Here is a 51,791-nt window from a genome sequence, read left to right as displayed (position 1 = left end):
GGTGGATGTGAGCTCTGAGCGCTTCTTTCCGATGAGTACTTGTCTGATGCGCGTGCGGTTTTCTGGGGTGAGCATGTGCTGATTTAACCGTTCATGTGGGGATTGTCGGGTCGGTGAGTGTTGACTCTGTGTCTGGACGTGGGAGGCGCCAGGCGGTCGTGGTCTTGTGCGTCTACAGGCGCAGGATGATGGTGAGCAGCATCACGAGCCAGCGGGGCGGTGGTGAATCCATGGCGGTGGCTTTCGTGCGAATGGGGGCTATTCCTGTGGGCCGAACGGGGCGGTGAGCTTCCGCCGGGTCCAGTAGTGGTGAGCGAAAGGCCACACGATCAGAGCGGTCAGCACCAGCCCGACCGGTGCTGTCGCGAGTCCGATCAATGCCCAGATGCTGAGGACTATGAGAAGCACCCACCACAGCGCTTTCAGTAATGAACTCCCGCGCTTGTCGATCTCGGTGACGTCTCCGCCGAAGCTGGATACGATGTTGCGGCACTGCTGGACTGTGGCGTAGTCGATGCGCGGTGCTCGGACATTGCCCATGGCCTTTCCTGCGACGCCGCGGGCGTAGCCGCGCTGGAAGAGGCTAGCCCTGGGGCTAGGGTCCGGAGTGAGGAGGTGCGTCCAGTCGACCTGGGCCGGGGCGGCTTCGGGACGCTTGACGGGGGACGTGTAGGGGTTAGCGGGGACGAACGATGTCGTGGCATGCTCCTGGCCCTGTTCGGTCCGGTACGCCTCTGCCTTCCGGTGAACCTCGTCGGCCCGGGCCTTGTACTCGGCGTCGGTCATTCCGTGTGCTTTGCGCCACTTCGGATCCCAGTACTCTTCCAGGGGGTTTGCGAATCCGTCGACGGCGGCGAGATTCGTTGCGGTGATGTCGTCTTCAACCTGGCCCAGCCCGTCTTCTACGTTCGGGAGGGCGAGTCGGACGGAGGCGTAGAAATCCTTCTCCCAGTCGGAGCAGGTCCATAGTCTCGCTTCGACTTCTAGTTCGTCGCCTGCGTCGTGGGCGGCGACGGCGAGCTGCCACCATCCATCTACGTCTTCGTCGGGGAGGGTCCCCACGGTCGAGAAGTCGACCTGGACGGCGATGGCGCGTGCGTCGCCGTAGTAGTCGGTGACGGGAATGAGGGTGGCGTCTGCGGTGAACTCTTCGCCGGGGTCGGAGAAGTTGCCTTCAGCTAGTTCACGGATGTTGTCGAAGTATCGAGATTCGTGGTCGACTTCCTGATCGAAGACTGGATCGTGCAGGTCGTTGGTGTGGTACAGCATCATGATGGTGGGTGGTCTCTCTTGCGTGTCAGTGTGCGCCACACCTTGATGAGGTGGACGGTGACGCCGAGCTCAGCGGCGAGGCGTCGGGGGTCCGGGCCGAAGATCTCCTCGGCCTGGCGGTAGTGATGTGGGTCGATCAGGATGTGGGCGGCGTAGCGGTCGGCCCTGGCTTCCGCTCTGGGGGAGTGTCCGCAATGGTCGCCGTGGGAGAAGTGGCCGAACTCGTGGGCGAGGGAACAGAGAGTGTCGGCTTCGGTCATCCCGTACTGGATGGTGATTGTGTCAGGTGGCCGCCATGCGGCTTTTGGTCCACCGCGGTGCCAGTCGACGTAATTGGCGTCCTCGGCTGGGTGGGGGTCCTGTCCGATATTCAGGCAGATCAGGTCACCGAACAGGTGGACAAGTGGTTGCCGATCCTGCTGGGCGTCCTCGCACCCGCGCTCGCCGCGACGAAGACCCACCAGGGAAGTGACTCCACGGCGACTGACGCTGACGCGGAAGTTGCGTCTCTGCTCGGTTCCGCGCACGACGTGGCTGACATCGTCGTCCAGCAGGTCAAGACTGTCACCCCGCAGGATGTCGCGTCCGCTGTCCTCGCGGCGATCCGTGCGGAGGAGAAGGGCGAGCACGACACCGCCGCTGGTACCGCCGCGACCGCTGAGGCCATCACCGACTACGTATACGGGCGGTGACCCGTGCCCATCGATCATCTCCCCAGACGACTCTGCGGCCCCGCCGAGAGGATCCGTGACGGCCTGCTGACCGACGCGACCGCACTGGTCATCCTCGGCGCAGGCATGATCGCCCGCGGCATCTCCTACAGTGACATCGCCGGGCCCGGCCCCTCCGGGCACCCCGCCGAATCCTGGATGACGATGGGCACCTGGTCGATCGTGTGGGTCGCCGTCGGCGTCCTCTGCCTCACCATCGCCCCTTGCACCGCACCGTCACCGCCGCCCTGGCCGTCGGCGCCGGCGTGGGCCTGCACCTCCTGTGGGGCCTAAGCTTCCTGTGGCAGTCCATCGAGGAGCACAGCCGGACATGGGGGTCATCCATCGGATACTTCATGATCGTCGCCCTCGTGTCCTGGGCGGTATGGCGTGGGTCCCGTACCGAGATCAGAGTTCGGGAGGCGCCGCATGATTGATGGCTCAGTCGTGCTGACATTCATGGGTGGCCTGGCAGGGTCCCTGGCACTGGTGCTCGTCGCCCGAGTGAAGCTCACCGGAGACAGGGATGCTGCCCGCGGACCCGACTGGCAGGCCTACGCCGACGGTCAGCGCAAGGACCTCGAGACGTTGAAGGCGGAGATGAAGGAGGTCCGTGGTGAGGTGAAGACCCTGCGCTCGGAGCTGGGGACGGTGAAGTCGAAGTTCGTGGCTGCGGTGCAGCATATTCACGCGTGGCGTCGTGCTGTGCCGGATGCATCGAAGTGGCCGCGTACGCCGCCGGAGCTGGCAGATGATCTGCCGGAGCATCCTGGCCTGTAGTATCCGGTGTGTGGGTTGAGCGCCGCGGGGTCCCCTTCGCCGGGTCGCCCTGGTTGTGCCGCTCCCCACCGAGCCCCCATCGTCGTCGTGGCGATGGGGGCTTGCTCCAATTCTGCGCCAGTCTTCGCAAGGCCACAGCATGTTGGCTCGATTGAGTGCATCACCATGCAGGACCGGCGGCTGACCGACATGGTTCATAGGAACGGTGTTGTCATTGAGCACATCGCGCACCGGGAGGATTCGGCTGCCGAACATTTTGGTCCGGATTATCCGGTGTGGCTGCCCGCCGTGCCGGGCCTGATCCGCCCAGCTGTGGACGCCGCACGACGGCCACGACCGTAGACCCTGAGCCGCGATCATTTATGGGGTGCAGGAATCTTGTACTGAGCGGTGCCTTATTCGGATGAGGATGACTGCCCTGTGCTAGAAGGCGTAGGATTGGGCGTACTGGGTAGTTACGGGTCCTCCGTAACCGCTCCTATCGGCTCCGTGAGTGGAGCCAGTTCAGAGGTGCAGCATGGCTGCAGAGATTCGCAAACCACAGTGGCTCAACGAGCTTTCCCTTCGCTTTGGTCGCAAGCACGGAGCAATGACCAATCTGTCCGAGCGATACGATCAGAATTTCCAGCTTGTATGGTGGCCTCGGACACATCTGATTGAGCAGGAGCTTCCGGCTCTGCTTGAGCGGATTGCTATCGATGTCGATGTCGTGTCGTCAGTACGTGTCCCGGTCGGCGATTGGGAAATCCCTGAAGGCGAGCTCATGGTCATGGGCGAGCCGGTCCCGGTGGCCGAGCATGATGACGTCAAGTCTCACGAAATTGAAATTATCTTCGCTGACGGTAGGAAGCTGATCTTTGACGTGTACTACCCGGTGACGAATCGTCCTCGCTGGGCAAAGCTGTTCGGTGTGAGGGCAGAGGAACGATGGATCGACGACGGCGGGAACAACGCGTCTGGGTAGAGGCGGTCATGGCAAAGATCTTCTTGCCGTGTAGCGCTACCTGCGGTCTCCCACCGTCCACGGTTAGGGGGTGGGGGCTTTCTACTGGAGTTCTCGGCTATCACCTGCCCCCAGTCAGTAGGGGGCGGGAAACCCTGCTGGGGACGGGGATGGGGTGGTTGTCTGCAATCGGGTCATGAAGCAACCCCTGGGCCCACATTGTCTTCGGACGGTGGGGGCTTCGCTGTTCTGCTTCGAGGTTGTGGAGGGATCCGTACAGTGAGCTACGGGGAGCGCAGTTCCGTGAGGGGTGCTGCTGCTCCCTGTTGGGGCCCTTGTCGAATGGAGAACCGGCGGAGGCCTTTCGCCGTTGCAGTCCGGGGCGGCAACGTCTCCGGTAGCGTGACACTCGGGTTGAGCGCGGGGTGTCCCCCACCCCTGACCCCGCTGCTCCCCAGCCCCCACCGGCCCGTCGTCGGTGGGGGCTTTTTTCGTGTCTGGGGGAGGGGTGGACGGGTCCCGCCATCCCGCAAATATCCCGCACCAGGTGTGGCCGACACTGCTTTAGTGGCCCTGCTGGCCCCAGTGGCCTAGCCCTGACCTGCGAAGAGACCACCACCTGCAGGAACGCCTAGAACTCCAAGGTATAGTGTGACCCCGTGAGTGACACCGAGAAGAGTGCGAAGATCCAGCCGTTTGCCGCCCCGAAGGGTGTGCCCGACTACGTGCCGCCGGCATCCGTCGACTTCCATGCGGTGCGCAGCACCTTCGAAACAGTGATCCACAACTCGGGTTACGGCCACATCGAACTGCCGGTCTTCGAGGAGACCGCCCTGTTCGCCCGTGGTGTCGGCGAGTCCACCGACGTCGTCTCCAAGGAGATGTACACCTTCGAGGACCGCGGCGGCCGCTCCGTGACCCTGCGTCCCGAAGGCACCGCCGGCGTGATGCGCGCGGTCATCGAGCACAACCTCGACCGCGGCCAGCTTCCGGTGAAGCTGACCTATTCGGGTCCGTTCTTCCGCTACGAGCGTCCGCAGGCCGGCCGGTACCGCCAGCTCCAGCAGGTCGGTGTGGAGGCCGTCGGAGTCGACGATCCCGCGCTGGACGCCGAGGTCGTCGGCCTTGCCGACCGGTGCTTCCGCGCCCTGGGGCTCACCGGGTACCGCCTGGAGCTGACCAGCCTCGGCGACGACAACTGCCGTCCGGCCTACCGGAAGACCCTGCAGGACTTCCTTTTCGCACTCCCGCTCGACGAGGAGACGCGGAAGCGCGCGGAGATCAACCCGCTGCGCGTCCTCGACGACAAGCGTCCGGAGGTCCAGGAGATGCTGGTGGACGCCCCGCTGATGCCGGACCACCTCTGCGACAACTGCCGTGAGCACTTCGAGACCGTCACCGGTCTGCTCGACGACATGGGTGTCGAGTACGTCCTCAACCCGCGTCTGGTCCGTGGCCTTGACTACTACACCAAGACCTGCTTCGAGTTCGTCCACGACGGTCTCGGCGCCCAGTCCGGCATCGGTGGCGGCGGACGCTACGACGGCCTCATGGCCCAGCTCGGTGGCCAGGACCTCTCCGGTATCGGCTTCGGCCTCGGCGTGGACCGCACCGTTCTCGCTCTCGCCGCCGAGGGCGTCACCCCGACCTCGGGACGCCGCGTGGACGTCTACGGCGTCCCCATGGGTGTGGACGCCAAGAAGAGGCTCGCGGTGATCATCGACAAGCTTCGTCGCGCCGGTGTCAGTGCCGACATGTCCTACGGCGACCGTGGTCTCAAGGGCGCCATGAAGGGCGCAGACCGTGCAGGTGCCCGCTTCGCGCTGGTCCTCGGTGAGCAGGAGCTCGCCGACGGCACCGTGGTGCTGCGCGACCTGTCCTCCCGCGACCAGCACGAGGTCGCGTTGCAGGACGTCATTGAGGCGGTGGGCAGGGCGGTCGGTACCGGGTCCCACTGACGGCACCGACGACACGCTCCGACGGCTGTGAACCGGCGTGCCGGACAGGGGGAGAGAAACCCCGTCCCCGTCGCCGGTTTTCTGTTGGGCTACGGTGGATTTCTGTATCGATCAACTGACGTCTGTCTGAGAATGGGAATGCCTGTGAGCGAACAACAGAACACCGGGAGACCGGACACACCTGAGAAGAAACACGTCGACTCGGAAGTCAACTGGCCGGTCTTCGGTACCGCCGCCGGCATCATCGTCGCGTTCGTTCTCTGGGCCTGGCTTGCCCCGGACTCCGCCGACACGGTCATCAACAACGTCAAGGACTGGATCTCCACCAATCTCGGCTGGTTCTACGTCCTCACCGCCGGCGTGGTCGTCGTCTTCGTCCTGGTGGTCGCCTTCCGGCGCACCGGTAACACGAAGATCGGCCCGGACCATTCACAGCCGAGGTTCGGTCTGTTCACCTGGGGAGCGATGCTCTTCGCCGCCGGTATCGGGGTGGACCTCATGTTCTTCGGCATCTCCGGCCCGGCCACCAACTACCTCACCCCGCCGGAGGGAGCGGCGGTCTCCGACGAAGCGGCCCGGATGGCCCCGCTGTGGACCATGTTCCACTACGGCATTCCGGGATGGGCGATGTACGCGCTGATGGGCATGGCCTTCGGCCTGTTCGCCTACCGTTACCACATGCCGCTGAGCATCCGTTCCGCGCTCGCCCCGGTCTTCGGACGCCGCATCAAGGGCGCCCCGGGTCACGCCGTGGAGATTGCGGCGTCCATCGGTACCGCCTTCGGTATCGCGGTGTCGTTGGGTATCGGCGTGGTCTTCATCAACTACGGCCTGTCCGAACTCTTCGGGGTCCCGACCAACACCGGCATCCAGGTCGCCCTGATCTGCCTGTCCGTGTTCATCACCATCCTGTCCACCGTCTCCGGTGTGGACAAGGGAATCCGCCGGCTCTCCGAGCTCAATGTGTGGCTCGCGGTCGTCCTCATGGTGTGGATCGTGGTCATGGGCCGGACCGGGGAGCTGCTCAACGCCCTCGTCCAGAACATCGGCGACTTCGTCGCCCGGTTCCCGTCGATGATGATGAACACCTTCGCCTACACCGACGGCGAGACGGACTACGCGTCCCAGGACTGGATGTCCGACTGGACGCTGTTTTTCTGGGCATGGTGGATTGCCTGGGCACCGTTCGTCGGACTGTTCCTCGCCCGCATCTCCCGGGGACGCACCATCCGCCAGTTCGTGCTCGGCGTCCTGGTCATCCCCTTCGCCTTCATCGCGATGTGGATCTCCATCTTCGGCAACGCCGCGCTCGGGTTCTTCCGTGACGGTGACGAGGAGTTCCTCAATACCGCCGTGGACACCCCCGAGTCCGGCTTCTTCCTGTTGCTCCAGCAGTACCCCGGCGCCACCTTCGCCGTCGCGTTGGCGGTCGTCACCGGTCTGCTGTTCTACGTGACCTCAGCGGACTCCGGTTCCCTGGTGATGGCGAACATGACCTCCAAACCCTCGGTGGAGGACTCGGACGGCCCGCCGTGGCTGCGCATCGTGTGGGCGGTGATCACCGGTGTACTGACGCTGGTGATGCTGCTGATCGGAGGTGTGTACACGCTGCAGTCGGCGACGGTGCTCATCGGACTGCCGTTCGCTTTCGTGATGTACCTGCTCATGCTGAGTGTGTGGCGCGTCCTCGAGGCGGAGAAGCACTCGCTGGACTCCCGCGAGCTCTCCCGGGTCGGGGCGCTGATGGACCGGACCGGTGGTGCCGCCCCGGCACGTCAGGCGTGGCGCCGGCGACTGCGCCGGAGGATGAGCTTCCCCTCCGCCACTGACACCGAGAGGTACCTCGAGACCGTCGCGGCCCCGGCGATCGAGGAGGTGGCCGAGGAACTCACCGGACTCGGCCTGGACGTGTCCTGCCACCGGGGGACCCACCCCGACTACCCGATCAGTTTCGTGGATCTGGTGGTCACCTTCCCCGGACAGGACGAGTTCAAGTACGAGGCCTACCCGGTGGCGTGCCAGGTGCCGAACTTCGCGGTGAACCTCAACGTGGACGAGGACACGTACTTCACCCTGGAGATTTTCTCGGCCACCGGCTCCCGGGGCCACGACATCCTCGGCTACACCAAGGAGCAGGTCATCGCCGACGTGCTGGACGCCTATGACGCCCATCTCGAGTACATGTCCCTCACCGGGGACAGGGGGACACCCACCGGGGACACCCAGGTGCCCGCCCCTGACCTGTGGATCGACGACGACGAAGATACGGAAAGGAACGAAGAATGAGTGACACCGCTGCACCGCAGAGCCTCTACATCGACGGGAAGTGGGTGGCGTCCTCCGACGGAGGGACACGTACCGTGACCTGTCCCGCCGACGGGGAGGTCGTGGACGTGGTCTCCGAGGCGACGGCCGCGGACACGGAGAAGGCGATCGCCGCCGCCCGTCGCGCCTTCGATGAGGGATCCTGGTCTGCGACCCCCGCCGCCGAACGTGGCGATCTGCTGCTGAAGGTGGCCGACGCCATGGCAGAGCGCAAGGACGAGTTCGCCCGCGCCGAGGCACTCGACACCGGCAAGCGCCTGGTCGAGGCCGAGGGCGACATGGACGACATCATGAACTGCTTCCGGTTCTTCGGCAAGATCGCCGACCAGCATCCGGGTCGTCTCGTGGACGCCGGCAACCCTGCGGTGATCTCACAGGTCGTCTACGAACCGGTGGGTGTCTGCGGGATGATCACACCGTGGAACTTCCCGTTGCTGCAGGCCAGCTGGAAGATCGCCCCGGCCATCGCGGCAGGCTGCACCTTCGTCCTCAAGCCGTCGGAGCTCACCCCGCACACCGCCATCCTCATCATGGACGTCCTCGACAAGCTCGGCCTGCCGGCCGGGGTCGGCAACCTCGTCCTCGGCGCCGGTGCCGAGGCCGGTGCGCCGCTGTCCTCGCACCCGGACGTCGACATGGTCTCCTTCACCGGTGGCCTGGTGACAGGGAAGAAGATCGCCGAAGTGGCGTCCCACACGGTCAAGAAGGTCGCGCTCGAACTCGGTGGCAAGAACCCGAACATCGTCTTCGCGGACGCCGACTTCGACGCAGCCCTGGACAACGCCCTCAACGCGGGTTTCCTGGATTCCGGTCTGGTCTGCTCGGCAGGTACCCGACTGATCGTGCAGGACACGATCAGGGACCGCTTCGTCGACGAGCTCGTGCGCCGTGCCGAGGGAATCGTCCTGGGTGGTCCCTTCGATGAGAAGGCCGAGTCCGGTCCGCTGATCTCCGAGGAGCACCGCGCGAAGGTAACCGACTACGTGAGGCGTGGTGTGGAAGCAGGGGCGACACTGCGCTGCGGCGGCGACTGGGGTGGCCCGGAACTGGAGAAGGGATGCTTCTACCGACCGACAGTGCTGGACAACTGCACTCTCGACAACCCCGCGGTGATCGAGGAGGGCTTCGGCCCGGTCATCACCGTGGAGAGCTTCTCCACCGAGGCCGAGGCGGTCGCCACGGCGAACCACACCGAGTACGGCCTGGCCGGTGCGGTGTGGACCTCCGACCGGGGCGTCGCTCACAGGGTCTCACGGGCGCTGCGTCACGGCACGATCTGGATCAACGACTACCACCCGTATGTGCCACAGGCCGAGTGGGGCGGATTCAAGGCGTCCGGCAACGGCCGGGAACTTGGGCACGCCGGTCTCGAGGAGTACCGGGAGGCCAAGCACATCTACGAGAACACCGAGCCCGCCGTGACCGGCTGGTTCCCGGAAAAGTAAGCGAAGAAGACAGGAGAAGATATGCGCGAAAGCTACGACTACATCGTCGTCGGGGCAGGATCCTCCGGTGCCGTGGTGGCCGCCCGGCTCAGCGAGGACCCGTCCGTGACCGTGGCCCTCATCGAGGCCGGTCCCACCGACGTGGACAAGCCGGAGATCCTCAACCTCCACGAATGGCCGGGGCTGCTGGAGTCCGGGTACGACTGGGATTATCCGATCGAGGAGCAGGAGAACGGCAACTCCTTCATGCGGCACGCCCGGGCCAAGGTTCTCGGCGGCTGCTCGTCACACAACTCCTGCATCGCCTTCCACACCCCGGCTCAGGACCTCGACCACTGGGTGACCCTGGGGGCGACCGGATGGGATTCGGCGTCCGTCCTGCCGTTGATCAGGGACCGGATCGAGAACAATGACCGGGCAGGGGAGAACCACGGTCACGGTGGCCCGGTGCACCTGCGGTCGGTCCCCCCGAAGGATCCGGTGGGTGCCGCGGTGCTGGAGGCGTGCGAGCAGGAGGGGCTGCCCACCACCCCCTTCAACGAGGGTGAGACTGTCAGCCACGGCGCCGACTGGTTCCAGATCAACGCCAGTGACGACAACGTCCGGGCGTCCTCGTCAGTGTCCTACCTGCATCCGGTGATGGACCGGAAGAACCTGGACATCATCACCGACCGTCAGGTATCCCGCGTCATCGTCGAGGACGGCCGGGCTGTCGGCATCGAGTATCTGGCGGATATCTTCGGTCGTCTCTCCAGGATGCGGGCGGACCGTGAGGTGATCGTCTCCGCCGGAGCGATCGACAGCCCTAAGCTGCTCATGCTTTCCGGCATCGGCCCGGCCGACCACCTCACGGAGATGGGCATCGAGGTGCTGGTGGACGCCCCCGGTGTTGGTTCGAACCTGCAGGACCACCCGGAGGCGGTCATCTCCTGGGAGTCGAAGGTCCCCATGCTGCGGGACGCCTCACAGTGGTGGGAGATCGGCATCTTCGAGAAGATCGACGAAGACGGGGCGGACGGCCTCGGGCTCCCTGACCTGATGATGCACTACGGCTCCATGCCCTTCGACATGCACACGGTGCGCCAGGGGTACCCGACCGCGGACGAGGCGTTCTGTCTCACTCCCAACATCACCCACGCGAAGGCCCGTGGCACGGTGCGGCTGCGCTCCTGCGATTTCCGGGACAAGCCGAAGGTCGATCCGCGGTACTTCACCGATGAAGAGGGCTACGACATGCGCATCGCGGTCGAGGGCATCAAGTTGGCCCGCCGCATCGTCGCGCAGTCGGCGATGGCGGACTACGCCGGTCGTGAGCTCTTCCCGGGGGAGGACGTGCAATCCGACGAGGATATCGCGGACTACGTGGCCAAGACCCACAATACCGTCTACCATCCGGCCGGCTCGGTACGTATGGGTGCTGAGGATGACGTCATGTCACCGCTCGACCCCCAGCTGCGGGTCAAGGGGGTGGAGGGCCTCCGCGTGGTCGATGCGTCGGTCATGCCGCAGCTCACCGCAGTGAACCCGAACATCACCTGTATGCTGATCGGGGAGAAGGCCGCAGACCTGATCCGTGGTGAGTGACTACTGAGCGAACTCCTGGTGACAGGAGTTGACGGTGCCCTCGGAGTAGCCGGTGGTGAACCACTGCTGACGCTGCTCCGAGGAGCCGTGGGTCCAGGCGTCCGGATTGACGCTGCCACCGGACGACTGCTGGATCGCGTCATCGCCGATCGCCTGGGCAGACCGGATGGCCTGGGCGATCTGTTCGTCGCTGAGGGGGTCGATCATGGCGTTCTCGCCGTTGTCGGCATGGTGTGCCCATACTCCTGCGTAGCAGTCGGCCTGCAGCTCCATCTTCACGGCGTTGGAGTCTTCACCGGGATCGTCGTAGTTGGACAGGCCGATGGTGTCCTGCAGGTTCTGGATGTGGTGGCCGAACTCGTGGGCGACGACGTACATCTGCGCGAAGGGGCCGTCGGAGCCGCCCATGGACTTGAGCTGGGCGAAGAAGTCGTCGCCGATGTAGACGGTGCTGTCGCCGGGGCAGTAGAACGGGCCGGTCTGCGCGGTGGATGCGCGGCCGCAGCCGGTGTTCACGGTTCCGTCGCCGATCTGGACGCCGGGTTCACTGTAGCTGATCCCGGTCTCGTCAGGGAGGATCTGCGACCACACGGCATCGAGCGAGATGGCGGTACCCTCGATGCGGCAGTCGTCGTATTTGTTGGCGTCTTCCCAGGTGTTGCAGTGCTCCAGGGAACCACCGGCGGAGGCATTGTTCCCACCGGTCATGTTGTTTGTCGTCGAACCGCCGCTGAACATGCTTGTTCCACCGCTGGCGAAGAAGGCGATCACGGCGACGACGAGAATGCCGGGGATACCGAAGCGACGTCCCACCTTGCTCATCAACAGCATTCCGATGATGCCGCCGAACCCGCCGCCACGACCTCCGTTCCCGCCGCCACCACCGAATCCGAAGCCACCGCCGGACCCACCGGAGCTGCCGCCCGAGGAGGCCCGGCCTCCCATACCGTTCAGGTTCGAGTTAAACGTCATGGTGGAAGTGTAACTGCTGGTTCAGAAGGGGAGGGGGCTTCTTCGACGATGACTGCTGAAGCCGTGGCGGCGCAGGGGTAGGCGACTCCCGACATGCACGATGAACTGGTATTTTGTGCGAATTGCTTGACGTCTCCCACAATAGGGCATACCCTCAACGGGAATAGCCCGGCGTTCTGATGAGCCACCCGGACACGCAACTCACCGACTCCCGGAAAGGAATGGGTCCCATGTACAACCGACTCGCAGAGATCATCAACTGGTACTTTTCCCCGGTTCAGGGGGCGGCCGACGCCGCCCGTACCGGCCTGGGCGTCCTCCCGGCCCGCTCGTCCGCCAACTGACGGAAGAGCGCACCTGAACCGCCTGCCACCCCGTGGCAGGCGGTTTCTCCTGTCTCCGCCACCCCCACGCCAGGTATCCGGACGCACTAGCCTTGCGCCATGGACGACATCACCCCGAACCGCATCGCCATCGTCCTCGACTGTCCGGATGCTGTCGACCTCGCAGAGTTCTACGGAGCACTGTTGGAATAGGAGGTGGTGCTTCCCGGACCCGACGAGCCTGATGCCCTGCATCCGGAGTGGGTCTCGGTGCGACCGCCGAAAGTCGCCGAGGCCGGTTTCTCCCGGGGATTCCAGCGTGTGGACAACTACCGTGCCCCCGCGTGGCCGGACGGCCCGGTCCCACAGCAGGAGCACCTTGATTTCTGGGTGGAGTCGATCCCCGACGCGGAGAAAGTCGCGGTCGCCCTCGGCGCGGTCCGGGCGGGGTACCAGCGCGGCGAAGCCGGGGGCGAAGGATTCGTCGTCTTCCTGGACCCGGTGGGGCACCCGTTCTGCCTCTGCCGGTCGTGAGTGGATGTCGGCCATCACGATCCTGGAGCTGATACCCCGCCTAGAAATCCCCCGGCTGCACCTGGAACACCTTCAGCCCGATCGCCCGGTAGTGGTCCACCACCTGCTGTCGGTCGTCGAGGCAGTACCGGATGTGGAAACGTCCCTGGATGTGTGCGCGCACCAGCGCGTCCTTCACCATCCAGTCGGAACGCTGATCTCCGGTCGGACGCATGTGCAGCTCATCCCAGGGGATGCCGTGCCTTGCCAGCCACTCGGTGGTCTCCGGCCGGCAGACCTCGTCGCGTCCGGACATGATGACCAGCCGGACGCCGGCGGCGTGGATGTCCTGCACCGTGTCACGGACGGACTCGTCCACGGTGTCCTGGCTGACCCGCGCCCAGTCGTAGGGGGAGCGCAGGTCATTGTGGTGGGCCAGCGTGCCGTCGATGTCGACGAGGACGCAGTGTGGCAGATCCCGGGGGTTGTCGACAGGGGAGAAGGTTCCGTCTGTCATCGCCCGGACGGTGGCGATGATCCGCTCTGCTGACGGCCAGCGGTGCTGGGGGAACCGGGACCACAGGTCGCGGATCAGGGACTCCGGCACCTGTCTCTCGACGTCGCGCGCGGCATTGCGACGCAGCAACTCGTCGAGCTCCGCCCGGAAGTCGTGGAACTCCACCGTGTACCCGGCGCGGTCGGCACCGGTGAGGAACGGGCGGAGTCGTTTCGGCCGGAGGTTCATGTCCGACAGGACGATGTCCGACCGGTTGTCGACCGCGGCCGCGAACAGGGCGGACTGCACCGAGGTGACGGCGTCCTCCTGCCGTTGTGTGCCGTGCTGGCCGATCCGCAGGGTGCGTCGGATGTCGTCGCGGTTGATGTTCACCGCGCCGGTCTCCGCGCAGAAGGCCTCCGCCCACGTCGTCTTCCCGGCGGCGGGGAAGCCGCGGGTGATGTGCAGCGTCGGCATGGGGGAGAAGGTACTAGACCTGCACGTCGGCGATGGAGGTCCGGATGAAGTCCTTCACCGTGTCGACGTCATTGGGTAGGTCGGTGACGTGCCGGTCAGCCGAAAGGATGTCGCGGAACCGCTCCGGGGTCATCGCCTCCGGCTCGGAACCGATGGACTCTCGGATGGTGCCGGCGAACTTCACCGGCAGCGCGGTCTCCAGGCAGATGACCGGGGCAGCGTCCGGGTGGGTGGTGAGGTAGTCGCGGGCGACCTTCACACCGTCAGCGGTGTGCGGGTCGACGAGTACTCCGGCGGACTCCCAGCAGTACCGGATGGTGTCGAGGCGGTCGGTGTGTGTGGAGGAGCCCGAGGCGAAGCCGTAGACCTTGTCCACCTCCGGGAAGGCAGGGTCTGCGGCCAGGGAGAACCCGCCCTGCTTCACCTGGGTGCCGAAGAGGTCGGCGGTGCGGGCGGCATCGCGTCCGAGGACATCGAAGATGAACCGCTCGAAGTTCGAGGCCTTGGAGATGTCCATCGACGGGCTGGAGGTCGCCAACGTCTCAGCGGAGGTACGGACGCGGTAGTCGCCGGTACGGAAGAACTCGTCGAGGACGTCGTTCTCGTTGGTCGCGACAATGAGCCGGTCGATCGGCACACCCATCTGCCGGGCGATGTGGCCGGCGCAGACATCACCGAAATTGCCGGTCGGCACGCAGAACGAGACCTTTTGCTCCACCGAGTCGGTGGCACGGATCCAGCTGGAGACGTAGTAGACGACCTGGGCCATCAGTCGTGCCCAGTTGATCGAGTTGACCGCACCGATGTGGTACTCGGCCTTGAATGCGGCATCCCCGGAGACACCCTTGACGATGTCCTGGCAGTCATCGAAGACACCGTCAAGGGCGATGTTGAAGATGTTGGGGTCGTCCAGGCCGAACATCTGTGCCTGCTGGAAAGGCGTCATCCGGCCGGCCGGGGTGAGCATGAACACCCGGATGCCGGCGCGTCCGCGCATGGCGTACTCGGCCGAAGACCCGGTGTCGCCGCTGGTCGCGCCGAGGATGTTGATGGTCTCGCCGCGCTGGCGCAGCACGTATTCGAACAGCTCACCAAGCAGCTGCATGGCCATGTCCTTGAAGGCCGCGGTGGGCCCCTCGGACAGGTGGGCGATCTTCACACCCGGCTCCAGGTCGGTGACCGGGACGATCTGCGCGGACGCGAACTTCGGCGTGGAGTATGCCCGGGCGGTGATGCCCTTGAGGTCCTCGACGGGGATGTCGTCGATGAACAGCGAGACGACCTCGGCGGCGAGAGTGGCGTAGCCCTCGTTGTCGAGAACGGAACGCCACCGGTCCAGCGTCGCGGCGTCCACCGACGGGTACTCCTGCGGCAGATACAGACCGCCGTCGGGGGCCAGTCCGCCGAGCAGGATATCGGTGAAATCGACGGGCGTGGCCTGCGCATCGCGCGTGGAGATGTATTTCATGGCCCCCAGCCTACCGAGTGCGTCACCCGTTCCCGATGTGCCCCCGGTAACATCGTCGCCTGTGCGAGTCATGCTGATCACCAACCCCTACGCCACCTCCACCACCGAGGAAGGACGGGAAGCCCTCACCGGGGCGCTGACGCAGCGCTACGACGTTGAGGCGGTGCCTACGACACACCGCGGACACGCCGCGGAACTCGGGGCCCGGGCTGCCGAAGAGGGCTTCGACGCCGTCGTCGTCCACGGCGGTGACGGTTCCGTCAATGAGACGGTCAACGGCCTGCTCGGGGCTCCGGACCGGACCGACCGTCCCGCTGCGGACGACCTTCCCGCCATCGGCGTGGTGCCCGGCGGTAACGCCAATGTCTTCGCCCGGGCGCTGGGTGTCGACCGGCGTTCCGACCGTGCTGTGAACCAGATCTTCACGGGGCTGGACAGGGGGTCCCGCCGCACGGTCGGGCTGGGGCACGCGCTCAACCGGTGGTTTCTGTTCAACGCCGGGATGGGGATGGACGCCATCGTCATCCGGCGGATGGAGGAGCAGCGCGCGGCGGGGAAGAAGGTGACGAACCTGAGGTACGTGACGACGGCCGTGTCGTCGTTCCTGTCGAAGAAGTACCCGTCGCCGACGTTCACGGTCGAGGTACCGGGTCATCCGGCAGTCGAGGGTGCGCGGTTCGGGTTCGTCAGCAACGCCAGTCCGTGGACCTATCTGGGGCCCCGGGCGATCCGGACGAACCCGGGCACCGATTTCGACCACGGACTGGGTATCGCTGCGGCGACGTCCCTGTCGGCGTCCCGCAACCTCGTGCTGGGAGCGCAGTTGCTCGCCGGATCCGCCGACCCCCGGGCGGCGCACCTGTTCCGGGACGATGACGTCGACCGGGTCGTCTTCACCAGCAGCGAGCCGGCGGACGTGCAGATGGACGGGGACTACGTGGGGATGCACCGGTCACTGGAATTCGGGTGCGTCCACCATGTGCTGGACGTGGTCTGCCCGTAGGTCGGATCAGGGCTGGTAGTTGGCGGCGGCGTCCGGGACGATCGCGTCGAGGATGCGGCTGACGACGTCCCAGTTGTTGAAGGCGGCCATGTCCGTACGGCCGAGGGTGTCGTTGATGAGCGAGATGATCGAGTTGATATCCATGCATGTCACCATAACAGTGGCACGGCAGCTGTGCGATACCAGTGATACTGGTGTGACTGGTGGGATTTACGAACCGTCGTTGACCAGCCAAATTGCCTCGGCGTGAATCAGCGCCTATAGTATCCATCCGTTACCGGCGATAACCGGCGGACACGCGCGTCATTAGCTCAATTGGCAGAGCAGCTGACTCTTAATCAGCGGGTTCGGGGTTCGAGTCCCTGATGACGCACCACACCACCCCCGACCAGGGATTCCTGGTCGGGGGCTTTCCGTATCCGGCAGAGGGGGAGAAGACCGTGGTCCAGGGGCCGACCCACGCGATGTCCGGTGCCGCCGCCGGACTTGCCCTCGCCACGACACTGCCCGTCTCCTGGGGCGGGGCCACGACCACCGCCGAGATTCTCGCCTACACCGCTCTGACCGCCGGTGCGGCACTGTTGCCGGACCTCGACGCCCCCGGATCCACCGTCGCCCGTACCTTCGGCCCGGTCACCGGACTGCTCGCCCGTGCCGTGGCGTCGGTCAGCGTCCTCGTCGTGAATGTCACCGGCACCAGGAAGGACGCGAGGATCAGCGGCGGTCACCGCACCGCCACCCACACCCTGTGGTTCGCCCTGCTCGTGGGATTCCTGGCCTGGAGTATCGGAGGTGCCTTCGGGGACAACGGGATGGTCGGCATGCTGGTGTTCTTCTCCGGACTGGCGCTACGTGGACTGTTCCCGCGGTGGGCGAAGGAGAGGGCGGGGCTGGTCGTGGTAGCTGTCGCCGTCGGGCTGGGTGTCGCCGCCTACGAGACCGTCCCGGCCCTCCACACACCCCTGATGCCGGCGTCCGCGGTGACCGCAGGAGTTCTCGTCCACCTGGCGGGGGACATGCTGACGAAATCCGGTGTCCCGTTGACCTCGCCGGTGATCCCGCGGGGCGGGAAGCGCTGGTGGAACTGGACGCTGCCCGGCGCCGTCACCATCCGGACCTCCGGAGTGTGGGACCAGGCGCTGCTGCTGGTCTTCACAGGTCTCGCCACCTGGCAGCTCTACCTGGTACTCAGGGGGCTGTGACGCCTGCACCGCCCCCGACCCCCACCGACATCCACATCGACGGTCGCGTGATCCGGTTGAAGTGGCACCGGGCCCGTCGTACCGCCACGGACGCGCCGTTCACTCCCGGCCGCATCGTAGAGGGGCTGGCATGCGGGGCCAGTGTGGAGATCGATGTACGTACCGGTCCGGGCGGGGTGCCGCTGATCCGGCATGATCCGCTGCGGTGGTGGCGACGCGTCCGGCCTGTGAACCTGATGCCACTGTCCGTGATCGGGGAGGAGCTGGGCAGCCGGGGTGTCGTGGAGCTGCCGGCCGAGGCCCGACTCCAGTTGGACATCAAGGACACCGCACGGGTGCTCACGACCGATGTCGCGCAACAGATCTCTGCGGCCGTCAACTCCTTCGCCGACGCAGTCATCGTCTCCGGCAACGACCCGGTGGCCGTCGCCCGGATCGCGAAACAGGATCCCCGCACAGCGACCGGTCACGACCCGTGCACCCGGTCCGCGGTGCGCCGGCTGCGCCGGACCGGGGACGTCGACGGTTTCGTCTCGGCGGCGCTGGAGGCGGACCGGGCAGCCGGGATCATCTACCTCGATCACCGGATCATCCTCGCACTCGCGGCGACAGGGAGGGACATCGTGGCGTCCTTCCACGCCGCCGGGCGGCAGGTGGACGCCTTCACCCTCACGGGTCCGGATCCGGAGACGCTGGGGCAGGCCCGCGCGCTGATCGACCTCGGGGCCGACCAGATCACCACCGACGATCCGGAGGGGATGTACCGGGCCCTCAGATCCGTCCCGCGTACTTGAGGTCACTGCCCAGGCGGGCCAGCAGCAGTCCGATGACGGAGAGCATGCTGATGATCGCGGCACCGACACCGGTGATCCAGGAGTCCGATTCGCCGGTGGCCAGGCCGTAGACGATCGCACAGACCGCGACGACGGCGGAAACCACGAGGACCACCTGGTTGATCACCCAGAAGTAGCGGTAGACGTCGCGCTTGTCCAGGGGAGTGACAATCGTGTCCTCGACGGTGACCTGATCGGGGATACCGTCGGAATCGCGACGGCGGGGCGTGTTCTCGGAACTGTTCTCGGACATACCCCTACGGTAGTTGGTCTGCGGCGGTGACTGTGGTGACGGGGCAGGGGCACACCCACCCCCGACTCGCGCGGGGCAGGGGGAGTAAGGTGGGCGTCCGACATGCGTGCAGGGCGCCCGGCGATCCCGGGACCTGTGCGGGTAACACCGGGGAGGCCGACTTCGCGCCGCCCTTCAACCTCATCCGAAAGGACAACGCGACGTGCTGCGGACGCATCTGTGTGGCGACCTTCGCTCCGACGACACCGGAAAGGAGGTCACTCTCACCGGGTGGGTCGCCCGTCGGCGTGACCACGGTGGAGTGATCTTCATCGACCTGCGTGACCGTTCCGGGCTCGCCCAAGTCGTCTTCCGCGAGAACGAGGTCGCCGAGCGTGCCCACGATCTGCGCAGCGAGTACTGCCTCAAGGTCACCGGCATCGTCGAGGCCCGCCCGGAGGGTTCCGAGAACCCCAACCTCGCCTCCGGTGCCATCGAGGTCAACGTCTCCGACCTGGAGATCCTCAACGAGTCCACCGCACTGCCGTTCCAGATCGAGGACACCACCGGCGGCGAGGTCGGCGAGGAGACCCGCCTCAAGTACCGCTACCTGGACCTGCGCCGTGAGCGGCAGGCCCACGCCCTGCGCCTGCGGTCCAAGGTGAGCCAGGCCGCCCGCGGCGTCCTGTCCGGTGAGGACTTCACCGAGATCGAGACCCCGACCCTCACCCGCTCCACCCCCGAGGGTGCCCGCGACTTCCTGGTGCCGGCGCGTCTGCGTCCGGGCAGCTTCTACGCCCTGCCACAGTCCCCGCAGCTGTTCAAGCAGCTGCTCATGGTCGCCGGCATGGAGCGCTACTACCAGATCGCGCGCTGCTACCGTGACGAGGATTTCCGCGCCGACCGTCAGCCGGAGTTCACCCAGCTCGACGTCGAGATGAGCTTCGTCGACCAGGATGACGTCATCGCCCTGGCCGAGAATATCCTCACCGCCGTGTGGAAGGAGATCGGTTACGACATCCAGACCCCGATCCCGCGGATGACCTACGCCGAGGCCATGGAGAAGTACGGCTCCGACAAGCCGGACCTGCGCTTCGACATCCAGATCACCGAATGCACCGAGTTCTTCAAGGACACCTCGTTCCGCGTCTTCAAGGCCCCCTACGTCGGTGCCGTGGTCATGGAGGGCGGCGCCTCCCAGCCGCGCCGTACCCTCGACGCCTGGCAGGAATGGGCCAAGCAGCGCGGTGCGAAGGGCCTCGCCTACATCCTCGTCGGCGAGGACGGTACCCTGACCGGCCCGGTCGCCAAGAACATCACCGACGCCGAGCGTGAGGGCATCGCCGCCCATGTCGGCGCCAAGCCGGGCGACTGCATCTTCTTCGGTGCCGGCGAGGTCAAGCCTTCCCGCGCCCTGCTCGGTGCCGCCCGCGGCGAGATCGCCGAGCGCCTCGGCCTCATCAAGGAAGGCGACTGGGCCTTCACCTGGGTCGTCGACGCCCCGCTGTTCGAGCCTGCCGCCGACGCCACCGCCTCCGGCGACGTCGCCCTCGGCCACTCCACGTGGACCGCCGTGCACCACGCCTTCACCTCTCCGAAGCCGGAGTGGATCGACTCCTTCGACGAGAACCCGGGCGAGGCCACCGCCTACGCCTACGACATCGTCTGCAACGGCAACGAGATCGGTGGCGGCTCCATCCGTATCCACCAGCGCGATGTCCAGGAGCGCGTCTTCGCCGTCATGGGCATCTCCGAGGAGGAGGCCCGGGAGAAGTTCGGCTTCCTCCTGGATGCCTTCGCCTTCGGCGCCCCGCCGCACGGCGGCATCGCCTTCGGCTGGGACCGCATCGTGTCCCTGCTCGGCGGTTACGAGTCCATCCGCGACGTCATCGCCTTCCCGAAGTCCGGTGGCGGAGTCGACCCGCTGACCGAGGCCCCGGCCCCGATCACCGCCCAGCAGCGCAAGGAAGCCGGCATCGACGCCAAGCCGAAGAAGCCGGAAGCCGCCGCGCCGGCCGCCGAGTAGTTCTACCGACCACCTGCGTAAGGAACCGCCGTGCTGAGTATCGACACCGTCCTGGAACGGGCTGCCCATCTGCTGGGCCGCCGGTTCGGGGGTACCCCGGAGCTCACCCACCCCGAGGACCTCGGGGGATCCAGTGATTCCCTGGTCCTTCGTGCGAAAGTGACCCCGAATCCCTTCCTCCAGGAGCGGTCCCTCGTCATCAAGCAGCTCCCCGCCGTGGCGGAAGGCACGCCGGAGGAAGCGGAGGCGAATGCGGCGATGATCCGCGAGGTCGTCGCCTACCAGTACACCAACACCCTGCCGTCGGAGAACCGGCCCGGTCCGTTGCTGCTCGCCCACGACATCGACGAGCGCATCATCGTACTCTCCGATGCCGGTACCGGGGAGAGTTTCTCGGACATCCTCATCATCGAGGATGCCGAGCGACGGGCCTCCGCCCTGCGCAAACTCGGCCGTGCCCTGGGTCGGATGCAGGTCGCCACCGCCGACGGTGAGGAGTCCTTCGACACCCTCAACCGCCGCCAGTATTCGCGACACGACCTGCCGGCCGAGCAGGCCGGAGAGCGTGACGTCGATATCGCCGCCTTGGTCGCGCAGGGTCTCGACCTGCTGCGCAGCAGCGGAGTGCAGATCAGCGACACGGTCGCGGAGTTCGCCGAAGAGGCAGGGCTCCGGCAGTCCCGTTCCCGGCTCCGGGCCTTCAGCCCCTTCGACCTCACCCCGGACAACATCATGCTGTCCGATCAGGTCGTCTTCCTTGACTTCGAGTGGGCCGGTTTCCGCGACATCGTCTTCGATGTGGCCTGCGTGATCGCCGGATTCCCGCACGACATCAGCACCCCGCTGCTCGACGAGGAGGAGTCCGCGGAATTCGTCGAGGCCTGGTCCTCCGAGGTTGTCTCGGTGTGGCCGGATGTGCGTGACCGTGAGCGCCTCACCTACGCTCTGATGACATCGCTCATCGCGTGGGCGCTGATGAGTCTGTCGCTGCTCTACCACGGCACCCTCGCCGTGATCGAGGACGCGGAGTCGGCCTCCGACGGTGCGCGCAAGCTCGAGCGTCTGCCTGAGACCCATCTCGCGGACTTCGCGACGACCGTCGAGTCCGTCCGCAGCTACGCCACGGCTGCCTCGGAGCAGGACGGCGGTGACTCCCGTTACGGAGACGTCGCCGCTTTCGCCGAGGCCGTGCTGACCCGGCTCGCCGAGCTGGGGGCTGTCCCGCAGACCCGCACCGACATCCGGTCGCGCTGAGTCCCGTGGACGACGGTCTCTTCGACGTCGGGCAGTCGGCGGCCGGGACCGGCGACCCGGTGCCGCCGTCGCGCTCGGCGGACGCCTACTTCCATCCCGGGGCCCATGCCCCGCTGGCGGTGCGGATGCGTCCGCGCACCCTCGACGAGGTCGTCGGTCAGTCGCATGTTCTGGGGGAGTCCTCACCGCTGCGACGTCTCATCGATGGACGCGGTGAATCCTCCGTCATCCTCTACGGTCCGCCCGGCACCGGGAAGACGACCGTGGCGTCCCTCATCGCCGGTGGCTCCGGACGCCGTTTCGAAGCGCTCTCCGCGCTGAACTCCGGGGTCAAAGAGGTCCGTTCGGTCATCGCGGACGCCCGTCGACGGCTCGCCGACGGGATCCCCACCGTGCTCTTCATCGACGAGGTCCACCGGTTCTCCAAGACCCAGCAGGACGCCCTGCTCTCCGCCGTGGAGAACCGGACGGTGCTGCTTGTCGCCGCGACCACCGAGAACCCGAGTTTCTCGGTCGTCGCCCCGCTGCTCTCGCGCTCTCTGCTGGTCCAGCTCAAGCCTCTGGAACCGGCCGACATCTCCACGCTGCTGCGTCGGGCGATCGAGGACCCGCGCGGCTACGACGGGAAGATCACGCTCACCGACGAGGCCTGCGACCGGCTCACCGCCCTGGCAGCCGGCGACGCCCGACGCGCCCTGACCTACCTGGAGGCCGCCGCCGAGTCCGTCGAGGACAGTGGCGGCGAGGTCACCGTCGACGTCGTCGCCCGCTCCACCGACAAGGCGGTGGCCCGTTATGACCGGGACGGTGACCAGCACTACGACATCGTCAGCGCCTTCATCAAGTCCATCCGCGGCTCCGAGCCGGACGCCGCCCTGCACTACCTGGCGCGGATGATCGACGCGGGGGAGGACCCCCGGTTCATCTCCCGCCGGCTCGTCGTCCACGCCTCCGAGGACATCGGGATGGCGGATCCGACCGCCCTGCAGGCTGCCGTGGCCGCCCACCAGGCGGTCAGCTTCATCGGCATGCCGGAGGGACGCATTCCGCTGGCGCAGGCCACCGTCCATCTCGCGACCGCGGCGAAGTCCAATGCGGTGATCACCGCCATCGACGCCGCCCTGGCGGACGTCCGCGACGGGAAGGGCTCTGTGGTTCCGCCGCACCTTCGCGACGGGCACTATTCGGGGGCGGAGGGCCTCGGCAACGCCGTCGGTTACCGTTACCCCCACGAGGACCCGCGCGGCGTCCTCACCCAGGACTATCTGCCCGACGACCTGTCCGGCGCCGTGTACTACAACCCCACCGACCATGGTCGGGAACGTCAGATCTCCACCACCCTTGACACCCTGCGTGGGATAGTCCGCGGCGGCAGGTAGACTCTTTCCCGGTAAAGCCCCGAGACAAGCAAGAAGGTTGCCAACACCGTGCAGACGCATGAGATCCGTGAGCGATTCATCAACCACTACGTCAAGGCCGGTCACGCAGAGGTGCCCAGCGCCTCGCTGATCCTCGACGATCCGAACCTGCTCTTCGTCAACGCCGGCATGGTGCCCTTCAAACCCTACTTCCTGGGCGAGCAGAACCCGCCGTTCCCCAACGGCACCGCCACCTCCATCCAGAAGTGTGTGCGCACCCTCGACATCGAGGAGGTGGGCATCACCACCCGCCACAACACCTTCTTCCAGATGGCCGGCAACTTCTCCTTCGGCCAGTACTTCAAGGAAGGCGCGATCAGCCACGCATGGTCGCTGCTCACCGACCCGGTCGACGAGGGCGGATTCGGGCTGGACAAGGACCGCCTCTGGGTCACCGTCTACCTCGACGACGACGAGGCCGCCCAGATCTGGCACGAGAAGATCGGTATCCCCGAGGAACGGATCCAGCGCCTCGGCATGGCCGACAACTACTGGTCGATGGGCGTCCCCGGCCCGTGCGGCCCCTGCTCGGAGATCTACTACGACCGTGGCGAGGAGTACGGGGAGTACGGCGGACCGGTCGTCGACGACACCCGCTACATCGAGCTGTGGAACCTCGTGTTCATGCAGAATGAGCGCGGCAAGGGCATCGGCAAGGACGACTTCGAGATCGTGGGCCCGCTGCCCAAGAAGAACATCGACACCGGTATGGGTGTCGAGCGTGTCGCCTGCATCCTCCAGGGCGTCGAGAACGTCTACGAGACCGACCTCCTCGCCCCGGTGATCAAGGTCGCCGAGGACCTCACCGGCGCGACCTACGGCCGCAGTGAGCAGCTCATCAAGGCCGGCGACACCGAGTCGGCCGACTACCACGCCGCGCACACCGACGACATCCGTTTCCGCGTCATCGCCGACCACTGCCGTACCGGCCTGATGCTCATCCTCGACGGGGTCACCCCGGGCAACGAGGGTCGCGGTTACATCCTGCGTCGCCTGCTGCGCCGTATCATCCGTTCCGCCCGTCTGCTGGGTGCCACCGGTGTGACCATGGAGAAGCTCATGGACACCGTGCGTTCCACCATGACCCCGTCCTACCCGGAGATCGCCGACAACTGGGAGCGTATCCGCGCTGTCGCGGTGGGCGAGGAGACCGCCTTCCTCAAGACTCTCGAATCCGGCACCCGTCTGTTCGAGACTGTCGCCGCCCAGGTCAAGGGCTCGGGCCTGACCGAGCTGAGTGGCGACGCCGCGTTCTCGCTGCACGACACCCACGGCTTCCCGATCGACCTCACCGTCGAGATGGCCGCTGAGTCCGGTCTGACCGTGGACAAGGAGGGCTTCGACGCCCGCATGGCCGAGCAGAAGGCCCGCGCCAAGGCCGACAACCGTGCCAAGAAGCACGACCATGCCGACGTCGCCGTCTACCGGCCCTTCGTCGACAACCACCCGACCGTCTTCCTCGGCTACGACAGCACCGAGGCCGAGGGATCGATCCTCGGTATAGTCGCCGGGGGCGCTCTCGTCGAGCGGGCCGGCGAGGGGCAGAAGGTCCAGCTGATCCTGGACCAGACCCCGTTCTACGCCGAGGCCGGTGGACAGCTCGCCGATCGCGGCCAGATCACCGGAACCGGTGGCGCGGCGACCGTCGACGACGTGCAGAAGACCGGTAAGAAGGTCTGGCTGCACAATGTCACCGTCACCGGTGGTGAGTTCGCTGTCGGCCAGCGGGTCACCGCCACCGTCGACCACACCTGGCGGCACAAGGCACGCCAGGCGCACTCCGGCACGCACATGATCCACGCCGCCCTGCGTCAGGTGCTCGGCCCGACCGCCGTCCAGGCGGGCTCGCTGAACAAGCCCGGCTACCTGCGTTTCGACTTCAATTACGGTGAGCAGCTCACCGCCGACCAGCTGCGTCGGATCGAGCTGATCGCCAATGAGGCGGTGGACGCCGACTACCAGGTCAACACCATCGAGACCAGCCTCGACGAGGCCAAGGCGATGGGTGCGATGGCCCTGTTCGGTGAGAACTACGGCTCTGAGGTGCGCGTCGTCGAGATCGGCGGCCCGTTCTCCATGGAGCTGTGCGGTGGTATCCACGTCGAGCACTCTTCCCAGATCGGCCCGGTGGCCGTGCTCGGTGAGTCCTCGGTCGGCTCCGGCGTCCGTCGAATCGAGGCCTACAGCGGTGTGGATTCCTTCCGGTTCCTTTCCGACCAGCACAAGCTCTCCGGTGCTCTGGCGTCCCAGCTCCGCATCCCGTCCGAGGAGCTGCCGGATCGGGTGGAGGCCCTGACCACCCGCCTGAATGAGGCGGAGAAGCGTATCGCCCAGTTCCGCACCGCGGAACTGTCCGCGAAGGTCGGCGACTACCTTCTGCAGGCCACCATGGTCGGCGACATCCGTGTCGTCGCAGCGCGCGTCCCGGACGGTATCGTCGCCGGTGACCTGCGCACTCTCGCCACTGAGGCGAAGTCCCGTGCCGGCTCGGACGCCGGCGTGATCTTCTTCATCTCCTCCGACCCGGAGTCGGGCAAGGTGCCGTTCATCGCCGCCGCCACCGATGCGGCCGTCGCCGCCGGGGTCAAGGCCGGGGACATCATCAAGACCGTCGCGCCCTACGTCGGTGGACGCGGTGGCGGTAAGCCCGCCATGGCCCAGGGCTCGGGTTCAGACGCCGCCGGTATCGACGCCGCCGTGAAGGCTGTCCGCGACATCGTCGCCGACGCCACCGGCGTCAAGTAGGACGCGGGCCGACGTGACTGAGCAGAATCGGCAGCAGCGCCCGGATCCGGTGCCGGACCGTCCCGGTGACGACGACCCGGGTCGAGGCCGCCGCCTCGGTCTCGACGTCGGCACCGTCCGGATCGGGGTGTCCCTGTCCGACCCCGACGGCATCCTCGCCACCCCGCTGGAGACCGTCCAGGCGGACAAGACCAGCGGCGCCTGGCCGGGGGAGGAGTTCGACCACGTGCTCGAGCTCATCGCCGAGAACTTCGTGGTGGAGGTCGTCGTCGGGCTGCCCGTGTCCCTGCGGTCCCACCGCACCCGGTCGACCCGACGGGCGGAGAACTACGCCACCAGGTTGCGCAAGAACCTCGACATCCCCGTCCGGCTCGTCGACGAACGCATGTCGACCATGGCTGCGACGAACGCCATGCATGCGTCGGGAGTGAACCAGAAGAAGGGCCGGTCCCGCATCGACCAGGCCGCTGCCGTGCACATTCTGCAGGGCTGGTTGGATGCCCGGAAGGCATTTTCTGCGCGACACGGCGGGCCAGATAACGATTCGTGATCTTTTTGTGCGAGAATGATCGACTGAGAATGCAGTATCCCCTGTGAGCACTCCCGTGCTCTGGAAAGGCGCGGAGAACTACAGCAATGCCGAGTACAACCTCCATCTCCCCGAGATACCGTCGTCGCCGTCAGTGGTCCATCGCCGTCGGCGCGGCCCTGGTCATCCTGCTGGTCTTCGTCGTCGCCTATGTCTACTGGCAACGCGAGGTCGTCGGAACCAGGGACTACGACGGTGACGGCAACGGCAAGGTCGTCCTGGTGCGCGTCGAGGACGGGGACACCGTCTCCGGTCTCGTCCCACAGCTCCTCGACGACAACGTCGTGGGTTCCAGGTCCGCGATCATCAGCGCCGCTGACCGCGCCGAGCAGGCCGGGGAGTTCCGCGACCTGCAGGCGGGGTACTACGCACTGCAGGAGAAGATGTCGGCGGACTCCGCCCTTGATGCTCTCACCGACGATGAACGTCGGCTGGGTGTCATCGACGTGCCCAACGGTTCGACTCTCGACGACACCGCTGTCGTCGGTGGGGATCCGCGGACCGGCATCCTGTCGATGATCGCCCAGAACTCCTGCCGTGAGGGTCTCACCGACGGGCTCGAGAACTGTGTGACCGTCGACCAGCTCCACGAGGTCATCGCCCGGACCGCGCCGGCCGATCTCGGCGTGCCGGACTGGGCCACCTCCGAGGTCGACGCCCGTGGTGACGACGGTCGCCGCATCGAGGGCCTCATCTCACCCGGCATCCACGTCTTCGACCCGACCGCTGAGCCGCTCGAGATCGTCCGTGAACTGGTGACCTCGTCCGTCACCGAGTACGAGGGCACGGGGCTGGTCGAGATGGCCTCGACCGTCGGACTGACGCCCTACCAGGTGCTCACGGCCGCATCGCTCGTCGAGCGCGAGGCTCCCGCCGGTGACTTCGACAAAGTCGCCCGTGTCATCCTCAACCGCCTCAACGAAGACCAGATGCTCCAGTTCGACTCGACAGTCAACTACGACGTCGACGAGCAGGAGGTCGCCACCACGGATGAGGACCGCGGACGCCAGACCCCGTGGAACACCTACGCCAAGAAGGGGCTGCCGGACACCCCGATCGCCTCGCCCGGTGTGGAGGCGATGCAGGCCGTCGAACGCCCTGCCGAGGGCGACTGGCTCTACTTCGTGACCGTCGACCAGGAGGGCACCACGGTGTTCAACCGGGACTTCCAGGCCCACGAGGACGCCATCGAGGAATCCCGCGCCAACGGGGTGCTCGACAGTGCCCGGTAGTCCGTCCGCCGACGTCTACGACGTCGAGGGCTTCCTCGCTCTCGCCGCCGGGTCCCCGGATATCACCCTCTGCGCGGTACTCGGCCGACCGGTCGCACATTCCCTGTCCCCGGTCATCCACGCCGGCGCCGCACAGGACGCGGGAATCGTCCCCGGTTTCCGGTACGTCCGGGTCGAGGCCGGGGAGGAGGACGAGATCCGGCGTCTGCTCAGCGGCTCACCGGCCTGCGTGGCGGGATTCTCGGTCACCATGCCCGGCAAGCCCCACGCCCTGACCCTCGCTGACGAGGTCACCGACCGGGCCGCCGCCATCGGCAGTGCGAACACCCTGGTGCCGCTGCGAGACAGCGACGGTGCGCAGACCGGACGGTGGCTGGCCGACAACACCGATGTCGTCGGTGTCACGGCCTGCCTCGACGCCGTTCTCGGTGATACGGCGCCGAGTCGTGCCGCCGTCGTCGGCAACGGGGGGACCGCCCGACCGACCGTCGCCGCCTTCGCAGCCCACGGGGTGCACCGGGTGGACGTACTCGCCCGCTCCGACAAGGCGCTCAACCTCAGGGCACTGGTGGAGAGCTACGGGATGGAGTTCTCGTGGAACCGGCTGGACGCTCCGGAGCTCGCGTCCGTGTGTGCCGGATGCGACGTCCTCGTCTCCACCGTCCCGGAGTCTGCGGCCGGTGAGTACACCGACGAGCTTTCCCGGGCCGGCGCGGTCGTCGACGTGATCTACGACCCGTACCCGACCCACCTGCTGACCGAGGCGGTGGCCGCCGGACGCCCCGTCGCCGACGGCCTGCTCATGTTGGCAGGGCAGGGTGCGGAACAGTTCCGGCAGTTCACCGGCGCCACCGCCTCTGCCGGGGCCATGTACGCTGCACTGCAGAAGCACCTCGGGCTCCGCGGCCGGTGAACCTGGCTGAGGGGCTGAGCTAAGGGACTGTGGGGGACTAAGGGAAGGTAGGGGGACAGGCACCGTGTGGGGGTATCTGTGGGATGCCGTGGTACTGACCGTGGCGCTGGTCTGGTCGGTCGCTCTGACCGTCACCGATCTGAGGGAGCGGCGACTGCCGGACTCACTCTCCCTGCCTGCTGCCGCTGTGGTGTGGCTGTGGTGCATCCTCGACGGTCGACCGTGGGCACTGACCGGTGCGCTGGCCTGGTGGGCACTGTGTGCGGTGCCCGGGATGATCAGCCCCCGACTTCGCATCGGCGGAGGAGACGCCAAGCTCTCACTCTCCCTCGGCGCGGTGGCCGCCGTATCCGGTGGGCCCGTCGGATGGTGGATCGCAGTCGCGATGTCGTCCGTGATCACCCTGTGTCTCGCCGTCGTTCCGTGCGCGGCACTGCGGTGCAGGGCCGGGCTCCCGCACGGTCCGGGAATGCTGACGGGCACCTGGTTCGGCGTTCTTCTCACGATGTGACACGAGTGACCGGGGAGTGTTCCACCCCGTGAGGTGGGGTCATGTGACGCGCAGAACGCGGACGTGTCACAATAAGCGCATGCTTCGTTGGACGACTGCCGGGGAATCCCACGGCCAGGCCCTTGTCACCATCGTGGAGAACATGCCCGCCGGCGTGCCTGTCACCCGTGCGGACGTCTCCCGTGAACTCGCACGCCGCCGTCTCGGCTACGGCCGTGGCGCCCGGATGAAGTTCGAGGCCGACGAGGTCACCTTCCTCGGCGGAGTCCGGCACGGACTGACCCTCGGATCGCCGGTCGCCGTGATGGTCGGCAACACCGAGTGGCCCAAGTGGACCACCATCATGTCCGCCGACCCGGTGGACACCGATGACCCCGAGGTCGCCAAGGAGATGAACTCCGGGCGCGGTGCCCGGCTGACCCGGCCGCGTCCCGGTCACGCCGATCTCTCCGGCATGCTGAAGTACGGTCACACCGAGGCCCGGCCGATCCTCGAGCGTTCCAGCGCCCGCGAGACCGCCGCCCGTGTCGCCGCCGGTACCGTCGCCCGCGCCCTGCTGCGTGAGGTCACCGGCTCCGAGGTCGTCAGCCACGTCCTCTCGATCGGCCCGTCCGACACCTACGACGGACCCGCGCCGACCGCCGCCGACCTGGACGCCGTCGACGCCTCCCCGGTCCGCGCCTTCACCGCGCAGAGCGACGCCCACGAAAAGTCCATGATCGAGGAGATCGAGAAGGCGAAGAAGTCCGGCGACACCCTCGGCGGCATCGTCGAAGTCGTCGTCACCGGCCTGCCCGTCGGTCTCGGCAGCCACGTCGCCTGGGACGCCCGTCTCGACGGCCAGCTCGCCCAGGCGCTCATGAGCATCCAGGCCATCAAGGGCGTGGAGGTCGGTGACGGCTTCGCCCAGGCCCGCCGCCGGGGTTCCGAGGCGCACGACGAGATCTTCGTCGGCGAGGACGGCATCGAGCGGCACACCAACCGGGCCGGCGGCCTGGAGGGTGGCATGACCAACGGCGAGCCACTGCGTGTGCGTGCCGCCATGAAGCCGATCTCCACCGTCCCGCGTGCCCTGGCCACGGTCGACACCGACACCGGAAAGAAGGCCACCGGCATCCACCAGCGCTCCGACGTCTGCGCGGTCCCCGCCGCCGGTGTCGTCGCCGAGTCCATGGTGGCCCTGGTCATCGCCCGCTCCCTGCTCGAGAAGTTCGGTGGCGACTCGCTGGCGGAGACGAAGCGTAACTACGCCGCCTACATCGCCGAGGTCGACTCCCGGCTGCGCTGGGACGATAACTGACATGACGACCGGTCGGCGGCGTCCGCGTCTCGTCCTCGTCGGGCTGCCCGGCGCCGGCAAATCCACGATCGGCCGGTATCTCGCCAAGGAGCTTGACTGCGGCGTGGTGGATACCGACACCCTCATCGAGGATGACTACGGCCGTCGATGCGGCGAGGTCTTCAGTGAGCTCGGTGAACCTGCCTTCCGGGAGCTGGAGGAGAGGCACGTCGCCGACGCCCTGCGCACCGACGGCATCGTCTCCCTCGGCGGCGGCGCGGTGATCTCCGCGAAGACCCGGGCACTGCTCGCCGACGACCTCGTCGTCCACCTCAAGGTCACTCCGGAGGAGGGCGCACGGCGCACCTCCGGGGACGCGAACCGCCCGGTCGTCGCGGCCGATGACCCCGTGGCCCGGTACCGTCAATTGCAGACCGAGCGTGCCCCGTTCTACGACGAGGTCAGCGACCTCACCGTGACCAGTGAGGGTCGCGCCCCACGCCACATCGTCTCCGAGATCCTCCAGTTCCTCGAGACCACCACCTCAGTCAAGGAGCCTGACATGACCGACGTCCGTCGCGTCCACGTTGCCACCGACAACCCCTATGACGTCGTCATCGGCCGTGACCTCACCGGCCATGTCGCCGAGGCCGTCCCGGGCGCCTCCCGTGCCGTTATCCTGCACCAACCTCCGCTGGCGGAACGTGCCCGTTATATCGCCGAGGGCCTGCGTGCCGCCGGCATCGAGCCGGTCCTGCACGAGACCCCGGACGCCGAGGACGCCAAGACCGTCGCCGGTGCCGCCGAGTGCTGGGACGTCTGCGCGGACGCCGGACTGTCCCGCCAGGACGTCATCGTGGGCGTCGGCGGCGGCGCGACCACCGATCTCGCAGGCTTCATCGCCGCGACCTGGATGCGCGGTATCCGCGTCGTCCAGTACCCGACCACCCTGCTGGCCATGGTGGATGCCGCGGTCGGCGGCAAGACCGGAATCAACACCGCCGCCGGCAAGAACCTCGTCGGCTCCTTCCACGAACCCTCCGCCGTCCTGGTGGACCTCGAGGTCCTCGACACGCTCCCCGCCAAGGAGATTTCCGCCGGTTCGGCCGAGATCGTCAAGACCGGCTTCATCCGCGACCCGGAGATCCTCGACATCTACGAGTCCGATCCCGCCGCCGCACTCGATCCGCGCGGCTCACTGCCTGAACTCATCGAACTGGCGGTGAAGGTCAAGGCAGATGTTGTCGGACAGGACCTGCGCGAGTCCTCGCTGCGGGAGATCCTCAACTACGGACACACCTACGGACATGCCGTAGAGCAGCACGAGAGCTACCGCTGGCGCCACGGCTGGGCCGTCGCCGTCGGCATGGTCTATGAAGCGGAGCTGGCCCACGCCGTCGGTCTTCTCGGGGAGGACGCCGTGGCCCGTCACCGCCGGATCCTCACCTCCGTCGGCCTGCCGACCAGCTACGACGGAGCATCCCTCGAGGAACTGCTGGAGGTCATGGGCCGCGACAAGAAGAACCGCGACGGTCACATCCGCATTGTCGTCCTGTCCGACCGGGACGGCCTGCCCTACGCTCCGGTGCGCCTCGAAGCCCCGGAGAACGCGGCACTGCAGGCCGCCTACACCGCCACCCTGAAGGAGCAGTGGACATGAGCGTCCTCGTCGTCAACGGCCCGAACCTCGACCGGCTCGGCAAGCGTCAGCCGGACATCTACGGTGCGACCACCCTGGCAGACATCGAGGAGGGGCTGCGCGCCCGAGCCGGTGAGCTGGGCACGGAGATCGACTTCTTCCAGTCCAACTGTGAGGGTGAGATCCTCGACCGGATCCACCGCGCCGCCGACGAAGGGGACGCCGTGATCATCAACGCCGGAGGTCTCACCCACACGTCGGTGGTCCTCAAGGACGCCCTGGCCGAGATCACCGACGGTGCCGGCTACGTGGAGGTCCACATCTCCAATGTCCACGCCCGCGAGGAGTTCCGGCACCACAGCTACCTCTCGGCAGGTGCCGCCGGTGTGATCGTCGGACTGGGCACCTACGGTTACACCGCCGCCCTGGAATTCCTCGCGCAGCGTTGATCTCCCGGGCGTAGTCTCGGGGGCCATGAGCGCACCTGTCGACCACTCCTCCCGCCGGGCCGCCGTCGCCCGGACCATCGCCGCTGCCGGCCACCGTCATCTGCTGGTCAGTGACCTGAAGAACATCCGGTACCTCTCCGGGTTCACGGGCTCGAACGCCGCGCTGCTGCTGGGCACCGACGGCACCGGCACCATCGTCACCGACGGACGATACGACACCCAGATCCGTCAGCAGACCGCGTCCTCCCCGGGGCTGGACATCCGGATCACCCGCGACCTCTTCGGCGAGCTCACCCGTGTCGCCGGCGAGGAGGGCTACGCCATCGAACCGGGGCTGCCGGTCGGGGCGGCCCGCGGGCTCGGTGACCCGGAGATCCTCGCCGGTGCTGTCGAATCCGCCCGCCTGGTCAAGGATGACGTGGAGCTGGACGCACTGCGCGAGGCCGGGCACCTCGCGGACGCGGTCTTCACCGAATTCATCGCCGCCGGCGGCATCCGTGAGGGCATCACCGAGATCGAGGCCGCGGCCGACCTCGAACATCGGCTGCGTTCCGCCGGAGCAGACGGGCTGAGCTTCGACACGATCCTGGCTTCCGGGACCAACGGCGCCAAGCCCCATGCCGGAGTCTCACGGGACGTCATCGTCCCGGGCCTGGTCACCGTGGATTTCGGTGTCTGGTTGGACGGATACGCCTCCGACCAGACCCGCACCGTGTGCGTCGGAGAGCCGGATGCACTGGCCCGCGAACTCTACGAGATCGTCCACCGCTCGTTCCGGGCCGGGGTCGAGACCGTCCGCCCCGGCGTCGGCCCCTTCGCCGTCGACAAGGCCTGCCGCGACGTCCTCGACGAGGCGGGGTACGGCAAGTACTTCGTCCACTCCACCGGCCACGGCGTGGGCCTCGACGTCCACGAGGCACCGTCGGCATCGGTGCGTACCGATCCCGCCGAAACACTGGTCGCGGGGGAGACCCTCACCGTCGAGCCGGGTGTCTATCTGCCCGGGAAGACCGGGCTGCGGATCGAGAACACCTACATCGTCACCGCCGAGGGTGCGGAGTCAGTGAACCCGTCGACGACCGAGCTGCAGGTCGTCTAGGGTCCGCCGGACCTCACCTGCTAGACTGTCAGGTCGATTACCTGTCCGACTTTCCTTAAGGGAGTACACACGTGGCAACTACCGCGGATTTCAAGAACGGTCTCGTGCTGAAGATCGACAACAAGCTGCAGCAGATCATCGAGTTCCAGCACGTCAAGCCCGGTAAGGGACCGGCCTTCGTCCGCACCAAGCTCAAGGACGTCGTCTCCGGCAAGACCCTGGACAAGACCTTCAACGCCGGCGTCAAGGTCGAGACCGCCACCGTGGACCGCCGCGACATGGACTACCTGTACAACGACGGTGAGAACTACGTTGTCATGGACACCAAGACCTACGAGCAGTACGAGGTCCCGCAGGACAAGTTCGGTGAGGCCGGCCGTTTCCTCAAGGACGGCATGAAGGTCCAGCTGTCCTTCCACGACGGTGAGATCCTCTTCGCCGAACTCCCGGTCTCCGTCGACCTCGTCATCGAGCACACCGACCCGGGCCTGCAGGGTGACCGCTCCACCGGCGGTACCAAGCCCGCCACCCTCGAGACCGGTGCCGAGATCCAGGTGCCGCTGTTCCTCGAGACCGGGAACGTCGTCAAGATCGACACCCGAGACGGCTCCTACCTCTCCCGCGTCAACCAGTAGAGGCACTGATCACTACCGATGAGTGAGGAAAAGAACCACCACCGCCACGGGGCCCGCTTCCGGGCCCGGCGGCGCGCCGTGGACATGCTCTTCGAAGCGGAGTTCCGGGACATCGATCCGGTCGAGATCGTCGAGGACCGCCGTGAGCTGTCCCGTGACGAGGCGAACCAGGTCGCCCCGGTCAACGACTACACCGCGCAGATCGTCGGCGGTGTCGCCGAGAATCTCGACGGCATCGACGGCGCCATCGCCGGACACCTGTCCAGCGAATGGACCCTGGACCGACTCCCGGCCGTGGACCGCGCCGTGCTGCGTGTGAGCGCCTGGGAGCTGCTCCACAACCACGACGAGATCCCGGAGAAGGTCGCCGTGGACGAGGGGATCGGTCTGGCCAAGGAGTACGGCCACGACAAGGCCCCCGGCTACGTCCACGCCGTGCTCGACGGGATCTCCCGTTCGCGCCGCATCGCCGAGAAGGAGGCCGCCGACGCCGCTGCACTGTCGGAGACCACCGACGATGCGGGGACCGACGAGCTCATCGCCGGCATCGTCGGCGATGACGCTCAGGACGCTCAGGACGCTCAGGACTGAGCCGAATCCGCTTCGCCACCGAGGGTGGTCCCGGGATATTCCGGGGCCACCCTCGCTGCATCTGTGGGGGCTGGCCCCGTGCTACACTGAGCGGCGGCACAGGGCCCGGTGTGACGCCGGCCCGACCACCTTTAACAATCCGTCCAGTGAGGCGGGGAAGGAGGTCACGATGAATATCATGGACGCCGACGACGTCGGTCGTACCATTGCACGCATCGCGCACCAGATCATCGAGAAGACGGCGCTCGACGCACCCGGGGCGGACCGGGTCGTCCTTTTGGGGATCCCGTCGGGGGGTGTTCCGCTGGCGGCGCGTCTCGCAGAGCGTATCCGCGAGTTCAGTGACGTGGAGGTCTTCCACGGCGCCCTCGACGTCACCCTCTACCGTGACGACCTGAAGACCAGCCCGCACCGGGCGCTGCAGTCCACCACGGTTCCGCGTGAAGGGATCGACGGTGCCACCGTCATCCTCGTCGACGACGTGCTCTTCTCGGGTCGCACCATCCGCTCAGCACTCGACGCCCTACGCGACATCGGCCGGGCCGGGAAGGTCCAGCTTGCGGTCCTCGTCGACCGCGGCCACCGCGACCTGCCGATCCGGGCGGACTACGTGGGCAAGAACATTCCCACCTCACTGACCGAGGACGTCAGTGTGGAACTCACCGAGATCGACGGGACGGACGGCGTCCAGCTGATCCGGGAAGGAGAGCAGGCATGAAGCACCTGTTGAGCATCGCCGACCTCACGGCCGAGGAGATCACCGGCCTGCTGGACGAGGCTGACCGCTTCGCCGATTCGCTGCGTGACCGGGAGGTCAAGAAGCTGCCGACGCTGCGCGGCCGTACCGTCTTCACCCTCTTCTACGAGAATTCCACCCGCACCCGGTCCAGTTTCGAGACCGCCGGCAAGTGGATGAGCGCGGACGTCATCAACATTTCCGCGTCCTCCTCGTCGGTGAAGAAGGGTGAGTCCCTCAAGGACACCGCCCTGACCCTCCGCGCCGTCGGTGCGGACGCCATCATCATGCGGCACCCGTCCTCGGGCGCCGCCCGTCAGGTCGCCAACTGGGTCGGTCAGGGGAGCGACGGCATCAGCGTCCTCAATGCCGGCGACGGTGCCCACGAGCACCCGACCCAGGCGCTGCTGGACGCCGTGACCCTGCGCAACCGGCTCGGCAGGATCGAGGGGGCGGAAGTCGTCATTGTCGGAGACCTGCTGCACTCCCGCGTCGCCCGGTCCAACGCCCTGCTGCTCACCGCCCTCGGCGCCAACGTCACCTTCGTCGCCCCGGCGACCCTGCAGGCCCCGGGCATGGAGCACTGGCTCAACCCGAACGTCGGCAGTGGCCGGGGAACAGTCACGGTCACCGAGGACATGGACGCCGCGCTGGCCAAGGCCGACGCCGTCATGATGCTGCGTGTCCAGGCCGAGCGGATGAACGGCGGGTTCTTCCCCTCCCACCGCGAGTACGCCGCCCGCTACGGCCTCTCCGAGGCCCGCGCCGCCGGACTGGCCGACCACGCGATCATCATGCACCCCGGCCCGATGCTGCGCGGCATGGAGATCAGCGACTCGGTGGCGGACGCACCGAACACCGTCGTCCTCAACCAGGTCACCGCCGGAGTCCATGTCCGCATGGCAGCCCTGTTCACGCTCCTCGTCGGAGCAGAAGGAAGTGTCGCAGAATGACCACTGCAGTGAATATCCGGAAGAACGCAGCCTACCCGGCCACCGGCACGTTGCACGCCGCCGCAGAGGGGGAGACGCTGCTGCGCGGCGTCCTCGTCTACGGCGAGGGCGAACCCGCTGACGTCCTGGTCCGCGACGGCGTCATCGCCGAGATCTCCGACGCCGGTTCGCTGACCCCGGGAGAGAACGCCGAGATCCTCGAGCTCGACGGCCAGGTCCTCCTGCCCGGCCTCATCGACATGCACGTCCACCTGCGCGAGCCCGGCCGGGAAGACACCGAGACCATCGCCTCCGGTTCCGCTGCCGCGGCCCGCGGCGGCTTCACCGCGGTGTTCACCATGGCGAACACCGACCCGGTGACCGACACCCCCGCCATCGCCGAGATGGTGTGGATGAAGGGCCAGCAGACCAATCTCTGCGACGTCCACCCGGTCGGCTCCATCACGAAGGGCCTGGCGGGAAAGGACCTCACCGAGTTCGGCATGATGGCCGCCTCCGAGGCGAAGGTCCGGATGTTCTCCGACGACGGCAAATGCGTCGCCGACCCGCAGCTCATGCGCCGCGCCGTCGAGTACTCCAAGGGCCTCGACGTCCTGCTCGCCCAGCACTGTGAGGAGCCGCGTCTCACCGAGGGCGCGGTCGCCCACGAGGGTGAGACCGCCGCCCGCCTCGGCCTCCGCGGCTGGCCGCGGGTCGCCGAGGAGTCCATCGTGATCCGGGACGCCCTGCTCGCCCGCGACTACGGCGGACGCACACACATCTGTCACGCCTCCACTGAGGGCACCGTGGAACTGCTGCGCTGGGCCAAGGACCACGACATCCCGCTGTCCGCCGAGGTCACCCCGCACCACCTGACCCTCACGGACGAGAAGCTGGAGAGCTACGACGGCGTCTTCCGGGTCAACCCTCCGCTGCGTGAGCACAAGGACGCACTCGCCCTGCGCGCCGCCCTCATCGACGGCACCATCGACTGCGTCGCCACCGACCACGCCCCGCACGGCTCCGAGGAGAAGTGCTGCGAGTTCGACAAGGCCCGCCCCGGCATGCTCGGCCTGGAGACCTCCCTGGCACTCATCGCCCGGACCTTCATCACCGACGTGCCGGAGGGGGAGGAGCCCCAGGACTGGCGCTTCATCGCCAGGGTGATGTCCGAGCGACCCGCCGAGATTCTCAAGCTGCCCGGACAGGGCCGACCGGTGGCCGTCGGGGAGCCGGCGAACCTCTGCGTGGTCGACACGCAGGCAGGCTGGGTCGCCCACGGACACGAACTGGCGTCGAAGGCGTCCAACACCCCCTACGAGGGCGAGACGCTGCCGGTGAAGGTCTCCACGACCCTGCTGCGCGGTAAAGTCACCTGCCGAGACGGAGAAGTGAACAACTAGATGACTACTACGACAGAGAAGAGCAATTCCGTGAGTTCCACCCGAACCCCCGCGATCCTCGTGCTCGCCGACGGCCGCGTCTTCCGCGGCCGGGCCTTCGGCGCCCAGGGGACCACCCTCGGTGAAGCAGTGTTCACGACCGCGATGACCGGTTACCAGGAGACCATGACGGACCCCTCCTACCACCGGCAGATCGTCGTTTCGACCGCCCCGCAGATCGGCAACACCGGTTGGAACGACGAGGACGGCGAGTCCCACGGCGACCGCATCTGGGTCGCCGGTCTGGTCATCCGTGACCTGTCCCGCACCGTCTCCAACTGGCGTGCCGACCGCTCGCTGGCCGAGGAGATGGAGGCCCAGGGCATTATCGGCATCCAGGGGGTCGACACCCGCGCGATCGTCCGCCACCTGCGCGACAAGGGTTCGGTCAAGGCCGGCATCTTCTCCGGCCCGGACGCGGAGCGCCCCGTCGAGGAGTTCGTCGCCGCCGTCGACGGTCAGCCGTCGATGGCCGGAGCGGACCTGGCCACCGAGGTCTCCACCGACGACGTCTACGTCGTCGAGCCGGACAACGGTGAGGACGCGAAGTTCACCGTCATCGCCTACGACATGGGAATCAAGACCAATACCCCGCGCAACTTCGCCGCCCGCGGCATCCGCACGGTCGTCGTCCCGGCGAACTCCGCCATCGAGCCGCTGCTCACGGAGTATGACGCCGACGGCGTGTTCATCTCCAACGGCCCCGGCGACCCGGCCACCGCCGATGTCATGGTCCAGCAGGTCCAGACCGTCCTGGAGAAGAAGATCCCGCTGTTCGGCATCTGCTTCGGAAACCAGATTCTCGGCCGCGCCCTCGGCATGGACACCTACAAGCTGAAGTTCGGCCACCGCGGCATCAACGTCCCGGTGATCAACCACCTGACCGGTGTCATCGACATCACCGCCCAGAATCACGGCTTCGCCCTCAAGGGCCGTGCCGGTGAGCCCTTCGACACGCCCTTCGGCACCGCGCAGGTCACCCACACCTGCCTCAACGACGACTGTGTCGAGGGTGTCGCCCTCGACAACGGCCTCGCCTTCTCCGTCCAGTACCACCCCGAGGCCGCAGCCGGCCCCCATGACGCCAACCCGCTGTTCGACCAGTTCATCGAGCTGATGGAAGGGAACAACTAAATGCCGAAGCGCAACGACCTCAACCACATCCTCGTCATCGGCTCCGGCCCGATCGTCATCGGTCAGGCCTGTGAGTTCGACTACTCCGGAACCCAGGCCTGCCGCGTCCTCAAGGAGGAGGGCCTGCGGGTCACCCTCATCAACTCCAACCCGGCCACCATCATGACCGACCCGGAGTTCGCCGACCACACCTACATCGAGCCGATCCAGCCCGGCTACATCGAGAAGATCTTCATCGCCGAGCGCGAGGCAGGGCACCCGGTGGACGCCGTGCTGGCGACCCTGGGTGGCCAGACCGCGCTGAACGCCGCGATCCAGCTCGACCGCCTCGGCATCCTCGAGAAGCACGGCGTCGAGCTCATCGGCGCTGACATCCCCGCCATCCAGCGCGGTGAGGACCGCCAGATGTTCAAGGACATCGTCGCCTCCATCGGCGGTCTGTCCGCCCGCTCCGCGGTGTGCCACAACATGGACGAGGTCCATGAGGCCGTCGCCGAGCTCGGCCTGCCGGTCGTCGTCCGCCCGTCCTTCACCATGGGTGGCCTGGGCTCCGGCCTGGCGTACACCTACGAGGACCTCGACCGCATCGCCGGTGGCGGCCTCGCGGCGTCCCCGGAGGCCAACGTCCTCATCGAGGAGTCCATCCTCGGCTGGAAGGAGTTCGAGCTCGAGCTCATGCGCGACGGCGCGGACAACGCCGTGGTGGTCTGCTCCATCGAGAACGTCGACGCCCTCGGCGTCCACACCGGTGACTCTATGACCGTCGCCCCCTCCATGACCCTCACCGACCGTGAGTACCAGATCATGCGTGACCAGGGCCTGGCCATTCTCCGCGCCGTCGGCGTGGACACCGGCGGATGCAACATCCAGTTCGCCATCAACCCGGACGACGGCCGCCTCATCACCATCGAGATGAACCCGCGCGTCTCCCGATCCTCGGCACTGGCCTCCAAGGCCACCGGCTTCCCGATCGCGAAGATCGCCGCGAAGCTCGCCATCGGCTACACGCTCGACGAGATCACCAACGACATCACCGAGGTCACCCCGGCCGCCTTCGAGCCGACCCTCGACTACGTCATCGTCAAGGCCCCGCGCTTTGCCTTCGAGAAGTTCCCGGGTTCGGACGACACCCTGACCACCACGATGAAGTCTGTCGGCGAGGCCATGGCCGTCTCCCGCAACTACATCTCCGCGCTGAACAAGGTGCTGCGCTCCCTGGAGACCAAGGCCGCCGGCTTCTGGACCATCTCCGACGAGCAGCTCGCCGGTGACCGCGCGAACGACCTCGCCGCCGTGCTCGACGACCTGGGCCGCCCGACCGAAGGCCGGATGTACGACATGGAGCTGGCTCTGCGCCTCGGCGCCACCGTCGACCAGGTCCACACCGCATCCAAGGGCGTCGACCCGTGGTTCCTCGAGGAGCTCAAGGCGCTGGTCGACTTCCGCTCCGAGCTGGAGGACGCCCCGGTGCTCTCCGAGGACCTGCTGCGCGAGGCCAAGTTCTTCGGGCTGTCCGACGCCCAGATCGCCACCCTGCGTCCTGAGCTGGCCGGCGAGGACGGCGTCCGCTCCCTGCGCTGGTCATTGGGCATCCGCCCCGTCTTCAAGACGGTCGACACCTGTGCCGCCGAGTTCGAGGCGAAGACCCCGTACCACTACTCGACCTACGAACTGGATCCGGCCGCCGAGTCCGAGATCGCCCCGCAGACCGAGAAGCCGAAGGTGCTCATCCTCGGCTCCGGCCCGAACCGTATCGGTCAGGGCATCGAGTTCGACTACTCCTGCGTCCACGCCGCCCTGGAGCTCTCCCGTGTCGGCTACGAGACCGTGATGGTCAACTGCAACCCGGAGACCGTCTCCACCGACTACGACACCGCCGACCGTCTCTACTTCGAGCCGCTCACCTTCGAGGACGTCATGGAGGTGTACAGTGCCGAGGCGGAATCCGGTGAGGTCGCCGGCGTCATCGTCCAGCTCGGCGGTCAGACTCCGCTGGGTCTGGCACAGCGCCTCGCCGACGCCGGTGTCCCGGTCATCGGTACCTCCCCGGAGGCCATCAACCTGGCTGAGGACCGCGGCGAGTTCGGCAAGGTCCTGGAGAAGGCAGCCCTGCCGGCCCCCGCCTTCGGCACCGCCACCAGCTTCGACGAGGCCAAGGCCGTCGCCTCCGAGATCAGCTACCCGGTCCTGGTCCGCCCGTCCTACGTCCTCGGTGGCCGTGGCATGGAGATCGTCTACGACGAGGCTTCCCTGCACGACTACATCGACCGCGCCACCGAGATCACCTCGGACCACCCGGTGCTCGTCGACCGTTTCCTCGACAATGCCATCGAGATCGACGTCGACGCCCTGTGCGACGGCGACGAGGTCTTCCTCGCCGGCGTCATGGAGCACATCGAGGAGGCCGGCATCCACTCCGGTGACTCCGCCTGCGCCCTGCCCCCGATGACCCTCGGGGAGACCGACATCGAGAATGTCCGCCGGTCCACCGCGGCCCTGGCCCACGGTATCGGCGTCAAGGGCCTGATGAACGTCCAGTTCGCTCTCAAGGACGACATCCTCTACGTCATCGAGGCCAACCCACGTGCCTCCCGTACTGTGCCGTTCGTCTCCAAGGCGACCGGTGTCCCGCTCGCCAAGGCAGCGTCCCGCATCATGACCGGCACCTCCATCCGCGAGCTCATCGCCGAGGGCATGATCCCGGCCGACCGCGACGGCGGCTCCCTGCCTCAGGGACACCCCATCGCGGTCAAGGAGGCGGTCCTCCCGTTCAACCGCTTTCGCGATCCCGAGGGTCACGTCCTCGACAGCCTGCTCAGCCCGGAGATGAAGTCCACCGGTGAGGTCATGGGTCTGGACCACGATTTCGGCACCGCCTTCGCCAAGTCCCAGGAGGCCGCCTTCGGCTCCCTGCCGACCGCCGGCACGTGCTTCGTCTCCGTGGCCAACCGTGACAAGCGCACCATGATCCTGCCGATCCAGCGCCTGGCCTCCCTCGGTTTCGACCTGGTCGCCACCACCGGTACCGCCCAGATGCTGCGTCGCAACGGCATCGAGTGCACCACCGTCGCCAAGCAGACCGAGGACCTGCCGGCCGGTGGCACCGACCGTCGGGTGGTCGACGTGATCAACGACGGCGAGATCGACATGATCCTCAACACGACGGCCGGAAACGCCACCGCCCGCGACGACGGCTACGAGATCCGTTCGGCGGCCGTGAACAAGGGTGTGCTGTGCATCACCACCGTCCAGGGTGCCATCGCTGCCGTGCAGGGTATCGAGGCCCTGAAGAACTCCGACACCGGCGTCTGTGCCATCCAGGACGTCAACCATGACGTTCGGTAACCGCTACCTCGAGCGGGCGGAGTCCCTGGGACGGCTCTGTGTCGGTCTCGACCCGCACGCCGGGATCCTGGAGGCCTGGGGCCTTCCGGTGGACACCACGGGTCTGAAGGAATTCACCCGGATCTGCGTGGCGGCCTTCGCCGACACGGCGTGTGTCGTCAAGCCGCAGGTCGCGTTCTACGAGGCCTTCGGCTCGGCCGGATTCACCGTCCTGGAGGACGCCCTCGCGTCCTTCCGGAGCGCGGGGACCCTGGTCATCGCGGACGCCAAGCGGGGCGACATCGGCTCCACCATGGCCGGTTACGCCACCGCCTGGCTCAGCGAGGACTCCCCGCTGCGCGCGGACGCCGTCACCGTCTCGCCGTACCTCGGCCTGGGTTCCCTCGACCCGGTGCTCGAGGCAGGGGAGCGGACCGGCGGGGGAGTGATCGTGCTCGCCGCGACCTCGAACCCCTCCGGCCCGCAGTTCCAGCAGCTGGGCACCGGTGACTCCGGAACCGGCCCCACGGTCGCCCAGACCGTCGTGGACCATGTGGCGGCGCTCAACGCACCCCACGTCGCCGCCGGCGGGGCCGGCAATGTCGGCGTCGTGGTCGGCGCGACGGTCACCGCCCCACCGGTCCTGGACGCCGTCGGGGGCATGATCCTCATGCCCGGTGTGGGCACCCAGGGCGGCACCGCCGACGACATCGCCCGCATCGCAGGGGATGCGGTGAATCTCGCCAGCCCCAACATGTCGCGGTCGATCCTGTCCGCAGGCCCGGATATCGGTGCACTGCGGTCCGCAGTGACCGATTCCGCGGCAGAATTCCCGCTGGTCGGCTAGGGTCGTTCTCCAGGTCCGCGCAGCGCCTTCACCTGGGGCGGTATTCGACAACCGCAGGTGAGGGCGCTACACTTGGCCCGTTGTTTCACGGCGACTCCCGCTGGTGAGGGTCCTGGAAGGGATCCGGCAGCGGAACGCCAGACCTGTCGCCACCGGGCATCCGGTGGCCGACCGTGTCCCCCGGCCCCGGGGGAAACACACGACAGACATCATCCAACGAACTACGACATACGGAGGAACCCGTGGCCCTTCCCCAGTTGACCCCGGAGCAGCGTGCAGAAGCCCTCAAGAAGGCTGCCGAGGCCCGCAAGGCCCGTGCCGAACTCAAGGAACAGCTCAAGCGTGGCGGCACCGACCTCAAGGAGGTCCTCGCCAAGGCTGACACCGACCCGATCATCGGCAAGATGAAGGTCTCCGCCCTCCTCGAGGCTCTCCCCAAGGTCGGCAAGGTCAAGGCCCAGGAGATCATGACCGAGCTCGAGATCGCCCCGACCCGCCGCCTGCGCGGCCTCGGCGACCGTCAGCGTCGCGCCCTCCTGGAGCGCTTCGGCTACGAGGCGTAGGCCCCGTGACCTCAGACGCGACGGAGCCCCGGCTGGTGGTTCTGGCGGGTCCCTCGGCGGTCGGTAAGTCGACCGTCGTCCGGGGTCTCCGCGCGGCCGTGCCGGACCTGTTCTTCAGCGTGTCGATGACCACCCGGGACCCGCGTCCCGGTGAGGTCGACGGCGTCGACTACCACTATGTCTCCACCGACCGTTTCCGGGACGCCATCGCGGCGGACCGGATGCTCGAGTGGGCGGAGATCCACGGTGGACTGCAGTTGTCCGGTACCCCTCGGGGACCGGTGGAGGACGCTCTCGAGGCGGGTCGCCCCGTGCTGGTCGAGGTCGACCTCGCCGGTGCCCGCAACGTCAAGCGGCTTCTTCCGGACGCCGTGACGGTCTTCCTGGCCCCGCCGAGCTGGGAGGACCTGGTCGCCCGGCTCACCGGCCGCGGCACCGAGACCGACGAGGTCATCGCGCGTCGCCTGGAGACCGCCCGCGAGGAGCTCGACTCCTCCGGCGAGTTCGACCGGGTCGTCGTCAACGATGATCTGGATACGGCGGTGGGTACCATCGCCGACATCCTGCTCAACCGGGAACAACAGACAGAAAACCGCTGCGGCCCCGGCCGTGGCATCAACGCCTAGCAATGAGGTGCGTAGTGGAAACCCAGGACGTCAACGACAACTCGACGGTCTTCGACCAGCCGATCGGCATCACCAACCCGCCGATCGACGACCTTCTGACCAAGGTCTCCTCCAAGTACGCTCTGGTGATCTTCGCGGCCAAGCGCGCCCGCCAGATCAACAACTACTTCCAGAACGTCGGCGAGGGTGTCTTCGAGTTCGTCGGACCGCTCGTCGCACCGGAGAACAAGGAGAAGCCGCTGTCGATCGCGCTGCGCGAGATCGACGCCGACCTCCTCGAGCACACCGAGGGCTGATTCCCTCAGGCTGGTCCATCAGCGCCCGTCCTGCCGTCACCGGCAGGGCGGGCGTTCGTGCATGTCCGGTGAATCACGCCGGTGCAGTCTGGGATAGGCTGGAGTACCGTGACTGACACCGTGAACAACTCCGCCGTACATACCGCGTCGAGGGACGGCGGTCTCCGGATTCTCGTGGGGGTCGGCGGTGGGATCGCCGCCTACAAGGCCTGCGCCCTCATCCGTACCTTCACCAAGGCCGGACATGACGTCCACGTCGTCCCCACCGAGTCCGCGCTCAGGTTCGTCGGTGCGGCAACCTTTGAGGCGTTGTCCGGCAACCCGGTGTCCACCACGGTCTTCGAGAACGTCGACGAGGTCCGGCACGTGCGGCTCGGCCAGGAAGCGGACCTGGTCGTCATCGCCCCAGCCACCGCAGACCTCATGGCCCGGTTGGCCCACGGGCGGTCCGACGATCTGCTCACCGCCAGCTGCCTCGTCGCCACCTGTCCGGTGGTCCTTGCCCCGGCGATGCACACCGAGATGTGGGCCCACCCGGCCACGCGGGAGAACGTGGAGACGCTGCGCCGACGGGGGACGGTCGTGCTCGATCCCGCCCACGGCCGGCTCACCGGTCCGGATTCCGGTCCCGGTCGGCTTCCCGAGCCGGAGCACATCGCCTCTCTGGCGCTGGCCGCCCACGACCGGTTCGGTATCTTCCGCCGGTCCCTGGCGGGCCGTCGGATCCTCATCACCGCCGGTGGTACCCATGAGCCGCTGGATCCGGTGCGTTTCCTCGGCAACGCCTCCTCGGGGCGCCAGGGGTTTGCACTGGCTGACGTGGCCGTCCAGCGGGGCGCCCGGGTCGAACTCGTCGCCGGGTTCACCGACGAGCTCGATGAACCCTCGGGGGCACACATCACCAGAATCAAGACCGCCCGGGACATGCAACAGGCGGTCGCCGAGCTGGCTCCGTCCTCCGACGCGGTGATCATGTCCGCGGCGGTCGCCGACTTCCGACCTGCGTCGGCGGCCGACGCGAAGCTGAAGAAGGGCGGGGACGCCGATCTGGCCACCCTGGCCCTCACCGAGAACCCGGACATCCTCAGGGGGCTCGTCGAGGCCCGTCGTACCGGCGAACTGCCCGAGGAACTGCTCATCGCCGGGTTCGCCGCCGAGACCGGGGACGCGGAGCACACACCGCTGGACCTGGCCCGGGTCAAGCTGGCCAGGAAGGGCTGTGACCTGCTGATGTGCAATGCGGTGGGCGACGGACTCGTCTTCGGTCAGGACTCCAGCTCGGGCTGGCTGCTCACTCCGGGTGAACAGCCCGGCGCCGAGGAGGTCACCGAGGTTCCGGCAGCGTCCAAGCTCGTCGTCGCCTCGCATATCCTCGACGCTCTCGAGGAGCTCTTCGCTCCGGAATAGGTCCGGACCGACACAGGTCCACCCTGCCGTACCGTCGCTAGACCGCTTGGTCTAATATTGTCTGAATTGCCCCATCCGACTCCCTACAGGAAGCGAACACCGAGTGTCTTTCCGCCTTTTCACCAGTGAGTCCGTGACCGAAGGTCACCCCGACAAAATCTGTGACGCCATCTCCGACACGATCCTCGACGCGTTGCTCGCCAAGGACCCGAAGTCCCATGTCGCCGTCGAAACCCTGGTCACCACCGGCCAGGTCCATGTCGCCGGCGAGGTCCGGACGGACGCCTACGTCGAGATCCCGCAACTGGTGCGCGACACCATCCGCGCCATCGGTTTCACCTCCTCCGAGGTCGGCTTCGACGGTTCAACCTGTGGCGTCAACGTCGCCATCGGCGAGCAGTCCCAGGAGATCGGCGACGGCGTCGACACCTCCCACGAGTACCGCACCAACGACGGTGACGAGCACGACGCCGACGACCAGGCCGGTGCCGGTGACCAGGGCCTGATGTTCGGTTACGCCACCGACGAGACCCCCGAGCTCATGCCGCTGCCGATCGCCACGGCCCACCGGCTGTCCCGACGGCTGACCCAGGTCCGCAAGGAAGGTATCGTCCCGGACCTGCGTCCCGACGGGAAGACCCAGGTGACGTTCGCCTATGACGCGGAGAACCGTCCGCACCACCTCGACACGGTCGTCATCTCCACCCAGCACGGCCCGGACTCCTCCCAGGAGTGGCTCGAGGAGCAGCTGCGCGAGCACGTCATCGACTGGGTCGTGCAGGACGCCGACCTCGGCCGGTTCGTCACCGAGGACCTCAAGGTCCTCATTAACCCGTCCGGCTCCTTCATCCTCGGCGGACCGATGGGCGATGCGGGTCTCACCGGCCGCAAGATCATCGTCGACACCTACGGCGGCATGGCCCGCCACGGCGGCGGTGCCTTCTCAGGCAAGGACCCGAGCAAGGTCGACCGCTCCGCCGCCTACGCGATGCGCTGGGTCGCCAAGAACATCGTCGCCGCCGGTCTCGCGCACCGCGCCGAGGTCCAGGTCGCCTACGCCATCGGCAAGGCCCAGCCGGTCGGTCTCTACGTCGAGACCTTCGGCACCGCCGCCGAGGGCCTGACCGACGAGTCGATCCAGGCCGCCGTGCAGAAGGTCTTCGACCTGCGTCCCACCGCGATCATCCGCGAGCTGGACCTGCTGCGTCCGATCTACGCCCAGACCGCCGCCTACGGACACTTCGGCCGTACCGACATCGATCTGCCGTGGGAGCACACCAACCGCGTCGCCGATCTCAAGGCCGCCGCCGGCCGGTAACGACCGTGGACCTGCCCGTCGCCCGGGTGCTGCCCCTGCTGGGGATGCCGCACCTCGACCGGCTCTTCGACTACTCGGTCTCTGAGGAGCTGGACACCACCGCCCGGCCTGGCGTCCGCGTCCGCATCCGGTTCGCCGGACGCCTGGTGGATGCCGTCGTCATCGAACGGCGGCGGAGCACCGACCACGAGGGCAGGTTGAGTGCCCTGCAGCGCGTCATCAGCCCCGAGGTCGTCGTCCCACCGGGACTGTGGGACCTGGTCAACCTGCTCGCCGACCGCTACGGCGGGGTGCGGTCCGACATCCTCCGCGCCGCCGTACCCTCCCGGCACGCCAGTGCGGAGAAGGCCGGGCTTTTCGGCAACGGGGTGGACTGGCCGGAACTCTACGGTGCCCTCGAACCTGTCGAGGACCTCACCACCGCCGCGCGGGACACTGCCCTGTCAGGCTGGTCCGCCTACCGGCACGCCGACAGCCTGCTGGAGGCCGTACTGGCCGGACGTTCGGCGCGGGCGTCCTGGCTGTGGACACCGGGGGAGGACTGGGCGGCGCGCGTCGCCGAGATGGCCGCCACCGTCGCCTGGTCGGGGGGAGGCGTCCTGCTGGTCGTCCCCGACCAGCGTGACGTCGACCGACTCTCCGCCGAGCTGCGGAACTTCCTGTCCGCTGCGCAGATCACCGAACTCACCGCCTCCGTCGGTCCGGCCGCACGCTACCGTCGCTACCTCGCCGTGCTCGCCGGGCAGGGGCGCGTCATCGTCGGTACCCGGTCCGCGGCGACCGTTCCGGTTCCCGGGCTCCGGCTGATCATGCTCACCGGGGAGGCGGACGACTCCCTCGTCGATCCCCGGGCTCCGTACCTCCACGCCCGCGACGTGCTCAAGGTACGGGCGGAGCAGGAAGGCTGCGGCTTCATCGTCGGCGGCGCCCACCGCAGTGCCGAGGTGCAGCAGTGGGTCGAGGAAGGCTTCTGTCCCACACTGCGCGCCGATCCGGACGTCCTGCGTGCCCGGATGCCGTGGATCCACGCCCTCGACGACAACCACGACGCCCACCAGTCCTTCACCCGTATCCCGACCGCCGGCTACAAGGCGATCCGTCAGGCGTCCGACAACGGACTACCCGCTCTGGTGCAGGTGCCGCGACGGGGGTACGCACCCTCCCTGGCCTGCAAGGACTGCCGCACTCCCGCCCGGTGCCGCCGGTGCAACGGGCCGCTGGAACTGCCGCCCGGAGACCAGGGGCGTGCAGGTGCCGCCGAACCCCGGTGCCGGTGGTGCGGAGCCCCGGAAGGCAGGTTCACCTGTCCAGGCTGTGGCGGGCACGCGGTACGGATGACCGTCATCGGGTCCGACCGCACCGCCGAGGAGCTCGGTCGGGCGTTCCCGGGCGTGCCCGTGGTGCTGTCCGGCGGCTCCCAGGTCAGGGACACCGTCCCCGACGGCCCGCGCATCGTGGTCGCCACCCCGGGCGCGGAACCGGTCGCGGAGTCCGGCTACGGTGCGGCGGTCCTGCTCGACCCCTGGCTCACCCTGGGCCGGGCCGACCTGCGGGCCTCCGAGGGGGCCCTGCGACAGTGGATGGAGGCGTCCTGCCTGGTCGTGTCGCGGGAGCAGGGTGGCCAGGTCGTCCTGGTCGCCCGCACCGACCTTCCCGAGGCCCAGGCCCTGATCCGCTGGGACCCCGAGGGCGCGGCGGCCACGGAACTGGCACAGCGGCGCTCCGCCGGATTCCCGCCGGCCACGGTGCTCGTCGCCGTCGACGGCACCACCGAGACCGTCAAAGAGCTCCAGGAGATACTCGTCGTCCCTGAGGAGCTCGACCGCCTCGAGGTCCTCGGACCGGTGGAACTGCCGCCGGGGGTCCGCCCGCCGGCGGGACTGGGAGAGTCGGAACTGCATCTGGCACGTCGGCTGATCCTGCGGACACCGCGCCGTACCGCCGGAGGTGAGGACGCCGCCGTGCTGCTCGGTGCGGCACTTCGTGCGGCGAAATCCGTCCGCGCCACACGGCGTCTCACCGGACCCCTGCGCGTCGTCATCGACCCGGTACGCGTGGGATAGACTGGGCAGTCATGACTGCCCTTGACATCCGTCTGTTCGGCGACCCGGTACTGCGTACCGTCGCCGAGAACATCGACGACCCGACCGACCCCACCCTGCGCACCCTCGTCGAGGACATGTACGAGACGATGGACGCCGCCGGTGGTGTCGGCCTGGCAGCCAACCAGGTCGGTGTGACCCGACGGGTCTTCGTCTACGACTGCGACGGCGACCGCGGGCACATCGTCAACCCGGTGTGGGAGGCCGTTGGGGCAGAGACCCAGACTGGTCGGGAGGGCTGCCTGTCGGTGCCGGACGCCGGGGGAGACGTCACCCGCGCGGCGACCGTGCACCTCACCGGCGTCACCGTCGACGGTGAGGAGGTCGACCGGGAGGTCACCGGGTTGATGGCACGCTGCGTCCAGCATGAGACCGACCACCTCGACGGGGTGATGTACTTCCAGCGCATGGAACCTGGCACCCGTCGCGAGGTCATGGCCGGGATCCGGGGAAGTGAGTGGTTCAACCGATGAAGATCCTGTTCGCCGGAACCCCCGAGCCCGCCGCCGTCACCCTGCAGTACCTGCTCGACGACCCCGCCCATGAGGTCGTCGCCGTACTCACCCAGCCCGACGCGAAGCGCGGTCGTGGCCGGAGCCTGCACCCCTCGAAGGTCGCCCAGGTGGCCGAGGCCGCCGGGGTACCGGTACACAAATGGGCCTCGCTGAAGGCCTCCGCGGAGGACGCCGGGGAGATCCGTGAGGTCCTGCGCGGTTATGCCGCCGACGGCGTCGACGCGGTCGCCGTGGTCGCCTACGGGCAGATCCTCCCCGCCGATGTGCTGGACATCTTCCGCCACGGCTGGATCAACCTGCACTTCTCCCTGCTGCCGCGCTGGCGTGGCGCTGCGCCGGTCCAGGCCGCGATCGCCGCCGGTGACCGGGTCACGGGTGCGACGACCTTCCGCATTGTCCCGGCCCTGGATGCCGGTCCGGTCACCGGCACCGTCGAGGAGCCGGTCGGGCTGGAGGACACCGCCGATGACCTGCTCACCCGGTTGACCTACGCCGGTCGGGTGCTGCTGGCGGAGTCACTGACCGGACTGGGTTCCGGGGACGTGACTCCGGTCGAACAGCCCGAGGAGGGCATGACCTACGCGGCCAAGATCACCACCGCCGACGCCCGTGTCGACTGGGCGCGTCCTGCCGTGGAGATCCAGCGCGTCACCCGGGCACACCTGCCGGCCCCGGGGCCGTGGACCACACTGGACGGTGAGCGGTACAAGCTCGGCCTCCTGCTACCGGTCGACGGCGAAGAGACCCCGGTTCTGACCGCCGGGGAGATCCTCGCGGAGAAGTCCCGGGTACTCGTCGGGGCCGGAGACGGTGTCCTCGAGATCACCCGGATCCAGCCGCCGGGCAAGAAGATGATGGCCGCGGCCGACTGGGCCCGCGGTCGCGGCGACCTGTTCGACGACGGGCATGCGGCATTCGACGAGGGAGAGAACTGATGGGTGGCTTCAGGTCACGGTCCGAGTCCGGACGCACCGGCTCCGGCGACAAGGGACACGACAAGGGACAGGACAACCGGAAGCGTCAGGGCGGTAACCGAGGTGGTGGCCGCGGAGGGAACAAGGGATACGAACGCCGCAGCGAGTCGCACCGCCGGGAGCACGAGAACGCCCGACGCCGCATCGGCTCCGGTGACCGGGTCCGCGACATCGTCTTCGAGGTGCTGCGCAAGGTCTCCACGGACGCCGCCTTCGCCAATATCGCCCTGCCCGCCGCACTGCGCGAGCAGAAGATCCACGGCCGCGACGCCGCCTTCGCCACCGAGCTGACCTACGGCACCCTGCGCATGCAGGGGCTGCTGGACGCGGTCATCGCCGAGGCCGCGGGGCGCCCCGTGGACAAGATCGACGCCGTCGTCCTGGACGCGCTGCGCCTGGGCGCCTACCAGATCCTGCGCACCCGGGTCCACGACCATGCCGCGGTGGACACCACCGTCGAGCTGGTCAAGGCCAACGGCGAGGCGAAGGCGTCCGGCTTCACCAACGGTGTGCTGCGCACCCTGACCCGCACCCCGGCCGAGACCTGGGAGAGCCGGGTCACCGCGAAGGTCACCGACCCCGTGGCCCGACTGGCCCTGCAGACCTCGCACCCGACCTGGATCGCGGAGGCCTTCAACGCCGCCCTCGGCGGCACCCCG

General features: G+C 67.4%; 48 protein-coding genes and 1 tRNA gene (1 of these 49 running past the window's edge). 42 read left to right on the top strand and 7 right to left on the bottom strand.

The window, feature by feature from the left end; all coding sequences use genetic code 11:
* Positions 1-258: 258 nt before the first annotated feature.
* Positions 259-1,272: a hypothetical protein gene (locus tag CVA01_RS07030; protein WP_141329608.1), complete on the bottom strand. Its 1,014-nt coding sequence runs from the start codon at positions 1,270-1,272 to the stop codon at positions 259-261.
* Positions 1,269-1,532: an ImmA/IrrE family metallo-endopeptidase gene (locus CVA01_RS07025; protein WP_244938189.1), complete on the bottom strand. Its 264-nt coding sequence runs from the start codon at positions 1,530-1,532 to the stop codon at positions 1,269-1,271. Before CVA01_RS07025 ends, CVA01_RS07030 begins: the two co-directional genes overlap by 4 nt.
* A gap of 57 nt (positions 1,533-1,589) precedes the next feature.
* Between CVA01_RS07025 and CVA01_RS14905 the strand changes: the two genes are divergently transcribed.
* From CVA01_RS14905 to CVA01_RS06990, 8 genes are all read left to right on the top strand, one after another.
* On the top strand, positions 1,590-1,964 hold the full coding sequence (locus CVA01_RS14905) for a hypothetical protein (protein WP_170209714.1): 375 nt from the start codon (positions 1,590-1,592) through the stop codon (positions 1,962-1,964).
* 3 nt (positions 1,965-1,967) lie between these two features.
* Positions 1,968-2,276 (top strand): hypothetical protein, encoded by a 309-nt coding sequence (locus CVA01_RS07020; protein WP_073884253.1) that lies wholly within the window; start codon positions 1,968-1,970, stop codon positions 2,274-2,276.
* Between the two features lie 135 nt (positions 2,277-2,411).
* The gene (locus CVA01_RS07015; RefSeq protein WP_073884254.1) at positions 2,412-2,762 is read left to right on the top strand and encodes a hypothetical protein; all 351 of its coding nucleotides are present in this window, start codon (positions 2,412-2,414) and stop codon (positions 2,760-2,762) included.
* Positions 2,763-3,279: 517 nt separating this feature from the next.
* Positions 3,280-3,726: a DUF5994 family protein gene (locus CVA01_RS07010; protein WP_141329606.1), complete on the top strand. Its 447-nt coding sequence runs from the start codon at positions 3,280-3,282 to the stop codon at positions 3,724-3,726.
* 638 nt (positions 3,727-4,364) lie between these two features.
* On the top strand, positions 4,365-5,663 hold the full coding sequence (gene hisS, locus CVA01_RS07005) for a histidine--tRNA ligase (protein WP_141329604.1): 1,299 nt from the start codon (positions 4,365-4,367) through the stop codon (positions 5,661-5,663).
* A 144-nt stretch (positions 5,664-5,807) separates the two neighbouring features.
* Positions 5,808-7,949 (top strand): choline BCCT transporter BetT, encoded by a 2,142-nt coding sequence (gene betT / locus CVA01_RS07000; RefSeq protein WP_141329602.1) that lies wholly within the window; start codon positions 5,808-5,810, stop codon positions 7,947-7,949.
* Positions 7,946-9,433: an aldehyde dehydrogenase family protein gene (locus tag CVA01_RS06995; RefSeq protein ID WP_141329600.1), complete on the top strand. Its 1,488-nt coding sequence runs from the start codon at positions 7,946-7,948 to the stop codon at positions 9,431-9,433. Before betT ends, CVA01_RS06995 begins: the two co-directional genes overlap by 4 nt.
* A 21-nt stretch (positions 9,434-9,454) precedes the next feature.
* Positions 9,455-11,017: a GMC family oxidoreductase gene (locus tag CVA01_RS06990; protein WP_141329598.1), complete on the top strand. Its 1,563-nt coding sequence runs from the start codon at positions 9,455-9,457 to the stop codon at positions 11,015-11,017.
* On the opposite strand, the gene ypfJ is transcribed toward CVA01_RS06990, so the two are convergent.
* Entirely contained in the window at positions 11,018-11,989 is a 972-nt protein-coding gene (gene ypfJ / locus CVA01_RS06985; protein ID WP_141329596.1) for a KPN_02809 family neutral zinc metallopeptidase, read from the bottom strand.
* A gap of 542 nt (positions 11,990-12,531) precedes the next feature.
* On the opposite strand from ypfJ, the gene CVA01_RS06980 reads away from it, so the two are divergent.
* A complete protein-coding gene (locus tag CVA01_RS06980; RefSeq protein WP_244938188.1) occupies positions 12,532-12,846 on the top strand; it encodes a VOC family protein in 315 nt (104 codons plus the stop codon).
* Between the two features lie 40 nt (positions 12,847-12,886).
* Here the strand turns inward: CVA01_RS06980 and CVA01_RS06975 are convergent, their stop codons facing one another.
* On the bottom strand, positions 12,887-13,798 hold the full coding sequence (locus CVA01_RS06975) for a phosphatase domain-containing protein (protein ID WP_141329594.1): 912 nt from the start codon (positions 13,796-13,798) through the stop codon (positions 12,887-12,889).
* A gap of 13 nt (positions 13,799-13,811) precedes the next feature.
* Entirely contained in the window at positions 13,812-15,266 is a 1,455-nt protein-coding gene (gene thrC, locus CVA01_RS06970) for a threonine synthase (protein WP_073884259.1), read from the bottom strand.
* A 70-nt stretch (positions 15,267-15,336) separates the two neighbouring features.
* Here thrC and CVA01_RS06965 point away from each other — a divergent pair, with 70 nt between their 5' ends.
* Positions 15,337-16,269 carry a diacylglycerol/lipid kinase family protein gene (locus CVA01_RS06965; RefSeq protein WP_073884260.1) on the top strand — a complete coding sequence of 311 codons (933 nt, stop codon included), beginning with the start codon at positions 15,337-15,339 and terminating at the stop codon, positions 16,267-16,269.
* Between the two features lie 6 nt (positions 16,270-16,275).
* Here the strand turns inward: CVA01_RS06965 and CVA01_RS14900 are convergent, their stop codons facing one another.
* On the bottom strand, positions 16,276-16,413 hold the full coding sequence (locus tag CVA01_RS14900; RefSeq protein ID WP_158307496.1) for a hypothetical protein: 138 nt from the start codon (positions 16,411-16,413) through the stop codon (positions 16,276-16,278).
* Positions 16,414-16,569: 156 nt separating this feature from the next.
* Between CVA01_RS14900 and CVA01_RS06960 the strand changes: the two genes are divergently transcribed.
* The 3 genes from CVA01_RS06960 to CVA01_RS06950 all read left to right on the top strand — a co-directional run bounded on the left by CVA01_RS06960 (position 16,570) and on the right by CVA01_RS06950 (position 18,265).
* Positions 16,570-16,645 (top strand) — tRNA-Lys (locus CVA01_RS06960).
* Entirely contained in the window at positions 16,635-17,471 is an 837-nt protein-coding gene (locus CVA01_RS06955; protein ID WP_244938187.1) for a metal-dependent hydrolase, read from the top strand. Before CVA01_RS06960 ends, CVA01_RS06955 begins: the two co-directional genes overlap by 11 nt.
* Positions 17,468-18,265, top strand: a complete 798-nt coding sequence (locus CVA01_RS06950) for a glycerophosphodiester phosphodiesterase (RefSeq protein ID WP_141329592.1) — start codon at positions 17,468-17,470, stop codon at positions 18,263-18,265. The genes CVA01_RS06955 and CVA01_RS06950 overlap by 4 nt, the downstream gene beginning before the upstream one ends.
* Here CVA01_RS06950 and CVA01_RS06945 read toward each other — a convergent pair.
* Complete coding sequence (locus CVA01_RS06945; protein ID WP_141329590.1) at positions 18,243-18,557, bottom strand: hypothetical protein; 315 nt, start codon at positions 18,555-18,557, stop codon at positions 18,243-18,245. The genes CVA01_RS06950 and CVA01_RS06945 overlap by 23 nt on opposite strands.
* Positions 18,558-18,759: 202 nt before the next feature.
* Between CVA01_RS06945 and aspS the strand changes: the two genes are divergently transcribed.
* The 29 genes from aspS to CVA01_RS06800 form a co-directional block, all read left to right on the top strand.
* Positions 18,760-20,562 carry an aspartate--tRNA ligase gene (gene aspS / locus CVA01_RS06940; RefSeq protein ID WP_014010042.1) on the top strand — a complete coding sequence of 601 codons (1,803 nt, stop codon included), beginning with the start codon at positions 18,760-18,762 and terminating at the stop codon, positions 20,560-20,562.
* A 30-nt stretch (positions 20,563-20,592) separates the two neighbouring features.
* Positions 20,593-21,816 (top strand): phosphotransferase, encoded by a 1,224-nt coding sequence (locus CVA01_RS06935; protein ID WP_141329588.1) that lies wholly within the window; start codon positions 20,593-20,595, stop codon positions 21,814-21,816.
* Between the two features lie 5 nt (positions 21,817-21,821).
* Positions 21,822-23,195, top strand: coding sequence for a replication-associated recombination protein A (locus CVA01_RS06930; RefSeq protein WP_170209719.1), 1,374 nt, complete (start codon positions 21,822-21,824; stop codon positions 23,193-23,195).
* Positions 23,196-23,243: 48 nt separating this feature from the next.
* The gene (gene alaS, locus CVA01_RS06925) at positions 23,244-25,979 is read left to right on the top strand and encodes an alanine--tRNA ligase (RefSeq protein WP_141329586.1); all 2,736 of its coding nucleotides are present in this window, start codon (positions 23,244-23,246) and stop codon (positions 25,977-25,979) included.
* A 13-nt stretch (positions 25,980-25,992) separates the two neighbouring features.
* A complete protein-coding gene (gene ruvX, locus CVA01_RS06920; RefSeq protein ID WP_014010038.1) occupies positions 25,993-26,529 on the top strand; it encodes a Holliday junction resolvase RuvX in 537 nt (178 codons plus the stop codon).
* An 86-nt stretch (positions 26,530-26,615) separates the two neighbouring features.
* A complete protein-coding gene (mltG, locus tag CVA01_RS06915; RefSeq protein WP_141329583.1) occupies positions 26,616-27,800 on the top strand; it encodes an endolytic transglycosylase MltG in 1,185 nt (394 codons plus the stop codon).
* Positions 27,790-28,713, top strand: coding sequence for a shikimate dehydrogenase (locus CVA01_RS06910; RefSeq protein WP_174775614.1), 924 nt, complete (start codon positions 27,790-27,792; stop codon positions 28,711-28,713). The genes mltG and CVA01_RS06910 overlap by 11 nt, the downstream gene beginning before the upstream one ends.
* A gap of 64 nt (positions 28,714-28,777) precedes the next feature.
* Positions 28,778-29,224: a prepilin peptidase gene (locus CVA01_RS06905; protein ID WP_014010035.1), complete on the top strand. Its 447-nt coding sequence runs from the start codon at positions 28,778-28,780 to the stop codon at positions 29,222-29,224.
* A gap of 79 nt (positions 29,225-29,303) precedes the next feature.
* On the top strand, positions 29,304-30,524 hold the full coding sequence (gene aroC, locus CVA01_RS06900) for a chorismate synthase (protein ID WP_141329581.1): 1,221 nt from the start codon (positions 29,304-29,306) through the stop codon (positions 30,522-30,524).
* Position 30,525: 1 nt separating this feature from the next.
* Positions 30,526-32,163, top strand: coding sequence for a 3-dehydroquinate synthase (aroB, locus tag CVA01_RS06895; RefSeq protein WP_141329579.1), 1,638 nt, complete (start codon positions 30,526-30,528; stop codon positions 32,161-32,163).
* Positions 32,160-32,591: a type II 3-dehydroquinate dehydratase gene (gene aroQ, locus CVA01_RS06890; RefSeq protein WP_014010032.1), complete on the top strand. Its 432-nt coding sequence runs from the start codon at positions 32,160-32,162 to the stop codon at positions 32,589-32,591. Before aroB ends, aroQ begins: the two co-directional genes overlap by 4 nt.
* A gap of 25 nt (positions 32,592-32,616) precedes the next feature.
* The gene (locus CVA01_RS06885; protein WP_014010031.1) at positions 32,617-33,690 is read left to right on the top strand and encodes a M24 family metallopeptidase; all 1,074 of its coding nucleotides are present in this window, start codon (positions 32,617-32,619) and stop codon (positions 33,688-33,690) included.
* Between the two features lie 71 nt (positions 33,691-33,761).
* Entirely contained in the window at positions 33,762-34,325 is a 564-nt protein-coding gene (gene efp / locus CVA01_RS06880) for an elongation factor P (protein ID WP_014010030.1), read from the top strand.
* An 18-nt stretch (positions 34,326-34,343) separates the two neighbouring features.
* Complete coding sequence (nusB, locus tag CVA01_RS06875; protein ID WP_014010029.1) at positions 34,344-34,916, top strand: transcription antitermination factor NusB; 573 nt, start codon at positions 34,344-34,346, stop codon at positions 34,914-34,916.
* A gap of 70 nt (positions 34,917-34,986) precedes the next feature.
* The gene (gene pyrR / locus CVA01_RS06870) at positions 34,987-35,634 is read left to right on the top strand and encodes a bifunctional pyr operon transcriptional regulator/uracil phosphoribosyltransferase PyrR (RefSeq protein WP_073884284.1); all 648 of its coding nucleotides are present in this window, start codon (positions 34,987-34,989) and stop codon (positions 35,632-35,634) included.
* A complete protein-coding gene (locus CVA01_RS06865; RefSeq protein WP_141329577.1) occupies positions 35,631-36,605 on the top strand; it encodes an aspartate carbamoyltransferase catalytic subunit in 975 nt (324 codons plus the stop codon). Before pyrR ends, CVA01_RS06865 begins: the two co-directional genes overlap by 4 nt.
* A complete protein-coding gene (locus CVA01_RS06860) occupies positions 36,602-37,987 on the top strand; it encodes a dihydroorotase (RefSeq protein ID WP_141329575.1) in 1,386 nt (461 codons plus the stop codon). Before CVA01_RS06865 ends, CVA01_RS06860 begins: the two co-directional genes overlap by 4 nt.
* On the top strand, positions 37,988-39,160 hold the full coding sequence (gene carA / locus CVA01_RS06855) for a glutamine-hydrolyzing carbamoyl-phosphate synthase small subunit (RefSeq protein ID WP_141329573.1): 1,173 nt from the start codon (positions 37,988-37,990) through the stop codon (positions 39,158-39,160).
* Positions 39,161-42,505, top strand: a complete 3,345-nt coding sequence (gene carB / locus CVA01_RS06850; RefSeq protein ID WP_141329571.1) for a carbamoyl-phosphate synthase large subunit — start codon at positions 39,161-39,163, stop codon at positions 42,503-42,505.
* The gene (pyrF, locus tag CVA01_RS06845) at positions 42,492-43,331 is read left to right on the top strand and encodes an orotidine-5'-phosphate decarboxylase (RefSeq protein WP_041630021.1); all 840 of its coding nucleotides are present in this window, start codon (positions 42,492-42,494) and stop codon (positions 43,329-43,331) included. Before carB ends, pyrF begins: the two co-directional genes overlap by 14 nt.
* A gap of 242 nt (positions 43,332-43,573) precedes the next feature.
* On the top strand, positions 43,574-43,894 hold the full coding sequence (gene mihF / locus CVA01_RS06840) for an integration host factor, actinobacterial type (protein ID WP_014010022.1): 321 nt from the start codon (positions 43,574-43,576) through the stop codon (positions 43,892-43,894).
* A gap of 5 nt (positions 43,895-43,899) precedes the next feature.
* The gene (gene gmk, locus CVA01_RS06835) at positions 43,900-44,520 is read left to right on the top strand and encodes a guanylate kinase (protein ID WP_141329569.1); all 621 of its coding nucleotides are present in this window, start codon (positions 43,900-43,902) and stop codon (positions 44,518-44,520) included.
* A 14-nt stretch (positions 44,521-44,534) separates the two neighbouring features.
* Positions 44,535-44,816, top strand: a complete 282-nt coding sequence (gene rpoZ / locus CVA01_RS06830; protein WP_014010020.1) for a DNA-directed RNA polymerase subunit omega — start codon at positions 44,535-44,537, stop codon at positions 44,814-44,816.
* 108 nt (positions 44,817-44,924) lie between these two features.
* Positions 44,925-46,223 carry a bifunctional phosphopantothenoylcysteine decarboxylase/phosphopantothenate--cysteine ligase CoaBC gene (gene coaBC / locus CVA01_RS06825; RefSeq protein ID WP_141329567.1) on the top strand — a complete coding sequence of 433 codons (1,299 nt, stop codon included), beginning with the start codon at positions 44,925-44,927 and terminating at the stop codon, positions 46,221-46,223.
* A 103-nt stretch (positions 46,224-46,326) separates the two neighbouring features.
* Positions 46,327-47,541: a methionine adenosyltransferase gene (gene metK, locus CVA01_RS06820; RefSeq protein ID WP_014010018.1), complete on the top strand. Its 1,215-nt coding sequence runs from the start codon at positions 46,327-46,329 to the stop codon at positions 47,539-47,541.
* Between the two features lie 44 nt (positions 47,542-47,585).
* Positions 47,586-49,604, top strand: coding sequence for a primosomal protein N' (locus CVA01_RS06815; protein WP_244938190.1), 2,019 nt, complete (start codon positions 47,586-47,588; stop codon positions 49,602-49,604).
* An 11-nt stretch (positions 49,605-49,615) separates the two neighbouring features.
* On the top strand, positions 49,616-50,116 hold the full coding sequence (def, locus tag CVA01_RS06810) for a peptide deformylase (RefSeq protein ID WP_141329563.1): 501 nt from the start codon (positions 49,616-49,618) through the stop codon (positions 50,114-50,116).
* Positions 50,113-51,093 carry a methionyl-tRNA formyltransferase gene (gene fmt / locus CVA01_RS06805; protein ID WP_014010015.1) on the top strand — a complete coding sequence of 327 codons (981 nt, stop codon included), beginning with the start codon at positions 50,113-50,115 and terminating at the stop codon, positions 51,091-51,093. Before def ends, fmt begins: the two co-directional genes overlap by 4 nt.
* A protein-coding gene (locus tag CVA01_RS06800) for an RsmB/NOP family class I SAM-dependent RNA methyltransferase (protein ID WP_141329561.1) crosses the window boundary here: on the top strand, positions 51,093-51,791 show its beginning. The gene runs 879 nt beyond the window's last position; the window shows 699 of its 1,578 coding nt (coding positions 1-699); it begins with the start codon at positions 51,093-51,095; the stop codon falls past the right edge of the window. Before fmt ends, CVA01_RS06800 begins: the two co-directional genes overlap by 1 nt.

It is taken from the genome of Corynebacterium variabile (assembly GCF_006539825.1).
Classification (GTDB): Bacteria; Actinomycetota; Actinomycetes; order Mycobacteriales; family Mycobacteriaceae; genus Corynebacterium; species Corynebacterium variabile.
Note: the sequence above shows the minus strand (reverse complement) of the source record. Positions and strands in the feature narration are given on the sequence as shown.

Excerpts from the sequence above, each read along its gene's own strand:
- mltG (WP_141329583.1), top strand. The coding sequence starts at position 26,616 with ATGCCGAGTACAACCTCCATCTCCCCGAGATACCGTCGTCGCCGTCAG.
- CVA01_RS07030 (WP_141329608.1), bottom strand. The coding sequence starts at position 1,272 with ATGATGCTGTACCACACCAACGACCTGCACGATCCAGTCTTCGATCAG.
- thrC (WP_073884259.1), bottom strand. The coding sequence starts at position 15,266 with ATGAAATACATCTCCACGCGCGATGCGCAGGCCACGCCCGTCGATTTC.
- ypfJ (WP_141329596.1), bottom strand. The coding sequence starts at position 11,989 with ATGACGTTTAACTCGAACCTGAACGGTATGGGAGGCCGGGCCTCCTCG.
- CVA01_RS06995 (WP_141329600.1), top strand. The coding sequence starts at position 7,946 with ATGAGTGACACCGCTGCACCGCAGAGCCTCTACATCGACGGGAAGTGG.
- aroQ (WP_014010032.1), top strand. The coding sequence starts at position 32,160 with ATGAGCGTCCTCGTCGTCAACGGCCCGAACCTCGACCGGCTCGGCAAG.
- CVA01_RS06860 (WP_141329575.1), top strand. The coding sequence starts at position 36,602 with ATGACCACTGCAGTGAATATCCGGAAGAACGCAGCCTACCCGGCCACC.
- CVA01_RS06885 (WP_014010031.1), top strand. The coding sequence starts at position 32,617 with ATGAGCGCACCTGTCGACCACTCCTCCCGCCGGGCCGCCGTCGCCCGG.
- carB (WP_141329571.1), top strand. The coding sequence starts at position 39,161 with ATGCCGAAGCGCAACGACCTCAACCACATCCTCGTCATCGGCTCCGGC.
- CVA01_RS06815 (WP_244938190.1), top strand. The coding sequence starts at position 47,586 with ATGCCGCACCTCGACCGGCTCTTCGACTACTCGGTCTCTGAGGAGCTG.
- CVA01_RS14900 (WP_158307496.1), bottom strand. The coding sequence starts at position 16,413 with ATGGATATCAACTCGATCATCTCGCTCATCAACGACACCCTCGGCCGT.
- CVA01_RS07025 (WP_244938189.1), bottom strand. The coding sequence starts at position 1,532 with ATGACCGAAGCCGACACTCTCTGTTCCCTCGCCCACGAGTTCGGCCAC.
- CVA01_RS06975 (WP_141329594.1), bottom strand. The coding sequence starts at position 13,798 with ATGCCGACGCTGCACATCACCCGCGGCTTCCCCGCCGCCGGGAAGACG.
- CVA01_RS06965 (WP_073884260.1), top strand. The coding sequence starts at position 15,337 with ATGCTGATCACCAACCCCTACGCCACCTCCACCACCGAGGAAGGACGG.
- CVA01_RS07015 (WP_073884254.1), top strand. The coding sequence starts at position 2,412 with ATGATTGATGGCTCAGTCGTGCTGACATTCATGGGTGGCCTGGCAGGG.
- nusB (WP_014010029.1), top strand. The coding sequence starts at position 34,344 with ATGAGTGAGGAAAAGAACCACCACCGCCACGGGGCCCGCTTCCGGGCC.
- aroB (WP_141329579.1), top strand. The coding sequence starts at position 30,526 with ATGACGACCGGTCGGCGGCGTCCGCGTCTCGTCCTCGTCGGGCTGCCC.
- aroC (WP_141329581.1), top strand. The coding sequence starts at position 29,304 with ATGCTTCGTTGGACGACTGCCGGGGAATCCCACGGCCAGGCCCTTGTC.
- pyrF (WP_041630021.1), top strand. The coding sequence starts at position 42,492 with ATGACGTTCGGTAACCGCTACCTCGAGCGGGCGGAGTCCCTGGGACGG.
- carA (WP_141329573.1), top strand. The coding sequence starts at position 37,988 with ATGACTACTACGACAGAGAAGAGCAATTCCGTGAGTTCCACCCGAACC.
- CVA01_RS06945 (WP_141329590.1), bottom strand. The coding sequence starts at position 18,557 with ATGTCCGAGAACAGTTCCGAGAACACGCCCCGCCGTCGCGATTCCGAC.
- CVA01_RS06990 (WP_141329598.1), top strand. The coding sequence starts at position 9,455 with ATGCGCGAAAGCTACGACTACATCGTCGTCGGGGCAGGATCCTCCGGT.
- fmt (WP_014010015.1), top strand. The coding sequence starts at position 50,113 with ATGAAGATCCTGTTCGCCGGAACCCCCGAGCCCGCCGCCGTCACCCTG.
- CVA01_RS06865 (WP_141329577.1), top strand. The coding sequence starts at position 35,631 with ATGAAGCACCTGTTGAGCATCGCCGACCTCACGGCCGAGGAGATCACC.
- CVA01_RS07010 (WP_141329606.1), top strand. The coding sequence starts at position 3,280 with ATGGCTGCAGAGATTCGCAAACCACAGTGGCTCAACGAGCTTTCCCTT.
- CVA01_RS06955 (WP_244938187.1), top strand. The coding sequence starts at position 16,635 with ATGACGCACCACACCACCCCCGACCAGGGATTCCTGGTCGGGGGCTTT.
- def (WP_141329563.1), top strand. The coding sequence starts at position 49,616 with ATGACTGCCCTTGACATCCGTCTGTTCGGCGACCCGGTACTGCGTACC.